At 29.8% G+C, this 57,318-nt stretch carries 64 protein-coding genes and 1 pseudogene (1 of these 65 only partly in view); 25 read left to right on the top strand and 40 right to left on the bottom strand.

Annotated elements, in window-relative coordinates; genetic code table 11:
• The 8 genes in view from fliY to aroQ are tightly spaced (at most 14 nt apart) and all read right to left on the bottom strand, a layout consistent with a single transcriptional unit that may run on beyond the window.
• Window positions 1-136: the start of a flagellar motor switch protein FliY gene (gene fliY, locus H2280_RS03275; RefSeq protein ID WP_137623165.1), read on the bottom strand. Its footprint begins 701 nt before the window's first position; the window shows 136 of its 837 coding nt (coding positions 1-136); it begins with the start codon at window positions 134-136; its stop codon lies beyond the left edge, outside the window.
• Entirely contained in the window at window positions 133-1,212 is a 1,080-nt protein-coding gene (gene fliM, locus H2280_RS03270; RefSeq protein ID WP_337195525.1) for a flagellar motor switch protein FliM, read from the bottom strand. The genes fliY and fliM overlap by 4 nt, the downstream gene beginning before the upstream one ends.
• Window positions 1,212-1,904 carry an RNA polymerase sigma factor FliA gene (locus tag H2280_RS03265; RefSeq protein ID WP_171000059.1) on the bottom strand — a complete coding sequence of 231 codons (693 nt, stop codon included), beginning with the start codon at window positions 1,902-1,904 and terminating at the stop codon, window positions 1,212-1,214. The genes fliM and H2280_RS03265 overlap by 1 nt, the downstream gene beginning before the upstream one ends.
• Window positions 1,885-2,241 (bottom strand): hypothetical protein, encoded by a 357-nt coding sequence (locus H2280_RS03260; RefSeq protein WP_337195526.1) that lies wholly within the window; start codon window positions 2,239-2,241, stop codon window positions 1,885-1,887. The genes H2280_RS03265 and H2280_RS03260 overlap by 20 nt, the downstream gene beginning before the upstream one ends.
• Window positions 2,242-2,255: 14 nt before the next feature.
• Window positions 2,256-3,122 (bottom strand): flagella biosynthesis ATPase FlhG, encoded by an 867-nt coding sequence (flhG, locus tag H2280_RS03255; protein ID WP_337215657.1) that lies wholly within the window; start codon window positions 3,120-3,122, stop codon window positions 2,256-2,258.
• Window positions 3,115-4,548, bottom strand: a complete 1,434-nt coding sequence (gene flhF / locus H2280_RS03250) for a flagellar biosynthesis protein FlhF (RefSeq protein WP_337215656.1) — start codon at window positions 4,546-4,548, stop codon at window positions 3,115-3,117. Before flhF ends, flhG begins: the two co-directional genes overlap by 8 nt.
• Window positions 4,549-5,031 (bottom strand): 2-amino-4-hydroxy-6-hydroxymethyldihydropteridine diphosphokinase, encoded by a 483-nt coding sequence (gene folK, locus H2280_RS03245; RefSeq protein ID WP_137623159.1) that lies wholly within the window; start codon window positions 5,029-5,031, stop codon window positions 4,549-4,551.
• A gap of 6 nt (window positions 5,032-5,037) precedes the next feature.
• Window positions 5,038-5,517: a type II 3-dehydroquinate dehydratase gene (gene aroQ / locus H2280_RS03240; RefSeq protein WP_137623158.1), complete on the bottom strand. Its 480-nt coding sequence runs from the start codon at window positions 5,515-5,517 to the stop codon at window positions 5,038-5,040.
• Between the two features lie 68 nt (window positions 5,518-5,585).
• On the opposite strand from aroQ, the gene mqnF reads away from it, so the two are divergent.
• Both mqnF and sppA read left to right on the top strand, forming a co-directional pair.
• Entirely contained in the window at window positions 5,586-6,839 is a 1,254-nt protein-coding gene (mqnF, locus tag H2280_RS03235; RefSeq protein WP_442862338.1) for an aminofutalosine deaminase family hydrolase, read from the top strand.
• A complete protein-coding gene (gene sppA / locus H2280_RS03230) occupies window positions 6,827-7,717 on the top strand; it encodes a signal peptide peptidase SppA (RefSeq protein WP_337215654.1) in 891 nt (296 codons plus the stop codon). The genes mqnF and sppA overlap by 13 nt, the downstream gene beginning before the upstream one ends.
• A gap of 196 nt (window positions 7,718-7,913) precedes the next feature.
• Here the strand turns inward: sppA and H2280_RS03225 are convergent, their stop codons facing one another.
• From H2280_RS03225 to ung, 7 genes are all read right to left on the bottom strand, one after another.
• Window positions 7,914-9,656, bottom strand: a complete 1,743-nt coding sequence (locus H2280_RS03225; protein ID WP_337215653.1) for a hypothetical protein — start codon at window positions 9,654-9,656, stop codon at window positions 7,914-7,916.
• 155 nt (window positions 9,657-9,811) lie between these two features.
• Window positions 9,812-10,168 (bottom strand): hypothetical protein, encoded by a 357-nt coding sequence (locus tag H2280_RS03220; protein ID WP_337215652.1) that lies wholly within the window; start codon window positions 10,166-10,168, stop codon window positions 9,812-9,814.
• A 192-nt stretch (window positions 10,169-10,360) separates the two neighbouring features.
• On the bottom strand, window positions 10,361-11,017 hold the full coding sequence (locus H2280_RS03215; RefSeq protein WP_137623153.1) for a LutC/YkgG family protein: 657 nt from the start codon (window positions 11,015-11,017) through the stop codon (window positions 10,361-10,363).
• Window positions 11,010-12,446 (bottom strand): LutB/LldF family L-lactate oxidation iron-sulfur protein, encoded by a 1,437-nt coding sequence (locus H2280_RS03210; RefSeq protein WP_337215651.1) that lies wholly within the window; start codon window positions 12,444-12,446, stop codon window positions 11,010-11,012. The genes H2280_RS03215 and H2280_RS03210 overlap by 8 nt, the downstream gene beginning before the upstream one ends.
• A complete protein-coding gene (locus H2280_RS03205; protein WP_337215650.1) occupies window positions 12,443-13,180 on the bottom strand; it encodes a (Fe-S)-binding protein in 738 nt (245 codons plus the stop codon). Before H2280_RS03205 ends, H2280_RS03210 begins: the two co-directional genes overlap by 4 nt.
• Window positions 13,181-13,202: 22 nt before the next feature.
• Window positions 13,203-14,870 (bottom strand): L-lactate permease, encoded by a 1,668-nt coding sequence (locus H2280_RS03200; RefSeq protein WP_337215649.1) that lies wholly within the window; start codon window positions 14,868-14,870, stop codon window positions 13,203-13,205.
• 381 nt (window positions 14,871-15,251) lie between these two features.
• Window positions 15,252-15,947 carry a uracil-DNA glycosylase gene (gene ung, locus H2280_RS03195; RefSeq protein ID WP_137623149.1) on the bottom strand — a complete coding sequence of 232 codons (696 nt, stop codon included), beginning with the start codon at window positions 15,945-15,947 and terminating at the stop codon, window positions 15,252-15,254.
• 196 nt (window positions 15,948-16,143) lie between these two features.
• On the opposite strand from ung, the gene H2280_RS03190 reads away from it, so the two are divergent.
• The 10 genes from H2280_RS03190 to H2280_RS03145 all read left to right on the top strand — a co-directional run bounded on the left by H2280_RS03190 (window position 16,144) and on the right by H2280_RS03145 (window position 24,807).
• On the top strand, window positions 16,144-17,544 hold the full coding sequence (locus tag H2280_RS03190; RefSeq protein WP_337195533.1) for an aspartate ammonia-lyase: 1,401 nt from the start codon (window positions 16,144-16,146) through the stop codon (window positions 17,542-17,544).
• A gap of 11 nt (window positions 17,545-17,555) precedes the next feature.
• A complete protein-coding gene (locus H2280_RS03185) occupies window positions 17,556-18,893 on the top strand; it encodes an anaerobic C4-dicarboxylate transporter (protein WP_337215648.1) in 1,338 nt (445 codons plus the stop codon).
• Between the two features lie 75 nt (window positions 18,894-18,968).
• A complete protein-coding gene (locus H2280_RS03180; protein WP_337215647.1) occupies window positions 18,969-20,318 on the top strand; it encodes a hypothetical protein in 1,350 nt (449 codons plus the stop codon).
• Between the two features lie 33 nt (window positions 20,319-20,351).
• The gene (gene lpoB / locus H2280_RS03175; RefSeq protein WP_337215646.1) at window positions 20,352-20,975 is read left to right on the top strand and encodes a penicillin-binding protein activator LpoB; all 624 of its coding nucleotides are present in this window, start codon (window positions 20,352-20,354) and stop codon (window positions 20,973-20,975) included.
• 1 nt (window position 20,976) lies between these two features.
• On the top strand, window positions 20,977-21,987 hold the full coding sequence (locus H2280_RS03170) for a hypothetical protein (RefSeq protein ID WP_337215645.1): 1,011 nt from the start codon (window positions 20,977-20,979) through the stop codon (window positions 21,985-21,987).
• A gap of 146 nt (window positions 21,988-22,133) precedes the next feature.
• Entirely contained in the window at window positions 22,134-22,442 is a 309-nt protein-coding gene (gene rplU / locus H2280_RS03165) for a 50S ribosomal protein L21 (RefSeq protein ID WP_137623143.1), read from the top strand.
• Between the two features lie 10 nt (window positions 22,443-22,452).
• A complete protein-coding gene (rpmA, locus tag H2280_RS03160; RefSeq protein WP_002800974.1) occupies window positions 22,453-22,707 on the top strand; it encodes a 50S ribosomal protein L27 in 255 nt (84 codons plus the stop codon).
• Window positions 22,708-23,015: 308 nt separating this feature from the next.
• Window positions 23,016-24,062: a GTPase ObgE gene (obgE, locus tag H2280_RS03155; RefSeq protein WP_337215644.1), complete on the top strand. Its 1,047-nt coding sequence runs from the start codon at window positions 23,016-23,018 to the stop codon at window positions 24,060-24,062.
• Window positions 24,049-24,267, top strand: a complete 219-nt coding sequence (locus H2280_RS03150) for a hypothetical protein (RefSeq protein WP_337195538.1) — start codon at window positions 24,049-24,051, stop codon at window positions 24,265-24,267. Before obgE ends, H2280_RS03150 begins: the two co-directional genes overlap by 14 nt.
• Window positions 24,268-24,363: 96 nt before the next feature.
• Window positions 24,364-24,807, top strand: a complete 444-nt coding sequence (locus tag H2280_RS03145; RefSeq protein WP_337215643.1) for a DUF411 domain-containing protein — start codon at window positions 24,364-24,366, stop codon at window positions 24,805-24,807.
• 18 nt (window positions 24,808-24,825) lie between these two features.
• On the opposite strand, the gene H2280_RS03140 is transcribed toward H2280_RS03145, so the two are convergent.
• From H2280_RS03140 to H2280_RS03105, 8 genes are all read right to left on the bottom strand, one after another.
• Window positions 24,826-25,326: a TlpA family protein disulfide reductase gene (locus H2280_RS03140; RefSeq protein ID WP_337215642.1), complete on the bottom strand. Its 501-nt coding sequence runs from the start codon at window positions 25,324-25,326 to the stop codon at window positions 24,826-24,828.
• Entirely contained in the window at window positions 25,287-25,772 is a 486-nt protein-coding gene (locus H2280_RS03135; RefSeq protein ID WP_337215641.1) for a TlpA family protein disulfide reductase, read from the bottom strand. The genes H2280_RS03140 and H2280_RS03135 overlap by 40 nt, the downstream gene beginning before the upstream one ends.
• Entirely contained in the window at window positions 25,769-26,422 is a 654-nt protein-coding gene (locus H2280_RS03130; RefSeq protein ID WP_137623191.1) for an ABC transporter ATP-binding protein, read from the bottom strand. Before H2280_RS03130 ends, H2280_RS03135 begins: the two co-directional genes overlap by 4 nt.
• A complete protein-coding gene (locus tag H2280_RS03125; RefSeq protein WP_337215640.1) occupies window positions 26,418-27,539 on the bottom strand; it encodes an ABC transporter permease in 1,122 nt (373 codons plus the stop codon). Before H2280_RS03125 ends, H2280_RS03130 begins: the two co-directional genes overlap by 5 nt.
• Complete coding sequence (locus H2280_RS03120; RefSeq protein ID WP_137623136.1) at window positions 27,529-28,824, bottom strand: ABC transporter permease; 1,296 nt, start codon at window positions 28,822-28,824, stop codon at window positions 27,529-27,531. The genes H2280_RS03125 and H2280_RS03120 overlap by 11 nt, the downstream gene beginning before the upstream one ends.
• On the bottom strand, window positions 28,814-30,217 hold the full coding sequence (locus H2280_RS03115) for a Fe-S-containing protein (RefSeq protein WP_337215639.1): 1,404 nt from the start codon (window positions 30,215-30,217) through the stop codon (window positions 28,814-28,816). Before H2280_RS03115 ends, H2280_RS03120 begins: the two co-directional genes overlap by 11 nt.
• A gap of 184 nt (window positions 30,218-30,401) precedes the next feature.
• The gene (locus H2280_RS03110) at window positions 30,402-30,938 is read right to left on the bottom strand and encodes an iron transporter (protein WP_137620299.1); all 537 of its coding nucleotides are present in this window, start codon (window positions 30,936-30,938) and stop codon (window positions 30,402-30,404) included.
• Window positions 30,935-32,998 (bottom strand): FTR1 family iron permease, encoded by a 2,064-nt coding sequence (locus H2280_RS03105; RefSeq protein ID WP_337215638.1) that lies wholly within the window; start codon window positions 32,996-32,998, stop codon window positions 30,935-30,937. The genes H2280_RS03110 and H2280_RS03105 overlap by 4 nt, the downstream gene beginning before the upstream one ends.
• A 220-nt stretch (window positions 32,999-33,218) precedes the next feature.
• Between H2280_RS03105 and H2280_RS03100 the strand changes: the two genes are divergently transcribed.
• The 6 genes from H2280_RS03100 to map all read left to right on the top strand — a co-directional run bounded on the left by H2280_RS03100 (window position 33,219) and on the right by map (window position 37,832).
• Window positions 33,219-33,401: a YjfB family protein gene (locus H2280_RS03100; protein WP_137620297.1), complete on the top strand. Its 183-nt coding sequence runs from the start codon at window positions 33,219-33,221 to the stop codon at window positions 33,399-33,401.
• A gap of 119 nt (window positions 33,402-33,520) precedes the next feature.
• The gene (nhaA, locus tag H2280_RS03095; RefSeq protein ID WP_337195546.1) at window positions 33,521-34,669 is read left to right on the top strand and encodes a Na+/H+ antiporter NhaA; all 1,149 of its coding nucleotides are present in this window, start codon (window positions 33,521-33,523) and stop codon (window positions 34,667-34,669) included.
• Entirely contained in the window at window positions 34,666-35,835 is a 1,170-nt protein-coding gene (gene nhaA / locus H2280_RS03090) for a Na+/H+ antiporter NhaA (protein WP_337215637.1), read from the top strand. The genes nhaA (H2280_RS03095) and nhaA (H2280_RS03090) overlap by 4 nt, the downstream gene beginning before the upstream one ends.
• A gap of 15 nt (window positions 35,836-35,850) precedes the next feature.
• Window positions 35,851-36,324: a C40 family peptidase gene (locus H2280_RS03085; protein WP_337215636.1), complete on the top strand. Its 474-nt coding sequence runs from the start codon at window positions 35,851-35,853 to the stop codon at window positions 36,322-36,324.
• The gene (gene murI / locus H2280_RS03080) at window positions 36,321-37,064 is read left to right on the top strand and encodes a glutamate racemase (RefSeq protein WP_337195548.1); all 744 of its coding nucleotides are present in this window, start codon (window positions 36,321-36,323) and stop codon (window positions 37,062-37,064) included. The genes H2280_RS03085 and murI overlap by 4 nt, the downstream gene beginning before the upstream one ends.
• Before the next feature lie 9 nt (window positions 37,065-37,073).
• Window positions 37,074-37,832, top strand: coding sequence for a type I methionyl aminopeptidase (gene map, locus H2280_RS03075; RefSeq protein WP_137623129.1), 759 nt, complete (start codon window positions 37,074-37,076; stop codon window positions 37,830-37,832).
• Window position 37,833: 1 nt separating this feature from the next.
• Here the strand turns inward: map and H2280_RS03070 are convergent, their stop codons facing one another.
• The 13 genes from H2280_RS03070 to dnaG form a co-directional block, all read right to left on the bottom strand.
• Window positions 37,834-38,334, bottom strand: a complete 501-nt coding sequence (locus H2280_RS03070) for a flagellar FLiS export co-chaperone (protein WP_137623128.1) — start codon at window positions 38,332-38,334, stop codon at window positions 37,834-37,836.
• A 57-nt stretch (window positions 38,335-38,391) separates the two neighbouring features.
• Complete coding sequence (locus tag H2280_RS03065; protein ID WP_137623127.1) at window positions 38,392-38,985, bottom strand: ABC-type transport auxiliary lipoprotein family protein; 594 nt, start codon at window positions 38,983-38,985, stop codon at window positions 38,392-38,394.
• Window positions 38,985-39,878, bottom strand: coding sequence for an MlaD family protein (locus H2280_RS03060; RefSeq protein WP_137623126.1), 894 nt, complete (start codon window positions 39,876-39,878; stop codon window positions 38,985-38,987). Before H2280_RS03060 ends, H2280_RS03065 begins: the two co-directional genes overlap by 1 nt.
• Window positions 39,879-39,880: 2 nt before the next feature.
• Entirely contained in the window at window positions 39,881-40,603 is a 723-nt protein-coding gene (locus H2280_RS03055; protein ID WP_137623125.1) for an ABC transporter ATP-binding protein, read from the bottom strand.
• Window positions 40,603-41,715, bottom strand: a complete 1,113-nt coding sequence (locus H2280_RS03050) for an ABC transporter permease (protein WP_337215635.1) — start codon at window positions 41,713-41,715, stop codon at window positions 40,603-40,605. Before H2280_RS03050 ends, H2280_RS03055 begins: the two co-directional genes overlap by 1 nt.
• Before the next feature lies 1 nt (window position 41,716).
• Window positions 41,717-43,615, bottom strand: a complete 1,899-nt coding sequence (gene tkt / locus H2280_RS03045; protein ID WP_337215634.1) for a transketolase — start codon at window positions 43,613-43,615, stop codon at window positions 41,717-41,719.
• Window positions 43,616-43,624: 9 nt separating this feature from the next.
• Window positions 43,625-44,464 (bottom strand): polyprenyl synthetase family protein, encoded by an 840-nt coding sequence (locus H2280_RS03040; protein ID WP_337215633.1) that lies wholly within the window; start codon window positions 44,462-44,464, stop codon window positions 43,625-43,627.
• Window positions 44,461-45,555, bottom strand: coding sequence for a PDZ domain-containing protein (locus H2280_RS03035; protein ID WP_337195553.1), 1,095 nt, complete (start codon window positions 45,553-45,555; stop codon window positions 44,461-44,463). Before H2280_RS03035 ends, H2280_RS03040 begins: the two co-directional genes overlap by 4 nt.
• Window positions 45,552-45,857 carry a YbaB/EbfC family nucleoid-associated protein gene (locus H2280_RS03030; protein ID WP_137623120.1) on the bottom strand — a complete coding sequence of 102 codons (306 nt, stop codon included), beginning with the start codon at window positions 45,855-45,857 and terminating at the stop codon, window positions 45,552-45,554. Before H2280_RS03030 ends, H2280_RS03035 begins: the two co-directional genes overlap by 4 nt.
• Complete coding sequence (locus H2280_RS03025; RefSeq protein WP_337215632.1) at window positions 45,857-47,137, bottom strand: UDP-N-acetylmuramoyl-L-alanyl-D-glutamate--2,6-diaminopimelate ligase; 1,281 nt, start codon at window positions 47,135-47,137, stop codon at window positions 45,857-45,859. The genes H2280_RS03030 and H2280_RS03025 overlap by 1 nt, the downstream gene beginning before the upstream one ends.
• Entirely contained in the window at window positions 47,121-47,675 is a 555-nt protein-coding gene (locus tag H2280_RS03020) for a histidine kinase (protein WP_137623118.1), read from the bottom strand. The genes H2280_RS03025 and H2280_RS03020 overlap by 17 nt, the downstream gene beginning before the upstream one ends.
• Window positions 47,662-47,934, bottom strand: coding sequence for a NifU family protein (locus H2280_RS03015; RefSeq protein WP_137621673.1), 273 nt, complete (start codon window positions 47,932-47,934; stop codon window positions 47,662-47,664). Before H2280_RS03015 ends, H2280_RS03020 begins: the two co-directional genes overlap by 14 nt.
• Window positions 47,935-48,018: 84 nt before the next feature.
• Window positions 48,019-49,833, bottom strand: coding sequence for a DNA primase (dnaG, locus tag H2280_RS03010; RefSeq protein WP_337215631.1), 1,815 nt, complete (start codon window positions 49,831-49,833; stop codon window positions 48,019-48,021).
• A gap of 69 nt (window positions 49,834-49,902) precedes the next feature.
• Between dnaG and H2280_RS03005 the strand changes: the two genes are divergently transcribed.
• Genes H2280_RS03005 through aroC form a run of 4 tightly spaced genes read left to right on the top strand, consistent with a single transcriptional unit; the run spans window position 49,903 to window position 53,066 of the window.
• A complete protein-coding gene (locus H2280_RS03005) occupies window positions 49,903-50,889 on the top strand; it encodes a CDC27 family protein (RefSeq protein WP_137623116.1) in 987 nt (328 codons plus the stop codon).
• Window positions 50,876-51,307, top strand: coding sequence for a ribonuclease HI (gene rnhA, locus H2280_RS03000; RefSeq protein WP_337195558.1), 432 nt, complete (start codon window positions 50,876-50,878; stop codon window positions 51,305-51,307). Before H2280_RS03005 ends, rnhA begins: the two co-directional genes overlap by 14 nt.
• A complete protein-coding gene (gene rnc, locus H2280_RS02995; RefSeq protein ID WP_137621670.1) occupies window positions 51,304-51,981 on the top strand; it encodes a ribonuclease III in 678 nt (225 codons plus the stop codon). Before rnhA ends, rnc begins: the two co-directional genes overlap by 4 nt.
• On the top strand, window positions 51,978-53,066 hold the full coding sequence (gene aroC, locus H2280_RS02990; protein WP_337215630.1) for a chorismate synthase: 1,089 nt from the start codon (window positions 51,978-51,980) through the stop codon (window positions 53,064-53,066). The genes rnc and aroC overlap by 4 nt, the downstream gene beginning before the upstream one ends.
• Window positions 53,067-53,152: 86 nt before the next feature.
• Here aroC and H2280_RS02985 read toward each other — a convergent pair whose 3' ends face one another.
• Complete coding sequence (locus H2280_RS02985; RefSeq protein ID WP_337215629.1) at window positions 53,153-54,136, bottom strand: MnmA/TRMU family protein; 984 nt, start codon at window positions 54,134-54,136, stop codon at window positions 53,153-53,155.
• Between the two features lie 106 nt (window positions 54,137-54,242).
• Here H2280_RS02985 and H2280_RS02980 point away from each other — a divergent pair, with 106 nt between their 5' ends.
• Window positions 54,243-54,398 carry a hypothetical protein gene (locus tag H2280_RS02980; RefSeq protein WP_170999697.1) on the top strand — a complete coding sequence of 52 codons (156 nt, stop codon included), beginning with the start codon at window positions 54,243-54,245 and terminating at the stop codon, window positions 54,396-54,398.
• Between the two features lie 29 nt (window positions 54,399-54,427).
• On the top strand, window positions 54,428-55,300 hold the full coding sequence (locus H2280_RS02975) for a hypothetical protein (protein WP_337215628.1): 873 nt from the start codon (window positions 54,428-54,430) through the stop codon (window positions 55,298-55,300).
• Window positions 55,301-55,321: 21 nt separating this feature from the next.
• Here the strand turns inward: H2280_RS02975 and H2280_RS02970 are convergent, their stop codons facing one another.
• From H2280_RS02970 to exbB, 3 genes are read right to left on the bottom strand one after another with little or no spacing between them, the layout of a single operon-like run.
• Window positions 55,322-55,963, bottom strand: coding sequence for an energy transducer TonB (locus tag H2280_RS02970; protein ID WP_337215627.1), 642 nt, complete (start codon window positions 55,961-55,963; stop codon window positions 55,322-55,324).
• Entirely contained in the window at window positions 55,960-56,349 is a 390-nt protein-coding gene (gene exbD, locus H2280_RS02965) for a TonB system transport protein ExbD (protein ID WP_337215626.1), read from the bottom strand. The genes H2280_RS02970 and exbD overlap by 4 nt, the downstream gene beginning before the upstream one ends.
• Window positions 56,342-56,767 carry a TonB-system energizer ExbB gene (exbB, locus tag H2280_RS02960; protein ID WP_137623110.1) on the bottom strand — a complete coding sequence of 142 codons (426 nt, stop codon included), beginning with the start codon at window positions 56,765-56,767 and terminating at the stop codon, window positions 56,342-56,344. Before exbB ends, exbD begins: the two co-directional genes overlap by 8 nt.
• A 164-nt stretch (window positions 56,768-56,931) precedes the next feature.
• On the opposite strand from exbB, the pseudogene H2280_RS02955 reads away from it, so the two are divergent.
• A pseudogene (locus tag H2280_RS02955) lies at window positions 56,932-57,318 on the top strand (DUF4261 domain-containing protein); the annotation flags it as partial.

Below are 57,318 nucleotides of genomic sequence, written 5' to 3'. Positions count from 1 at the left end.
CCAAAGGGGGTTTGAGTGTGTCTTGAGATGAAACGTCAAATTCTTTATATTCGCTAAATTCTGCACTTTTTCCTGTTAATCCTTCTATAGTGCTTATACATTCATTGGTAAATAATTTCAAAAAATCATTAATCATATTTCTTCATCCTCCATATCTTCAGACTCATCATAAGCGTTAGCTTTTGCTTTACGTTCTTCTTCGTATTTTTCTAGAATTTCTTTAATTTCATCTTTATCAGTGCGAACAAGTTCAACAATTTTAATCGATTTCCTAAAACGGTGCAAACCAATTTGTGCTAAAAATACATCTTTTTTATCAATACTAACTATAGCTTTATCATCAGCTTCTCTATCGAGTTTTAAGATATCCCCTTGTTTTAATTCTAGGAATTCATTAACACTGATTAAAGTTTTACCTAAAATAGCTTCATAAACAACTTCAGCACGTCCAATTAAGGTTTTAAGCTCTTTATTTCTTGATTTTTTTGCTGAAGTTTCACCCATCATGATATCACGATTTGCTAAACGACTTAAAATACTTTCTAAATGCACAACGGGATAGCAGATATTAACCATGCCGCTTGAATTTCCTATGATAATTTCCATAACAACCATGATTACAATTTCATTTTGCGATACGATTTGAACAACATTTGGGCTTGATTCTTTTGCTTCAACACTTGGGTAAATTTCAGTAACTCCCGCCCAACTTTCTTTAAGTCTTTGCATGATAATACGCAAAATAGAATCAAGCAAATTAAGCTCTATATCTGTAAGCTCACGTGAAGCTTCATAACTATCACCTTGACCTCCTAAAAGTCTATCAATCATTGGAAAAGCAATACTTGGATTGATTTCTAATACACAGTTTCCATCTAAGGGTTTAATGGAGAATACGTTAAAACTTGTAGGACTTGGCAAGGACATTAAAAATTCCCCATAAGTCATTTGATCTACAGAGTGAAGTTTTGTTTCAACAATACTTCTCATCATGGATGAAATTTGAGAAGCTAAATTTCTTGCAAGTTTATCATGTATACCTTTGATTGTTCTTAGTTGTTCTTTTGAAACCCTATTGGGACGTTTAAAATCATATACAACGATATTTCTTTCTTCTTTGTCTTCTTTAGAATTTGAAGCTGAGGGTGCTTCCGTATCATCAACGACTTCAAGTAAAGCATCAATTTCTTCTTGAGAGAGTATTTCTGCCATTAAATAAGCCTTTCTCTAAGTTTTTTAAGAAGTTTTTTATGAATTTGAGAAATTCGACTTTCACTAATATCTAAAATTTCACTGATTTCTTTAAGACTTAATTCTTCATAATAATAAAGCTGAATGATGAGTTGATCACGTTCTTTTAAATCTTCTAAAATTTCATGAATTTTTTCTAAAAATTCTTCTTTTTCTAGTTTTTCTAAAGTATCATCTTCATTATAAAGTTCCATTTGTTCATCTATGGGTAAAGTATAGCTGATAGCATGTGCTGTACGCACTTCTTTAATTTTTTCTATATCTAAATCAAGTTTTTTTGCCAAATATTCATCATCGGGTTCTTCTTCATTTTCTCTAAAATACTCATCAATTAAATTATCGATATCTTTGATAATTTTTCGGTTATTGCGACTCATAACATCTAAAGAGCGTAAAAAATCAAGCATGGAACCATTAACTCTTTTTCTAGCAAAACCCCAAAAGCTATCATTTTGCTCTTTATCGTAGCGACGAGAAAGTTTAATCATTTCTTCCACTCCGACGCTAATAAGATCATTAACATCAATGCTAGAAGGTAAGCGTTCTTTCAAACGAAATGCCATTGCACGAAGTGCTGGCATGTAGGATAAAACTAATTGATCTTGTTCATTTTTTATCGTTTGAATATAAGCTTTAGGCGGCTTTTTTTGCATACTTACGTCTTTCTTTTGATTCGTTTTTCTTGAGTTCTTCTCGCTCTTGTTCTAATTTTTCTAAAATTATATCCATTTTCTTTTCGCGAATTACAAGATCATTGATGATATTATTGCTTGTTTTTTCATATTCGTTTTTATTAAAAATTCTTCCACTAATTTTTTTAATATCAATAAAACAAATAATAGCAATATGAATGCAAACATAAAACATAAAAGTAATCAAACAAGTAAAAATTAAAATATCAAAAGCATCGCTTATGCTTACAACGCTAAAAGCTAATCCTATAAAAAATCCACAAACCGTAAAAAATGCTACATAATTTTCTGGTCTCATTATCTCTTCTTTATTTAAAATCTTTCGATAATTTTTCTAAAGAAATTTGAAAAACTTCGACTTGAAATATTATCAAGCATTTTTCGTTCCAATCTATATAAAAGCTTAGAAGCTAGGGATTTTAACTCATCACTCGCGTTAGTATTTTCATCTGTAAATAGGGTGCGTTTTTTTATGCTTGAGCTAATATCTTTTGAAGAGCTTAGGTGTCCTAAAAATTCTAGATTAAGAGGATTTTTAATATTGGCATCTGCGACTTTTTTAATATTTTCAAAAACTTTTAAGGCTTCTTTTTCATTTTTTACCACGTTAAATAACATGAGTAAATTTTCTTTGGTTTTTGAAGTGGTTTTAATGGTGGCATAAGCATCTGTGATTGCAGCAGGATCAGGAACGGTTACGACAATAACTTCATCGGCCATTTCTAGAAAATTTAAGGTATTGCCGCCAATTCCTGCTCCTGTATCTATAATGAGAAAATCAAGTTCATCTAAGATGCTTGCTTGATTTAAAAATCTTTCATAAATATTTTTATCATTATATTTTAAAATTTCATCCCCGCTTTCACCCGGTATAAGCCATAAATTAGGCTTTACTTCGATAAGTATATCTTCTAAAGAACATTCTCCACGTAAAACATGTAAAAGATTTTTATGAATGCGAACATTTAAAATCACATCCAAATTTGCTAAGCCAATATCAGCATCAAATAATCCTACCTTATAGCCATTTTTTGCTAAAACATTGGCTAAATTTGCACTGATGGTACTTTTACCTACGCCACCTTTGCCACTTGTAATAGCAATAAAATGAGTGTTTTGTGATTTTTTGCTGCCATTTTGATTCATTAAAGTACGAAGTTTATTGGCTTGATTATCCATTGTTTTTTCCTTTGTTAAAACCTTCTAGGATGCAACGAACTAAAAAGTCACTGTTTGCTACTTCTATATCATCTGGAACTTCTTGTCCGGTTGAAAAAAAGCTAAGAGGTATATTAGTTTCATAAATAAGAGAAAATATATTTCCAAACACTTTGGTTTCATCAAATTTGGTGATAATAAGAGTGTCTATATTTAAAAATGAGAAGTTTTTGTAAATTTCCATCAAATCTTCATGTTTTGTATTTGCCGAAATCACTAAATTAACATCAATTTCAGCATTAGAATGCATTAAAAATTCTTTTGTTTTGGCAAGTTTGGTTTGATCGTATTGTGAATTTCCTATGGTATCAACTAGGATAATTTCACAATTATTTAAGCTTTTAATCGCTTCATCAAGATCCTTTGGCTCTATACTATCGATGATAGGAAGTTTCATCATTTTAGCGTATTGAAAAAGCTGTTCTACTGCACCAATTCTGTAAGTATCAAGCGTGATAATACCCGTTTTATAACGTTTATCGCCATAAGCGTATCTAAAAGCTAGTTTTGCTAAAGTAGTGGTTTTTCCTACTCCTGTTGGACCAACTAGCATCATAATTTTTTGCTTTTTAATATCGCTTTCAACGCGACAAGGTAAAATATTTCTCAAAAGAGAATAAAAATATCTTTGCACCGCTTCTTTATTAGTTTTCATGGAAGCTGGCATATTTTCAATGGTTGCTTTCATGATGGCTTCTAAATGTTTTTCAAGCATTCCGCTTTCTTTGGCTTGTTTATAAATGGTTGCAAATTCTGGAGGAATGATGAGATTGTTGCGTGCTTCAGCTTTTTCATCCCACATCATATCAGCTAAAAGATCAATTTTATCATTGAGTTTATTGATTTGTTTTTCAACATGTTCTATTTTTTTATTATAATTTGGTTGAGGTGTGCAATCTTCTAAAGGTGTATTAGTTACTTTAGAAATTTCACTGCTAACCTCACTCAAGCGTTCCTTAAAATCACTAAAATCCATTGATGTGCTAGGATTTATCTTGCTAGGTGGAAAGTTTTGATAATTTTTATTTTCAACCCTAGAAGCACCTAAATTCAAACTGGCTTTTGCGTTTGAAAAATCAAGAATAACATCTTCATCTTCACTTACATTTGTGGTTTTAGCCTTTGGTTTTTCTACAATATTAGGATTTGGAATATTTTTTTGAATAGGTTTTTTAGGTGGTAAGCTTTTTCCCATTTTTTTAAGATGTTCATGATAATCAGCCTCTTCGATAGCAACCATCACTTCATAGAGCGCACCACGATTAAGGGTTTTTGGGCGAATTTGTTTATTGGTGATGATGAGTGCCTTATCGCCATAGTCTTCTTTGACTTTAGGTATGATTTGCTCTGTATCTTCAACGGTAAAGGTATGGATAAGTTGTCCCATTTATAATCCTTTTATCAAGCCCAAAGGTAAAATTACGCTTATTCTTTCTTTAGCCCCTGGATGAGGCACCTTACACCACGCATCACACTTGACTTTTCTAGAAAAATACAAAAGATCCAAATCAAGCGTTCTAGGAGCGTTTTTGAAAGTTCTTTTGCGTTTGAATTTCAACTCGTAAAAAAGTAAAACTTTCAAAAAAGCTCTTGCGTGTAAATTTGTTTGCACTAGCATAATAGCATTGGTAAAATCTTTTTGTGCTTTAAATCCAAAAGCTTCATTGATGAGATAAGGTGAAGTTTCTAAAACTTTTATTCTTTTATCATCCATGAATTTTCTAAATAAGGCATCAAAACGTTTTTTTTCAGGCTCTATATTACTCCCTAAGCCCAAAATAGCAAAATACTTAAACTCCTTTTTATCTCGGCTAAAATAAGGAAAAAAACGACTTTTTTCTAGTCGTCTCGCTCCTTTTATTTTTAGCATTATGGTTTAATTTTGAACCTGTGCTTGTGCTTGCATACTGCGTAAATTGTTAATTTGATCGCAAATTTGGATCACACCCATAAGGGCTAAATGATATCCAAAAGGACCAAAACCTATAATCGATCCAGAGCAAACTGGAGCGATTAAACTTTTTTGACGAAATTCTTCTCTGCGATAAGTGTTAGAAATATGAACTTCTACAGTTGGTAAAGCTACTGCTGCTATGGCATCTCGAATCGCTACAGAAGTGTGAGTGTAAGCTCCAGCATTGATAATAATCCCATCTTTGGTGCCCAAACACTCTTGAATTTTATCTACAATTTCTCCTTCAAAATTACTTTGAAAAAAGTCAAGTTCAACATTATTTTGAGATGCTGCAATTTTCATTTGTTCGTGGATATCATCCATTTTCATTGCGCCATAAATATTGATCTCTCTTATTCCTAGCATGTTGATATTTGGACCTTGAATGACCATTATTTTCATAAAATTCACCTTAAAAATTATTTTTAACTTTCTATTATAACATTTTAAAATAAATTTTTGCTACAATCATGATTTTATTTAAGGAAAAATTCGTGTATATTATTGGTGCAAAATATCTTTTTTTATGTGATGAAAATTTTACTATTTTAGAAAATCAAGCCTTTGTTTTTGAGGATAAAATCTTAGAATTTGGAGAACTTGAGCATTTGTTAAAAAAATATCCTAAGGCCCAATGGATAAAAACGGATCAAAATTCCATTATTCTTCCAGCTTTTATTAATCCTCATACGCACTTAGAATTTAGTGCTAATTCTACAACTTTGCATTTTGGAGAGTTTTTGACTTGGCTTAAAAGTGTGATTAAATCACGCTCTTTTTTAAGCGCTAAGGCTAAAGAAGAATTGATTTTTGAAAATATAAGAAAAATGCAAAAAAGCGGAGTGGGAACTATAGGTGAAATTTCAAGCTTCGGGAGTGATTTTAATGCTTGTTTAAAAGCAAGCGAAAAGGGCATACGCGTTGTTTATTTTAATGAAATTTTAGGCACAAATGAAGATCAAATTGAAGAAAAAAAAGTTGAATTTTTAAAAAGATTTGAAAATTCTTTAAAACATAAAAGCGAATTTTTTATTCCTGCAATTTCTGTGCATTCTGCTTATTCCACTCATCCAAAACTTGCTCATTTTGCGCTTGATTTAGCAAGAAAATATGATTTGTTAGTAAGCACTCATTTTTTAGAAAGTAGGGCTGAAAATAATTGGCTAAGAAAAGCACAAGGTGGATTTAAAAAATGGTTGGAAAATTTTATAGCTAATCCTAAGCCATTTTATGCGCCAAAAGATTATGTAAAGCTTTTTGAAAATGTAAAAACTCTTTTTGCACACTGTGTTTATTTAAAAGAATATGAATGGCTGGATAAAACTTATCATTCTATAACTCATTGTGCTTTTTCAAATCGTCTTTTAAGCCAAAAAAGATTTGATTTAAAAAAAGCTTTAAAGAGTGGTTTAAATGTTCATCTTGGAACCGATGGACTTAGTTCTAACATCTCTTTATCCTTACTTGATGAAATGCGTGCGAATTTATTAATTCATCAAGGGGAAGATTTACTAAAATTAGCTTCTAAACTTTTGCAAATGGCAACGTTATATCCTTCAAAAGCTTTAAATTTAAACGCAGGAGAGTTAAAAATTGGAAAAAATGCGGATTTTAGTGTTTTTAATCTTGGAGAATGTGAAAAAAAACAAGCGCCTTTGCAATTTATTTTAAATGCTAAAGAAGTGGAAAAATTTTTTATAAAAGGAAGAGAATGCAATTTATAAAATCGTTTTTTAAAACTCTAGGAAATGGTATTAAATTTATCAATACTTATTTTAAAACTTTTGTTTTATTATTAATTGTGATTTGGATTTTTGCTTCGAGTCAAGGTTCAAATTCGCATTTTGCTAATTTAGAACGTATTGATTTAAAGGGTGAAATTTTTGATAGTTCTTCTGTGTTAGAAAAAATCATCAACGCTAAAAATGATGATCAAATTAAAGGGGTTCTTTTTGTGATCGATTCTCCAGGAGGTGCTTTTGCTCCAAGTATGGAACTTGCTTTATCTATAAAAGATTTAAGAGCTAAAAAACCTGTGGTGGTGTATGCAAGTGGCACTATGGCAAGCGGGAGTTATTTAGCAGGGGTAGGAGCTAATAAAATTTTGGCTAATCCTGCAAGTTTTATTGGATCGATTGGAGTGATTATGCAAGGGGCTGATATTAGTGAGTTGGCTAATAAATTAGGCATTAAAGAACAAACCATACAAGCTGGGGAATTTAAAAGTGCAGGGACTTTTACAAGGGCTTGGAGTGGTGAGGAAAAGCAATATTTACAAGATTTAATCAATCAAAGTTATGATTTATTTGTTAATTTTGTTTCGAAGGAAAGAAATTTAGATAAAGCTCAAAAAGATACTTGGGCTAATGCGAGGGTATTTTTAGCACAAAAAGCTAAGGAACTCGGTTTAATTGATGATGTCAGTAATTATGAAAATGCTAAAAAAGAGCTTGAAAAACTTAGCAAGGTTCAAATGCCTATTTGGAAAGAAGAGGATAAAATCGATAAATTATTTAATCGTTTAGAGAATAAAACTTCAAGTTTAATAAGTCAAAGTTTTACTCAACTGATCTATAAAAGCAGTTTTTTTGACGCAAGATAATTATTGTTTATTTAAATGAATTTTCATTTTATTTTTGAAAAAAGGACATTCTTTTTGCATTTGCTCTAAATTTGAAGCGTATTCTACGCAAAAGGACTGATTGCAATAAGGACAAATAATTTCTTGACTTAATATAGGATAAGAGTAATACTCTTTATCTAAAATAAAATATTTAACTTTTTCGATGATATACTCCTTAAATGGTTTTTATGAGTTTATTAAGCTCTGCTTTGGCATTTTTCTCATCTTTAACGACTAAAATTTTTGCTTTTGGCCAAAAAAAGCTTTTTGGTTGTTCAAATTTTCCCCAACGCCAATCAAATCTTGGTTTTAAAAGAACTATTGTTGGAATTTCAAGGGCTAAACTAAGATGTGCTATAGCACTATCTATAGTGATCATGCAATCAATATTGCTTAAATTATTTAAAGTATCATTCCAATTTTTTATTTTTGTGGCTCTATTTTCTATTTTATCTGGCAATTTATAATCACCTTGCATTTGGAAAGAAATAAGCTCATATGGTGTATCTTTTAAGGCATCAAGTAAAAATTCTAACTTAAAATTCCTTGTTGTTTCAGAATCTATAGCATTTGGGGTAAACCAAAAAATTCCTATTTTTTTGATTTTATCTTGTGCCCTATGATACGCTTTTATTGGGGTTTTTAGTTGGGAAAGTTCTGTTAATTTGATATCCATAAAAAAAGGTAAAGAACAAATTGGCATAGCATAATCAAAATTTTTTGGCAAACTTTTTAATACTTTTAAATTTTTAAAACTCTTTTCGGATTGATTTAAAATTTTGATTTGACTTTTAAACATTTCATACATAGCACTTTGAGGCGCAAAAAGTACATTAGAAGTGATTTGGCAAATTTTTTCTAAACATCTAGAATACATGATGGTATCCCCATATCCTTGCTCACAGAACACAAGAATTTCTTTATTTTTAAATGCTTCTATGCCGTCTTTATTGAAAGCTTGCATTGTTTTATTGTAGTGGTAGGCTGAAAAAGTTTCATTATGGGCATAAAAAAGTCGGCTTTCATAAAATTTTTTTCCTTCTTCGAAATTATCCTCTACGCCCATACGCATTAAAAGATAGGCCAAATCAAATTTATAAGTTGCATGCGAGTGCAAACTCAAAGCTTTTTGATACGCATGATAAGCATTTTGATAATTGGAGCTAAATTCTAAAACCTTGGCATAGTTTTGCCAAAATTGAGCGCTATGTTGATTAAATTCTTGTAAGGATTGAAACAGGGCTAAAGATTGTTCTATTTTAAAAAGTTTAAAAAGTAAATATGCTTTTTGGGGTAAAATTTGGGTATTTAAAAATTCTTCAATTTTTGCGATTGTTATATTTTCTTTTGTTTTATTTTGCAAACGATCTTGAAAATTTGACGCATTAGAATGTGTTTTTTCTACTAATAATCCTTGCTTGATTTTTTCATTAGTTTGTATGCAAAAGGCGTAGAGTTCCTCATGGGCTTTAAGGGCTTTATTGAAATCTTTTTTAAAGTAGATTTCAGCATAACTTTTCCATAAATTTAAATTATAAGGATCTTTTTTGAGTAAATTTTGAAAGATTTTTTCTGTTTCTTCTAATTTGCCTATCATTTGAAAGAGTAAGGCTAATTCTAAATTGATTTCATCATGTAAGGTATCATTTTTTGCTTCAAGCTTTTGAAGTAGATCAAGCGCTTCTTGAAATTTGGAATTTAATATATAAGCCTTTGCAAGTAAAAGACCATTAAAACTGGTTGGATTTTTTATAAAAAGTTGTTTAGTATAATATAAGGCTTTATCATTTATAGATAGCTTAAAAGAACATAGTGTAGCATATGTTAAAGCATCAGTGTTATCAAGATATTTTTCACTTATTTCTAGACATTTTTCATAATGAGAATTAAAGTAATAATAATAAATTTGATTAAGCATAAATTTTCCTTATAAAATATTTATTATTAAAAATAATTGATATTATAATAAAAAATAATTGATATTATTAAATTATTTTATGATTTCAATAAATAAAAATATTATAGATAAATTAAATTATCTATAAATACTTAAATAGGTAAGATTGAAGAGATTTAAATTTTTCGAAACAATATTTTAATATTTTGCGTAGTTTTGTTTTCTTCACTTGCAATGAGTTCAAAAATTTTTTTCATGATATGAATGATATCTGAGTTAAATTGGTTTTGTGTTGTGTTGAAATGAAAGTGATCTGAAAAAAAGTATTTAAAATATATACCGCGATCATCTGAACTATTTTCAATAAATTGATTTAAAGTTAAATGGCTATCAATGAAAAATTTAAAATCCGTATAAACAAGTCTTGAGTGAAAAAAATTATTGATATTTTTTATAGAAACAATGAAGCAATTTTCATCATTTATATCTTGATGATAAATTAATTTATCGTATTTATTTATGTAAACTAACATTAATAATTTTCCTTAAAACAATAATTTATAAATATAGCCTTAATTATTTTTTTGTAATTTATCAAAAAATTATTTAATTTAGGATTAAAATACTATTAATTAGATCAATATGCGAAATTTATAACAGTGAGAATAAATTTTTAATTTTGTAGTTTAATTTTTTATTCTAGATAAAATTATCTAGAATAAAAATCAGTATAAAATAATATGCGCTTGTTGTGGCCCATGAACACCAAAAACAGTGATAAGTTCAATATCAGCTGTTCTTGAAGGTCCTGCGATAAATAAGATATTACTTGGTAAATTCTCATGCTCTTTTTTAGTTAAATTCAAAGCTTCGCTAAGACTTTTAACTATATTTTCTTTTTTAAGCAAAACAATACAAAGTTTTGGAGCCAAAGAAAGCATTCTAGGTTGCTCTTTTGATGAAAGCACTAAAGCAACACCATGAGAGCTAACTCCAACTCTTGCATGGATAATAGAAAAGTCGCTATGAAAAACTTCGGATCTTAAATCTTCTATGTTTTTATCAAAGCAAACTTTTTCTTCGGCATTGATCTTTTCCAAATTCAAATTCAAATTTTGTGGATAGATCAGTTTTGTATAGCCATAACTTGAAGCAATTTCATTGATTTTTTCTTCAAGTTTATCTTGAGTGCTTTCTTCAACGATATATCTATTATCGCTCATTTTTTGCTTTAATTCGCTAAGCATGTCATCTGTGGTACGAATATGTTCTACAGGATCAATGCTTGGAGTACGAGAAAATTCTGTTTCATGATAGTAATTTTCTAGCTTTTTTAAAATATTTGCTTTGCTTTTTGAGGAAATTTCTGCAATTTTATTCATAAATAACTCCTTGAAGTTTTTCTACTTCTTTGTATAGATCTTTTTTAATTTCTGGTAATTCTTTAAAAGCGCTCCAATTTTTAATTACTGGCAAAGAATCTTTAAATTTATGCAGTAAAGAATTAAAATAATGAGCCTTTGAAAAAGAAAATCTCCACAAATTTCCACTAGTAGCTAAGCTTTTAAATTTTGCAAAAGCAAAAGCTTCCATGGCATTGTGATGAACTAAATTCGCACCTATAGGTGGATTATCTCCTTGTCCTACTTTATCGCGTCTTAATTTTCTAATAAGATCAGCTAAAGGAATTTTAACAGGACAAACCTCTGAACAACGTCCGCAAAGTGAGCAAAAAGTTAAAATATCTCCCGTATGATCTATACCAAAAATATTTGGACTAATAACTTCTCCTATAGGCCCTGGATAGGTTGTTTGATAAGTGTGTCCGCCTATTTGATCATAAACAGGACAGAAATTCATACAAGCGCCACATCTTATACACCTTAAAGCCTCGTAATAATCTTCATTAGCAAGCATATTAGTGCGGTTGTTATTAAATAATACCACATGCACTTCTTTAGGACCGTCTAATTCTCCATTTTTTCTTGGCCCTGTGATAATGTTATTGTAAGTTGGTATAAATTGTCCCGTAGCAGAAGGAGTAAGCAAAGATACCATTGTAGCCGCATCTTCAAAAGTTTCCATAACTTTTTCTATACCGCAAAGTGCTATATGGATATCAGGAGCTGTGGTACACATCCTGCCATTACCTTCATTTTCTATAAGCCAAAAAGCTCCTTCTTTGGACATGGCAAAATTAACTCCGCTTAAACCCAATTTTAAACCTTCAAATTCATCCCTTAAATGTTTTCTTGCTATGGCATTAAGTTTTTCTGGTTCGCTTTCTAATTCAGAGTTTAATTTTTCTTTAAAGATTTTTCCTATTTCATAACGATTTCTATGGATGGCTGGAACTACGATATGCACAGGTGCTTCATCGTTTAATTGTAAAATAAGTTCACCTAAATCAGTTTCAATGGCTTTCATTCCTTTGCTTTCTAAATAGTGATTTAAGCCTATCTCTTCACTGGCCATTGATTTGCCTTTTAGAACTTTAGAGATATTTTTTTCTATCATGAGTTGATAAATAATTTCACAAGCATCCTCTTTTGTATCTGCCCAATGCACGATCATTCCATTAGCTGTGGCATTTTTTTCAAATTCTAATAAGCGATCTTTTAAACTCATTAAAGCATTATTTTTAGCTTGTTTGGCTTTAGATCTTAAGCCCTGCCAATCATTAAATTTAGCATCAATCACTTTAAAACGATTGGTTTGCAAAGTATGCATAGCATTAACAAGGTTTTCTTGCATTTGTTTATCGTTTAGTTTTATATGAACGATTTGCTCATGAGGCATTTTAGCATTCATAGTCTTTCTCCTTGTAAGCGTTTGATTAAAAAGTCATACAAATGGATAGGTTTGATATCAAGCCCCATTTTTTTTATGGTGCCTCCCAAATTAAGCAAACAGCCTCCATCGGCACTGACTAAATATTTTACTCCTGTATTTTGGATATCTTTAATTTTGCTTTGTGCCATAGCGTTTGAAATTTCAGGCTCTTTTACACAAAAAGTCCCACCAAATCCACAGCATTCTTCTTCATAAGTTAAAGGTACAAGTTCAACATTTTTAAGTCTTTTGATTAAGTTTTTATTTGCATCTATACTTTTTTGAACTCTTAAGGCATGACAATTTGAATGCCAAGTTATTTTTACAGGCTCGCCTTTGTCTTCATAATTTACATTTAAAACTTCATCAAGATATTGAGAAAGTTCTATTACTCTTTGACTAAAATTTTTTACTTTTTCAAATTGGGGATCATTTTTAAAAAGCTCTAAATAATCATGAGCCATTACTCCAGCACAAGATCCACTCGGTACAACGATAGGATAAGGTTCATCAAAGAGATTTACATTATACATTGCAATCTCTTTACTCTCTTTAAAATAACCCGAATTAAAAGAAGGTTGAGAGCAGCAAGTTTGTTTTTTCTTGAATATAACTTCAACTCCTTCTAAACGTAAAAGTTTTAAAGCATTTAAAATTGTATCTTGCATAGCTGCTGTGCCTAAGCAAGTTGCATAAAAATATACTTTTTTCATTAAATTTACCTTTCAATAATTACTATTTTAAAACAACACTAGGAATAATACCTTGTAAGAAGAAAGCGATAAAACAAGTCCAAATTCCCACTAAAATAATAAAAGCTATAGAATATTTAAGAGTAAATTTGAAAAGTTCAGATTCTCTTCCTACTAGTCCAACGGCTGCACAAGCAACTGCTATACTTTGAGGACTGATCATTTTTCCAACAACTCCACCTACAGAATTTGCTGCTAAAAATAAAACTTCATTAACTCCAAGCTTTTGAGCGGTTGCTTGTTGTAAAGTTCCAAAAAGTAAATTAGCACTTGTATCAGATCCAGTTAAAAATACTCCTATCCAACCTATAGCAGGAGAGAAGAAAGAGAATATATCGCCTGTGTGTGCAAATGCAAGACCCAAAGTCGCACTCATACCGCTATTTTTAGAAATAAAAGCAAAAGCCACTACAAGACCTATAGTAAGACAAGGAATAGCCATTTCTTTTAAAGTTGCTCCAAAACACTCAGCGGCATCGCTTGCTTTGATTTTTAAAATAAAAATAGTCAAAAACGCTGCAAACAAAATAGCAGTTCCTGCTTGAGCTACAGTTTTTCCATTGATAAAATCTATGCCCAAATTTAAGCTAACTGGCTTAAGAACACTTGCATCCACAATAGAAGGACTAAGTATTCCTTGAGTGATATTGTTAAATGCAATAGTGATGCTAGTAAAGGCAAAAATTCCATCTTTTCCAAAAAGATTTTTAAACCAAGGTTGAGTCCAAAAAATTATACAAACTATAAGCAAGATAAATGGAGCCCAAGCTTTCAATACTGAAGAAAGACTAAGATTATCATTGGTTTGAAAATTAGTTTCTCCATCAACGCGGTAAATATTTTTTATTTTCCAAAATTTTAAAAATAAAGTTGTAATAGCCAAAGAAGCAACAGCAGAAATAATGCTCGGAAGTTCTGCGCCTAAATAGTTAGAACTAAGATATTGAGTAAGGGTAAAGCTTGCTGCTGCAACAAAAACTGCAGGAAAAGTTTCTTTAACGCCTTTGAAACCATTCATTAAAAATACAACAAAAAAAGGCACAATAAAACTAAGAGGAATAAGCATTCTACCTATCATAGCTGAAACAGATTGACTTTCAATTTTAACCAAATCACACATTGCAATAACAGGAATTCCAACTGCTCCAAAAGCTACAGGTGCGGTATTTGCAATCAAACAAAGCCCTGCTGCTTGCAATGGCTTAAAACCAAGTCCAACCAAAAGAGCTGCGGTAATAGCAATTGGTCCACCAAATCCTATCGCACCTTCCAAAAATGATCCAAAACAAAAACCGATCAAAATCACTTGCATTCTATGATCTGGAGTGATACTCATAACGCTTTTTTTGATAACTTCAAAAGAACCTGATTTAATCGAAAGTTTGTAAAGAAAAATCGCTGCAATGATAATCCAAGCGATAGGCCACATACCATTAATAAAGCCTTGAATAAAACTTGCTCCAACTAAATTCCAAGGCATTTTATATGCAAATAAAGCCACCAAAGATGCTGTAATAACGGTTAAAAATCCAGCTTGAAAACCCTTAAGTTTAAAAAAAACCAGACAAGCTAAAAAACAAAGAATCGGTAAAAATGCTATTAAAGCACTTAGCCAAATATTATTCATTGGGTCATAAATTTGTTGCCACATTAGATATTTTCTCCTTAAATTTTTTGACATCTTTGGCCATTGTATCAAATTTTTAAAAAATAGATTTTAAGAAATGAAATAGGGTGTTAAAGTTTATGAGTTCTTTAAAATTTTGTGTATTTTTGTAACATATTGATTTTTTTATTTTTAATAAAATATAAACATAATGAAATAATTTTTATATTTAAAAATATTTTTTAATCTTTTATATTATTGTAGTTATCAGTATTGCTTTTTATTAAATATAAAATTTAAATTTAAATTAATTTTTTATTTTTTATCAAAAAACTAAATTAATTTAAAAATAAACCGATATAGCTAATGAATCTTTTAAAAATATTGCAATCTAAAAAGCTGATTAAATTCAGCTTTTTAGAAAAATTATTTCAAATCCCAATTTATAATATCTTTTCCTAAGCTTTTTAAAATTTCATTGACTTTTGAAAAATGTTTACATCCTAAAAAGCCTGTTCTAGCTAATGGACTAGGGTGAGCAGCTTCTAATATAAAATGTTTTTTTGTATCAATAAGATTTTTTTTAGATTTTGCAAAATTCCCCCAAAGTATAAAAATAAGTCCTGTTTTTTCTATACTGAGTTTAGATATGATAGCATCGCTAAATTCTTGCCAACCCCAAGTGCTATGACTCGCAGGTTTTCCAGCTTCAACACTAAGAATAGAATTTAAAAGCAAAACCCCTTGTTTTGCCCAAAAACTCAAATCCCCATCTTTTACAGGTTGAATTTTTAAATCATTATAAAGCTCTTTATAGATATTAGCTAGGCTTGGGGGAATTTTAATCCCTTTGGGAACTGAAAAACTAAGTCCCATTGCTTGACCTTCTTGATGGTAAGGATCTTGCCCCAAAATGATCACTTTTAAATCTTTTAAAGGAGTAAGATTGAAGGCATTAAAAGTTAAATTTGCTGGCGGATAGATCGTTTTTTTATTTTCTAAGGCGTGAATGTATTTTTTTTTAATTTCTAAAAAATAAGGTTTTAAAAATTCTTCTTTTAAAAAATTTTTCCAATCCTCGTTTATTTTAATATTTTCTAGATTAATAGCTATTTTTTCCATTTTATGATAATCCAAAGTTTTATATTGAAGAAATTATAACAAATTTATTTATAGATATATTTTTAATCTTTTTATTTAGTTTTACTTGAATAAATGTTAATAATATTAACTAAATATTAACTAAAACAAGAATATACTTATCTATGTAGATTTTTAGTGTTTACATTAAAAATACAAACTATACGAAAGGTTTATAATGGGAACAAGAAAAGAACACGATTTTATAGGGGAATTAGAAATTCCTGATGACGTGTATTATGGAGTGCAAACTTATAGAGCTTTAGAAAATTTTAAAATGAGTGGTAGGGTTTTAAAAGAATATCCATTTTTTGTAAAAGCTTTTGCGCAAGTTAAAAAAGCAGCAGCATTAGCTAATAAAGATTTAGGAATGGTTCCAGCCGATAGAGCTGATTATATAGTTAAAGCTTGTGATAGAATTATAAATGGTGAATTTTTGGATCAATTTGTAGTGGATATGGTTCAAGGTGGTGCTGGAACAAGCACAAATATGAATGCTAATGAAGTGATTACTAATGTCGCCCTTGAAATGATGGGACATAAAAAAGGGGAATATCAATACCTTCATCCAAATGACAATACAAATTTTGGCCAATCAACTAATGATGCTTATCCAAGTTCTATTAAAGTTGCAGTTCATGCTAAAATGGGTGATTTGCTTAAGGCTATGGAAGTATTAAAAAATGAATTAGAAATTAAAGCAAAAGAATGGAAAGATATATTAAAAATCGGTAGAACAGAGCTTGAAGATGCTGTTCCTACAACCTTAGGAAATACTTTTAATGCTTTTGCAAGCTATTTAAAAAGCGATATAGAAAAAATTACCAAAGCAAGAGAATCAATGACTTATTTAAATTTAGGAGCAACAGCGATCGGCACAGGAATTTGTTGTCATCCTGATTATAAAGATTTAGTTGAAAAATATTTAAGTGATATAACAGGTTCCACTTTTAGACCAGCAGAAGATTTTATAGCGGCGACTCAAGATACAGCTGATTTTGTCCATGTAAGCGGAGCTTTAAAAACTGCTGCGGTTAGACTTTCTAAAATTGCTAATGATATAAGATTAATGAATTCAGGCCCAAGATGTGGTTTAGGCGAAGTTAATTTACCTCAAATGCAACCAGGTAGTTCTATCATGCCAGGTAAAGTCAATCCAGTTATTCCAGAAGTAGTTGGAGAAGCTTGTTATGAGGTTATAGGAAATGATGTAACTATAGCACTTTGTTCAGAAAGAGGAGAATTTGAGCTTAATGCATTTGAGCCAGGAATTGCTTATGCTTTATTTAATTCTTTAGTTCTTTTAGAAAATGCAATGCTAACTTTAGCTAACAAAGCAATTAAGCATTTAACAGCTAATCCAGAAAAATGTAAAGAAACTATGTTAAATTCTGTTTGTTTGGTTACTGCTTTAAATCCTTATATAGGATATGAAAATTCAGCATCAGTTGCAAAAGAAGCTTTACAAACTGGAAAAAGCGTTGCTGACATAGTTTTAGAAAGAGGCTTATTAACCAAAGAAAAACTAGATGAATATTTAACTCCTGAAAATATGCTAAATCCACGTATTGAAAAATAAAAGGTTTTACTATGAGTGTGGAGTTGATTTTACAAATAGTTGTCTTTTTGGGTTCTATTTTTATAGGAATTCGTCTAGGAGGTATAGCTATAGGCTATGCAGGAGGTATAGGGGTTGTTATTTTAGGACTTGCTTTAGGCATGAAATCAGGTAGTATTCCTTGGGATGTTATTTTAATTATTGCTGCAGCTATTGCAGCAATTTCTGCGATGCAACAAGCCGGTGGTCTTGATTATATGGTAAGATTAACCGAGAGATTTTTAAGAAAGCATCCAAAATTCATTAATTATTTAGCTCCAATTTGCGGATGGTTCTTAACTCTTTTAGCAGGAACAGGTAATGCTGTATTTTCTTTAATGCCTGTAGTTGTTGATGTTGCAAAATCTCAAAATATCAAACCTTCGGTTCCGCTTTCTTTAATGGTGGTTGCTTCTCAAATAGGTATCACCGCATCTCCTGTGAGTGCTGCTGTTGTTTATATGAGTGGAGTTTTGGAGCAATTTGGGTGGAATTATCCAACACTATTAGGAATTTGGATCAGCACAACTTTTATCGCTTGTATTTTAACAGCGTTTATAGTTAGTATCATTACTCCTTTAGATCTTAGTAAAAGTAAAATTTATCAAGAGCGTTTAAAAGCAGGACTTGTAAAAGATGCTAATGAAGTTTTACAAGCACAAGATAAACCAGGTGCTAAACTTTCAGTTGCGATTTTTTTAACAACGGTTTTATGCGTGGTTTTATACGCAACAGCAATTTCTAGCAATATTAGATGGATAGATCCTGTTGTTATTCCAAGAGATTCGGCTATTATGAGCTTTTTATTAACAGCAGCTGCTTTGATTACTTGGTTTTGCAAAGTAGATCCAGCAAAAATTTTGGATACAAGTGTTTTTAAAAGTGGTATGACAGCTTGTGTTTGTGTTTTTGGTGTTGCTTGGCTTGGAAATACTTTTGTTTCGGGTCACGAGAAAGAAATTGAAACTTTAGCCAGCGATTGGGTAGAACAAATTCCAGCAACACTTGCGGTTGCATTTTTCTTTGCTAGTATGCTTTTATATTCTCAAGCATCTACTGCTAAAGCTATTGTTCCAGTGGTAATTACTTCTTTGGGTATTACTGCTGCAAATCCGAATGATTCTTATATGTTAGTGGCTTGTTTTGCTGCAGTTTCTGCACTTTTTGTTTTGCCAACTTATCCTACCTTATTGGGTGCTGTACAAATGGATGATACAGGAACAACAAGAATAGGTAAATTTATCTTTAATCACTCTTTCTTTATACCAGGTGTTTTAGCCATTGCTATTTCAGTAGCCTTAGGCTTTGTTGCAGCTGGCTTTTTAAAGTAATCAATAATAGCCTTAGGCTATTATTGATTTTTTGATATAGTTTAGAATAATTTTTATTTTTTTGGATTATTTTAAATGTATCGAATAATATTATTTTTTATTATATTTATTTTGAGTGCTTGCTCAACTTATCAAGATCAAAATTTATTTTATCAAAAAGAATTATTTTCTAAAAAATGCGATCAGGATTTTTTTAAAAAACAATTACAAGCGATCAATCAAGATGATGATACTATTTTTAAAGGCTTAAATACAGCGTATATTGCTAGAGATTGCAAGGATTTTAATTTAAGCAATGCTATTTTTGATCAAGTAGAAAATTCTTATAAATATGATGTTGATTTGCAAAATATTGCTCACAAGAGTGTAAATTTTATTAGTTCTACATTGATAAACGATGGTGTTAATGATTATCAAGGTGCTTGGTATGAACGAACTATGGTCAATGTTTATAAGGGTTTAAATTTCATGAGTTTGAAAGATTTTTCAAATGCTAGAGTGGAATTTAATCGCGCTTTAGCAAGGCAAAACATAGCTAAAGAATATTTTGCCACTCAAATTCAGCAGATGCGAAAAAAAGCTGAAAAAGAAGAGAATTTCAAGCAAAATATAGATCAAAATCTCAAAATCATTGCAAATCAATACAATAATCTTTTTAAAGAATTTCATGCACAAAAAAACTATACAAATGCTTATGTAACTTATATTTCTTCAGTATTTTTTTTCATGGATCATGATTATCAAAAAGCTTCTGATTTGCTTAAAGAGGTTTATGCAGCATACAATAACGATAAAGAAATACAAAAAGAATTTGAGCTTTTTGATCAATACTCTAAGGCTTTAAACCCGCAAAAATTAAAAAAACATATTTTCATCATTTATGAAAATGGTTTAAGCCCTGCATTGGATGAATTTTCACTTACTTTGCCTTTTATTTTTGATCAGCATATTGTAACAGCAAGTGTAGCTTTGCCTACCTTAAAAAAGAGAGAAGAATCCTTTGCTTATTTAAATGTTTTTGATGGTAAAAATTTAAACCAAACTGCGAGAATTTTCGATTTTGATGAGGTGGTTGCTAGCGAATTTAAAGAAGAATTGAATGCTAAAATTATGAAATCTTTAATGTCAAGTCTTTTTAAAACAGGTTTAAACATGGCTGTAGCAAAAAATGATCAAAGTGGAATTTTGACTTTTGCAACGGATATTTTTACTGCGGCAACAACAAGAAGTGATTTGAGAATTTGGAATTTTTTACCTAAAAATATTCAAATTTTAATGATCGTTAATGATGGCTTTATTAAAATTCAAGATGAAAACAATAATGCGATATATTCTAATTCTTTAGATCAAAATAAAGACATATTGATTTTAATTCGATCTTTTAACCCAATAATTCCAAGTGAAATTTACAAAATTGAAAATTAAACAAAGTATAATAGATTAAAAAAGGAAATTAAGATGAGAAATTTATTTTTAGTGGCTTGTTATGCTTTTTTAGCTTTTTTTCTTGCAGCTTGTGGAGCACCTGTTTATACTGATGGTTATGCGAGTCAAAAAAAACAAGGGGATGCTTTAACTTTAGGGCTTGATAGAGAAGATTTTGAAAAAACAGCACAAGAAATGATTGAAAGCATGTTGAAAGATCCCGCTTTTGCTAATATTTCACAAGGCCAAAGAAAAGTGATAGCTATTGGAAAAATCATTAATGATACCCCTCAAAGAATCGATACAGACAAACTTATAAGCAAAATAACTATTGCACTTAGAAAATCAGGCAAATTTGTCCTTACTACAGCCGTTGCAGCAGGGGGTGCTAGAGATGGGATGAGTGAAGCCGTAAGAGAACTACGGGATAATGAAGAATTTAACCAAAATACTATTTCTAAAAAAGGAACTTTAGTAGCCCCTGATTTTTCATTAAGCGGAAAAATTCGTCAAGATACTGTTAAGCTTAGAAATGGCGATATACAAGCGGAGTATTTTTTTCATTTAACACTTACAGATTTAAATTCAGGACTTGCTTATTGGGAAGATGAAAAAACAATCGATAAAACAGGAACAAGTAAATCGGTGACTTGGTAAAATGAAATATTTTTTTATTTTAATAGCTTTTTTGTCTTTGCTTTGGGCTGAAAATCAAAATATTATAAAAGCTCAAAATGAAAAAAATGTGATTATTTATGATTATTCTCCTGCTCAAGATATCAATTTTAGCAATATTCAAAGCCTAAAAACACTTCCGCATCAAAGATCTAAATTTCAAAAAATTATGCAAGGTGTTGGGACAGGTCAAACAAGAGAAGATGCTTTAAATAACGCCTTAATTGATGCCTTATCTAAGCTTAAAGGTATTTCAAAGTTTAATTTAAGACAAGAAATTAAAAGTATTGATGTTAAATTTTCAGCCTTAGGGCAAATTGTTCAAAATTCAAAAGATACGCTTCAAAATGTAAGTAATGGGCGTATTGATAGTTATGAGATCACTTCTGCTGAAAATAATGGCACAAATTGGAAGGTTAAAATCTTAGCTTATAAATATCTTTACCAAAATGATCAAAAACCAAAATTAATACTTTTTGATAAAAATTATGGAAAATCGGGAGAAAATTTAACTCAAGCTTTAAATGATATTTTTTCTAACGATGCTTATTTTACTCTTTTGGAAAGAAAAAATGATTTTAAAAGCGAAGATAAACTTATCGAAAGTGCTCAAGGTTCTAGTGATGAAAGCTCTAAGCTAGGGAATGTTTTAGGTACGGATTATATTTTAGAGTATAAAATTTTAGATACATCTAAACAAAATAGCTATATTACTTATCAAAATGATAAAAAATTAAAGATAAATATCTCTTTCAAACTTATATTTTATCCCACAAGAGAGATAGTATTGTCAAAAACTCTAAGTACGAATTTAATACTTACTTATGATGCTCAAAAAGAACAAAAATTTTGGGAAAATACTGCTTTAATGATGCAAAAATATATACAAAATTCTCTTTTTAACGCTAATGCATCAGAGGAAAATAAGCAAGACAAAGGCAAAGATTCTACCTATAAGCTTCATGAAGGTGGTGGGGTTGATCTTGGATTTTAGTTTCGCTTTGATTTTTTAATTTGCAAACTTTTAAATTCATTAAATATTAAAGAAAAATTTTATAAAATTAAAGTTTTTCTAAACCATTAAAGCTTTTAAATCCTAATTGGTGCTTTATGGTACTTACCAAATTATAAGGAAAAGCAATGTATGCTATTATGAAACACAGCGGAAAGCAGTATAAAGTTAGCGTTAATGATGAGTTAAAGCTAGATCACTTTGAAGCTGAAAGCAAAGCTATTATCGAAGTGAATGAAGTACTTGCAATTTGCGATAAAGATATTAAGGTAGGTGCGCCTTTCGTAGCAGGTGCAAAAGTTGTTTTAGAAGTGATCAATCACGGAAAAGATAGGAAAGTTGTAATTTATAAAAAAAGACGCAGAAAAGATTCTAAACTTAAACGAGGTTTTAGAAGACAATTTACTCGCGTTATAGTTAAAGATATTAAAGCTTAAGGAGTAAAGAATGGCACACAAGAAAGGTCAAGGTTCAACTCAAAATAATCGCGATTCTATTGGTCGTCGTTTAGGTGTTAAAAAATTTGGTGGCGAATTTGTTAGAGCTGGAAATATCATCATTCGCCAAAGAGGAACTGCAACACATGCAGGTAATAATGTAGGTATGGGAAAAGATCATACTATCTTTGCTTTAATTGATGGTTTTGTTAAATTTGAAAGAAAAGATAAAGATAGAAAAAAAGTTTCTGTTTATCCTGCTTAATTTCTAGGCTTCTGCCTAGAAAAATCTTAAATTTTTATCCAAAATTTAAAAACTTAGATATTTTTTTAACAAGTTAATTTTAAAGATTATAAATTTTAAAAAGTACTTAAAATCAAATTTTTACTATAAAATCTTTAGTTTAATATCAATATTTAATCTAAAATATCAATTTTTGACGATGTTAAAATTTTTAATTATAGTAGTTTTTATATAAAATAAGCTAATGAGAGTTTTGAGCTATTGTAAAAATTATTTTGAATTTTATTTTCTTTTGATATACTTCTTTTTAAATTTTTTTAAGGTTTTTTATGTTTATAGATAGCGTTAAGATTACTTTAGCTTCAGGCGATGGAGGCAAAGGTGCTGTAAGTTTTCGTCGTGAAAAGCACGTTCCATTGGGTGGTCCTGATGGTGGCGATGGCGGAAATGGCGGAGATATTATTTTTATATGTGATAACAATACTCATACCCTTGTTAATTTTAAAGGAAAAAAGGAACTTCGTGCGCAAAATGGTGCAGCGGGTATGGGGCGTAATAAAAATGGAAAAAAAGGTGAAAATTTAGAACTCATTGTTCCAGAGGGCACTCAAGTTATTGATGCACAAAGCAATGAAATTTTACTTGATTTAACCAAAGAAGGGCAAAGAGAAGTATTTTTAAAAGGTGGCAAAGGAGGGCTTGGAAATACTCATTTTAAACACGCAACCAATCAACGTCCCGACTATGCACAACCTGGTATAAAAGGAGAGAGTCGTTTAGTAAGACTTGAGCTTAAATTGATCGCTGATGTGGGACTTGTGGGCTTTCCAAACGTGGGAAAATCGACTCTTATTAGTGTGGTTTCAAACGCAAAACCTGAAATTGCGAATTATGAATTTACCACATTGACGCCAAAACTTGGTCTTGTTGATGTGGATGAGTATAATTCTTTTGTGATGGCAGATATTCCTGGTATTATCGAGGGTGCAAGTGGAGGTAAAGGTTTAGGACTTGCTTTTTTAAAGCATATAGAAAGAACATCTTTTTTACTTTTTGTATTGGATCCTTTAAGAGAAATGTCTTTAAAAGAGCAATTTATAGTGCTAAGAAATGAGCTCGAAAAATTTTCCAAAGAGCTCTTTAAGCATGAATTTGGTATTATGATTTCAAAAAGTGATAGTGTGAATTTAGGTGTTGATTTTGCAGAAGCGATTGCAGAGAATATAGTAAATTTAAAAGATTATTTAAAAAGTATAGAAGATCCGCAAAGTTTTTTAATCGAGGTTTCAAGTCTTGAAAAAACAGGGCTTAAGGAGCTTAAATTTATGCTTTTAGAAGAGATTAAAAAGTTAAGGGAAAAACATGGAAAAAGATGAAAAACTGAAAAAACTTAAAAAGCAACGTTTAGCAGGCATATTGTTTTTAGTTGTAGCTTTGGTGCATTTTATCGGGGCATTTTTTATATTATTACTCGGAAAAGAGTCAAGACTTATTTGGAGTGGGATTTGTTGGTTGGTTATTGGAGTTATTTTTACTGCTTATAGCCAATATCGATTAAGTCAATTAAATAAAAAAAATTAATTTTGCACAAAAAGATTTACTTTGTTTAAAAGTGAAATTTGATATATTGTTAATTCAGGTTGCATAGTTAAAATAATGAAATTTAGGGAGTAGAAAATGAAAAAAGTAATTTCAGCTTTTGTTGTAGTTGCAAGTGCTTGTATTTTACAAGCTAAAAATTTAGAAATTTATGAAAGTCCTACTTGCATGTGTTGTGATTATTGGACGGCTTATATGAAGAAAAAAGGCTATAGTGTAAATGTGCATAAAACAGATGATTTTCTAAAAATTAAAGATCAATATGGCATCAAAAATGAATATCAAAGCTGCCATACAGGGATTATTGAAGGCTATGTCGTTGAAGGACATGTTCCTGAAAGCGCTGTAGCTTGGCTCCTTAAAAATAAACCAAAAGACGTTATAGGAATTTCAGCCCCTGGAATGCCACAAGGAAGCCCTGGAATGGAACAAGGCTACAATGAAAAATATCCCGTCATTTTAATGAAAAAAGATGGAAGTTATGAAATTTACGGCTATTTTTTAGGAGATCAAAAGCTTTAATTATTTAAAAGGATAAGATTAATTTTTTATCCTTTTAATTTCATTTTCAAGTATATGATAAGGTGTCAATCCTATAAATTTTTTATTCATTTTTCCTGACTCAAAAAAACTAATTACAGGGACTCCATAAATACCGCCTATGGAATCTGAAAGATATTTGGCTGCATTTTTTTCATAGAATAAAGTTAATTGAGTTAAGCCTTTTTCTTTTGCCCAATTTTTTGCATCATCTAAATTTTTTGCATCTCCTAAAATCACAAAAACATTAAAATTATAATTTTGGATTAATTGTTGTAAGATTTTGATTTGTTCTTTGCATACTCCGCAATCTTTGGTAAAAAACACCAAAGCAAAATTTTCATCCTTTTGATTAAGCTTTAATATTTTCTCAAAACCATTGTAGGAAAAATTATAATTTTTATGATCTAAGCTTTTAAAATTTTCTCCATCGCTGCAAGCTATAAAAAATAAAGCTGTGATTAAAGCAATGAAATGAGCTTGGACTTTAAATTTTCCCAAGGTGTTTCTCCTAAAATTCTATCTTTTATAATTCCATTTTTAATGATTATAGTTGTTGGCGTTGCAAATATGGCATATCTATCTTGCGTTATTTTAAGATCATCTTTTAAAATTTTAACCTTTTTAAAATCAAATTTTTTTGCTAAAGATTGTATAGTTTGTATATCATTGGCTGAATTGATCGCATAAACGCTAATTTTATCTGGATAATTTTGCGCAAATTCATCTAGATAAGGCAGTTCCTTTAAGCAAGAAGAACAACCATTTTGAAAAAAAACTAATACTTTTAAAGAATTTTTATCATCATTTAGTTTAATTTTATCTCCTAAAAGATTTTTAGCTGAAATTTCTGTAGCCACTTCTCCTATTTTTGTGCTTTTTTTATGATTTTCAAAAGAACATGCATTGAGTAAAAATAGTGCAATAAAAATACATAAAAATTTCATTTTAAAACCCCATGATGTAAGCATATGGTTCTATCAGCGAATTTAGCTAAATCTGGATTGTGCGTGATTAAAACAATAGTTTTTCCTTCATTTTTGAGTTTTTTTAGGGTTTGAAGAACGATTTCTTCATTAGCTTCATCTAAATTTCCTGTGGGTTCATCCGCAAGTAAAATTTCAGGATTATTGATTAAAGATCTTGCGATACAAACTCTTTGTTGCTCCCCTCCGCTTAGTTGATTAGGAAGGTGATTTAAACGATGTGAAAGACCAACTTTTTCAAGCATCATTTTTGCATCTTCTTCATCAATGCAAGAGTGATAATATTGAGAAAGCATCACATTTTCTAAAGCATTTAGATAAGGGATAAGATGAAATTGCTGAAATATAAGTCCTATTTTCTCTCTGCGTAATTGTATTTTTTGCTCTTCTTGAATTTGTTCTAAATTTTGTCCATCTAAGATATATTGACCACTGCTTGGGGTGTCCATTAGAGATAAAATATTTAAAAGTGTGGATTTACCACTTCCTGATGGCCCCATAATGGCAAGCCATTCTCCTTGATAAACATTTAAATTAATATTATTTAAAGCCTTAACTTTGCCAAAATTTTTGCTAAGATTTGTTATTTTTATTAATTCTTTCATTTTAATCACCTTTCAAATTATCACAAATATTAATTTTTAAAGCCTTTTTTATAGGTAAAAAAGTGGCAAAAAAAGCAAAAGCCAAAGAAATAATGATAGATATTAATACTGCTTTAAATCTAAAGTCAATGCTGGAATTAAAAATTAAATAACCAAAAATATTGGCTAAAAATATTCCACAAAATGCCCCTATAATGCTTGCTATTAAGCACACAATAAAACACTCACTTGCAAAAAGTTTAAAAATTTCTCTCTTTTTAGCTCCTAAAGCTAAACGCAAAGCAATTTCTTTTTTTCTAGAAAATATGATAGAGCTTAGCGTGGTATTAACACTGGTTGTGACTATGATTAAAACAATAATGACGATTAAAAACATTAAGGTTTTTATTTTTTTAAGAACCAAATTTTCACTTAAAGATACCGATGATATAGGTTTAGCGTTAATAGTATGATCGCTGATAGCTCGAGTTTTATTCCAAACGCTTTGAAAATCACCATCAACTATAGCATTAGCATAATTAATACCTTGTGTATCGCTTAAATTTTGAATCACATTTAAAGACGCTAAGGCTATACCATCGAATTCATCATTGCTTGAAAATATAGCTTTTATGGTTAATTTAACACTTTTTCCATTATTTGGATTATAAATTTGCAGCTCATTTCCTACTTTAAGGTCTAATTGTTTGGCTAGATTAATACCTAAAAAAACAGAATTATCGTTAAAATCTCTTAAAGAAAAACTCCCATCTTTTATCTCTAAAAAAGGTTTAGTCAGTCTTAAGGCTTTAAAATCTGTTCCCAAAACAACCGCACTTGTACTACCTAAATTTAAAAATTCATATAAAAATGGAGTTAAAGCCCTAGCTTTTAATTTCTGTTTGATTTCCTCATATTTAGCGTTAGAGATAAAATTTTCATCCATATTTTTAGAGCTTATAATCACATTTGCCCCGTAAGCTTTGAGTTCTTTAGAAAGTTTTGTATCTATGTCAAAATAGATATTTAAAAATGCTGAACAAGTTAAGGCACCTATGAAAATGGATAAAATGATGATAAAAAGTCTTTGATAAGAAAAACTAAGACTTTTAAAAAGTTCATTTAGAAAAAATCTATTTTCCATAAAGCACCTCTACTGGAGAAAGATTAGAAATATTTCTTATAGGGATTAAGCAGCCAATTATAGCTATTAAGCCAGCAAAAATAAGACTCAAAGGTAAAGCGATAAAAGCAATATTGATAAAATAACCAAAAATATTAAGACTGATGATTTCTGAAACTCCTATGCCAAATACAAATCCAAAAATTGCAGCAATAAAAGCTACAATTAAATTTTCGCTTGAAAAGATCAAATAAATTTGAAAAGTATTAGCTCCAAGGACTTTTAAAAGGCCTATTTCTTTTTTTCTGCGATGAATTTCTGAATTCATAAGGCTTGAAATAGCTATGCTTGAAATAATAATGCAAATAATGCAGGTGATTGACATTAAAGATTGAATTTTTTTAACGATTAAATTTTGAGCATCGCTTATAGCATTTAGCACTTTTACATCAGATCCTGGAAGTCCATCTTTGATTTGACTAGCAATAGAACCTACATAAGCAGAACAATACCATTTATCGTATTCAACTTGATCGAGTTTTTCTTCTCCTAAGCGGCGTACTTTTTCAGAAAGTGAGGATTCAGGTATAGTAAAAGCTCTAACTTCAGCGCTTGAATAAAGCCCTTGTTTATTAAGTAATTCTTGAGCAAGATGTAAAGGAGCGATGATTTTATTTGACATTTTAGGATTTGTATGCAATAAAATTCCTACAATCTTAACTTCTTTTGAAATATTATTTTCTCCAAGGAGTGTTATATTTTGTCCTATTTTTAGTTTGGAATTTTTAGCCAAATCTTCACCGAGCATGATTTCATTGCTATCATCTTTTGCCCAACTTCCTTCTACTTTAAGATAAGGATAAAGGGTTTGAATTCCTGTTACAAAATCATCATCGTCTTTTATTTTAATTGCTTTACTAAAATAAGTCCCATACAATAGAGTTTTTATAGCCTTATCATCATTTTTAACAGTGATTTTACCATCTAAAAATGGGGCTAGGGCAGTGATGTTATTACGCCAATAAATATCTTTAATCATATATAAATTTTTCTCTTCAAGATAGTTTTTATTTTTTAAGGGTTCATAAATTTCATTGCCTATTTCAATGTTTAAGTTAGAACCTTTAGGTAAAACCAGTATATTTGATCCATAACTTTTTAATTGTTCTGTGACTTCATTGCCTATACTTAAAGTAATATTTAGCATGATGCAAAGCAAAAGAGTGGCTAAAAAACAAGTAAGAAAGGCTAAGAATTTTTGAATTTTATTTTTAAAAATAGAACTAAGGATTATTTTAGCTAACATCGCTTCTCCTTTGGATTAAAAACTTAGCTTCTGTATCCCCAATAAATTTTAAAGGATCTTTTTTAAATTCTTCATAGTTTTTTTCATTGATAAAATAATAAGTAATTCCTTTATAACTATAAGAAAAAGGTGCTTTTATGTTAATCAGTTTATCTTTTGAAACAGGATCGCTAACTTGAATTTCTTTGATTTGATTAAAATAATTAGATCCGGCAATGACATCTTTTACATCAATAATAATATTTTTACCATCATAGGTATATTTTAAAGGAATAGGATTGCAACCACCTGATTTACCTACGCTTGGTAGAAAAATACGGACATTACAAGAAATGCAGATTAATTCCCCATCTTTTTTAATATACCCCATATCTCCGCAAATCATACAAGCATCAAAAACAGCAACAGGAGAGTCCCTATCTTCTCTTTTATTGATTAGAAAAAATCTCACAACCTTACCTTCAGCTGTTACATAGGCAAACCTATGAAGTTTATTATCCCTTAAAAGAGCCACATCAAAGATAAATTTGCCCTCAGCGTTAGGTAAAATTTCTTTAGGTTCATCTATAACCAAAGGTTTAGAACTGATCATAAAAAAATACAAAACAATACAAAAACTAACTATACAGCTTATAAAAACGCTTGAAAAATAAGAATTGATTAGATGATTTTTTGCCTTATCTTTGCGATACTTAATATCTAAAATCATATGCTTATTGATATTGTTTTGGCGAATTTTTAAACTTAAAAAAGCAAGAATAAGGATTAAAATGATATAAAGATAAATTTTAAAAGTACCAAAATAATTGCTTTTTCCAACAAAGCTAACCAAAAAAGTTTCAGTATCAATAATTGAATTTCTCATCAAAGTGAGTAAAATATTAGCTAAAGCACGATCCATTTCTACAAAGATAACGATACAAAAGACAACAAAACTTGCTTTTTTATTGATTGTTTTTTGCCATCTTAAAAAGAAAAAGATTAAAATACAAATAATGAAAGCTAAGAATATAAAACCTAAAGATGTAATTGTTTGACTATCCAATAAAGAATTGCTAAATATAGGCAAATCTTGATTGATGTAATAATAATTTAAAGCTATGCAAAAACTTAAAACGGTCGATAAAACTGAGTTTAAAACTTTAACTTTTTCCCAAAAATAAAATATAAAACTTGCAAGTAAAGAAGCTATAAAAATAAAATTGAGATTAAATATCAAATTATCAGTTTTTAAAAATTGTGCGGATATAAAAAGTGCAAAATACCCAAATAAAAACCCTAAAAAAACCGCTATAAAGCTTTTTGTAATGTATTTTTTGTCAGGATTTATAAAAGCTATTAAAATGCTTAAGGGCAAAATATTGGAAATAAAATTGACAAAATATATGCTCATAATCTTTCACTTTTTTATATTGATAAGAGTTATTATTACATAAAAAACTTTAACAAGTGTAAAAAATAAATAAATTTTTGTATAAAGATTTTTAAGATATTAAAATTAATCAAGATTTTATTTTTTAAAGAATAAGAAGTATTTTTAGAAATTCTATTATTAAGAATTTCTAAAAATTTGGGAATTATTTAGGTGTGCCTGTGTATTTAAATTTGTAATCAACTTTAAAAGGTTCAAACCATTTACCTACGCCAGTTTCTTCATCAACATGGCGTCCAAATCCTTGTTTTTCAGGATTTGAAATATAAAAAGTAAGTTCATAATTACCCACTCCAAAACCACCTTTTTTGTCTTTTTCCATAGCGATATTAGCACCATAATGAGGACCATCATCCGCAACCATAGGCATTAAAGTTCCGCGTTTAATGGCTCCAGTATCTGTATTTTTAAGTTCATAAGCTATGGTTAGATAAGGCATCCAAAATCCTTCAGGAAAGCCATTAGGATTATTTTTAGTTGCGTGAATATCTGCTTCTAAGTGAATATCTGCTAAAGATGCTGCAAGATCAATTCCTCTTGGTTCCATTTCGATTGGTTGAAGATAAACAGCGGCTATTTCCATCCCATTTAATTCTTTTGGATCGCCAATTGGCACTTCACCTGCAAAAAGATTGATACTTGCAATCGCTGCTATAGCAACGCTTGATAAAATTTTTTTCATTTTACTCCTTTTTTTGAAATTTGTTTTGTGATTAAAATACCAATAATCAATAAAATTAATACTATAAATTGAGGAATTAAAGTTTCATAGTAAGGATAAATTCCAAGCCATAATATAGGTTCAAAATTCATAGGAACTAAACTAGGAAGGATGATTTTTCCTTCTATAAGCTCTGCTATGCCCTTGCCTGTAAAAACAAATACCATATAAAAGATTATATAAGAGGTGATATAAAAAAATTGCTTAACAGGGATGCGAATAGCTCCTGCTTTTAAAAGAAAATATAAAACAATTAAAATTAAAATTCCAAGTCCAAGTCCCCCAAATATAGCACTTAAATCCGTACTGGTTTTTGCATCAAAAAGCAAAGCTTGATAAAAAAGAACCGTTTCCGCACCTTCTCTATAAACAGCTAGAAAAACGGTAATCCAAAGTGTTTTTGCGCTATTGTTTGAAATAGCATCAATTGCACCTTGCTTGATAAAACTAGCCCATTTTTTATTTTGTGTGTTTGAAAGCAACCAAAATCCAACATAAAATAATAAAAGAACAGCTATAAGCATAGTAATGCCTTCTATAAGTTCTCTACTTTGCCCCGCATTTTCTTTAAAAAGCCAAGAGACAGCAAAAGCTGTAATAAAGCTGAGTATGATTCCGGTAAAAAGTGCGCTATAGGCTATATTGAGGCGATTTTTATTGCCACTTTGAACAAGATAAGATATGATAGCAACAACGATAATTAAAGCTTCTAAACCTTCGCGTATGATAATTCCTAAAGCCCATATAAAAAGAGAATAAGGCGTAGAATCTTGAATTTTATCTATACCTTGTTGGATGAATTTTTCTAATTCATCAAAAGTAGCTTTAAGTTCTTTTTTATCGGCACTATTTTTGATTAATGCAATACTTTGAGAAAATAAACTTTCGATTTTTAATTTCAAATTGCTATCAACGGCACCTATTTTATTTTCCATTCCACTGGCTTCAAAAATATCCAAATAGGTATTTTGTAAATCATTGATAGCTGAAATATTAAAACCATCGTAATTATTTAAAATTTCATTTAAGGCAAGTTTGATATCATCTCCGACTTTAGCGTAATCTTTTCCTTGATTTTCATCGTTAAAACCTTTTAGTCTTAATTTTGAAAGTTCTGAATTTGGAATTTGTAAAAATGTATCAAAAAGCTGTTGTTCTATATCATCTAAACCATCTCTTAATTTTTTTTCATCAAGTTTTCTATCATCAATTTCACGTATCAAGGTTCTTAAAGCTTGTTGGAATTTTTGATCATTTCCGGCTTTGGTAAATTTATTGATTAGAATTTCAACTTTTGTATTACGATAATCATTAAATAAAGCATCATTTAATAAATTTTTACTCTCATCATAATTTCCATTTTTAAAAGCATTTGCAGCAAGGGTAAATTTGGTCGAAATATTATCAAGAATAAATTGCAATCTTGCGTCCATAGAGGCTGCCGCTTGAAGATCGGAATTGATATCATTGGTTTTCAAATTTGATGAATTGGTTTGGATGTTAGAATTATTGTTTGAGCTCGGTTTAACGCCTGTAATTTGGGCAATTAAAGCTTCAGCATCAGCTTCTCTTTTAGCATTGGCTTCTAAACTTGATTTTTCAGCCGCTGCTTTATCATAATTGGTTTGACTGGCCTCTGCTTTTAGCCTATATCCATTTTGTAAAATTGGAGCCACTTCATCTAAGTCATAATAAAGACTTTCAATGAGCGCATTGATTTGATCCAAAGGGGCTTTTTCCTTATACATACGACGTAAATTGATGAATTTACGCTCCATAGTGATAGCTTTTCGACCTATATTTCTACCTATAGGACCTTCCATATTTTCAAAATGTTGAAAATAAGCATCTTCGCTTAATTTTTTTGCTTGTCCATTATCGCCTTTTTTATATACATCCAAACTTTGACTAAGGATATTTTTAATAATATTTGTTTCAGCTATATAATCATCAACCTTAGCAAAAACAGCTGTTGTAGAAAAAAATAAAAAATAAAAAAGCATTATTTTAAAAATTTTCATTGTGATTTGCTCCAAAATCATGTATTTATAAAAATAATATTTATTATCAATATAGAAGTATAATACCAACAATCTTAAATAAGACTAAAAAATAATTTAAATACAAGGTTTTATTGTAAATTTTAAAATATTTAAAAAATTTAGGTATTAATTTTTAAAAAATATTTCCGATATTATTTAAACGTCTTTTATAAGACTACATCAAAATAAGGAGGATGTTATGATTTCAGATGCAACCATGAGTAATGCAAACTTATTAACAGCGGTTAATACTTCAGTATTAAAAAAATCTATGGATACAAATGAAACATTAATGAGTAAGCTTATTGAAGGTATGGAGAATGTCTCTGAAGCCTCCGCTCCACAAGCTTCTAGCTCTAGTGGTTTAGATATTTATGCTTAATATCTAATCAATTAGGATGCAATTTGTATCCTAATAAATTATTTGAAAATAATTATTTCTTTAGTATTTTTTAGTTATAATCATACAAAAATAATTTTTAGTTCTAGGATGGGTTATAAATGCATATAATTAAAAAAATAATTTTAAGTGAAACTTTTCCTGGAATTTTGCTTATATTTTTTACTCTTTTAGCTTTATTGTTTAAAAATTCTTCTCTTGGTTTTTATTATGCAGAAATTTTTCACGCAAATTTAACGATAGGTTTTGAGAATTTTAAAATTGCAAAGTCTTTAGAACTTTGGATCAATGATGGATTAATCGCTATATTTTTTCTTTGTATTGGTCTTGAGTTAAAATATGAAATTTTACGCGGACAGCTTAAAAATATAAAATCAGTTTCTTTACCTTTATTTGGAGCTTTAGGGGGGATGATTTTTCCCGCTTTGATTTTTACTTTAATCAATCATTCCCATGATTTTGCTATGCAAGGTTGGGCTATTCCAACAGCTACAGATATAGCATTTGCAGTGGGAATTTTAATGCTTTTAGGAAATAAAATTCCATCGAGCTTAAAGTTATTTTTACTTTCTTTGGCTATCTTTGATGATTTGGGTGCAATTATTATTATCGCATTATTTTATACGGATCAACTCTCATTTTTGGCTATTGTAATTTGTTTTTTATGTATCTTGGTTTTATTTGTATTAAATTATCTTCATTTTACACACCTATCCTTATATGTTTTAATCGGAGTGATTTTGTGGGTAGCAATGCTTAAAAGTGGAGTGCATGCTACTTTAGCAGGGGTGATTATAGCTTTATTTATACCTTTAGATACACCCGATAAAAAACCTTATTTGCATGCAGTTTTAAAGGATTTAAATCCTTGGGTGATTTATTTTATTTTGCCTTTATTTGCTTTTGCAAACGCAGGGGTTGATATTAAAGATATGGATGCGAGTGTTTTAGTTTCACCTGTAAGTCTTGGAATTATGCTAGGTTTATTTTTGGGAAAACAATTAGGGGTTTTTTCTTTTTGTTATCTTGCTATCAAATTAAAACTTGCAAAACTTCCTGAAAATATAAAATATTCCAAATTCTATGGAGTTTGTATTTTAACAGGCATAGGCTTTACTATGAGTTTATTTATCGATGGTTTAGCGTATAAAAATAGTGATATTTTTGAACATGCTGATAAATTAGCTATTTTATTAGCGAGTTTCATCAGTGCCTTAATCGGCTTTATATATCTTAAGATAATCAAATGAATGGTGTTTTCCAAAAATTAAAAACTCTCATTTTAAGTGAAGCTTTTGGCGGAATTTTACTTATTGTTTCTACTTTACTTGCTTTATTGATCCAAAATGGATTTTTTAGCGAACATTATCGTAGTCTTCTTAATTTAAAAGTGGGATTTAGTGTTGGCGAATTTGAACTTAATAAGCCTTTTTTGCTTTGGGTAAATGATGGACTCATTTCGATTTTTTTCTTTGCAATAGGTCTTGAGCTTAAAAAAGAATTTTTACATGGAGATTTTAAAAATCCTAAAAATATAGTATTGCCTTTTATAGCGGCTTTAGGAGGTATATTAATCCCTGCTTTATTTTTTACTTTGGTTAATTTAGGCGATATATATACCCTTAAAGGTTGGGCTATCCCAACAGCTACAGATACCGCTTTTGCTTTAGCGATATTGATGATGTGCGGAAAATATATTCCATCGAGTTTGAAAATTTTTTTACTTTCTTTAGCGATTTTCGATGATGTTGGGGCTATTTTAATTATCGCAATTTTTTATACCACCAAACTTTCTATTTTTGCTTTTATCATTGCTACAATTGTTATTTTTATAATGCTTATGCTTAATGTTTTTGGTATTACGCGGAAATCTTTTTATTTTATTTGTTCGTTAATTCTTTGGATCAGTGTTTTAAAAAGTGGAGTGCATGCTACTTTAGCAGGAATCATTACAGCTTTTTTTATCCCTATGGCTACTAAAGAAGGCAAACCTTTTTTAGAAGATATTTATGAAAGTTTAAAATTTTGGCTCAATTTTGTTATTTTGCCTTTATTTGCTTTTGCAAATGCGGGGGTGAATTTGTCAAACATAGATTTAAAAGCTATGTTTTCTGGAGTGAGTATAGGGATATTTTTTGGACTTTTTATAGGAAAGCAATTAGGAGTTTTTGTCTTTTCTTATTTTGCTATAAAATTTAAATTAGCTCATTTGCCTCAAGGATCAAATTTAAAACAACTTTATGGAGTTTGTATTTTAACAGGCATAGGTTTTACCATGAGTTTATTTATTGATGGTTTGGCTTATGAGGTAAGCGATATATTTCATTATGCAGATAATCTTGCTATTTTAATTGCTTCATTTTGTTCTGGAATTTGGGGCTTTATTTATCTTAGATTTTTTGCAAATCGTGCTTAAAAAAAGGAGAAATGAATGAAACAACTTTTTTTTATTTTTTTAGCTTTATTTTTTATCACAGGTTGTAGTTTTTATCCTAATTTTGCTTTTATGGGAAAACCAAATTATCATTATTCTAATGTAGAATCCAAATTAAAATCCATTGCCTATGAATGGAGAAAAACTCCTTATGTTTTAGGAGGCAATACTAAAAGAGGTGCTGATTGTTCAGCATTTACGCAAAAAGCTTTATTGGAGTTTAACGCAAAAATCCCAAGAACAACTGTCACTCAATTAAATTCAGGCATAAGGGTTTCTAAGTCTCGTTTAAAAGCTGGAGATTTAGTTTTTTTTAGAACGGGTAGAGGGCCAAATGGTATGCATGTAGGAATTTATACAAGCAAAGGCAATTTCATCCATCTTTCTTCTAGGGGTGGAGCTAGAGAAGCTAACTTGAGTAATTCTTATTGGAAATCACGTTATATAGGTGCTAGAAGATATATAAGATGAAAATTGGAGTTTTTGATAGTGGTGTAGGAGGACTTAGCGTCTTAAAATCTCTTTATGAAGCGAATTTTTTTGATGAAATAATTTATTATGGAGATACCGCAAGAGTTCCTTATGGAGTAAAAGATAAAGATACGATTATCAAATTTTGTTTAGAGGCTTTAGATTTTTTTAAAAAATTTCAAATTGATATGCTTATTATTGCTTGTAATACTGCAAGTGCTTATGCCTTAGATATATTGCGACAAAATGCTAATATCCCAATATATGGAGTAATAGACGCTGGAGTGGAAGCTACAAAAAAAGCATTAAAGCGTAAAGATGAAAAAATTTTAGTGATCGCTACTAAGGCAACTATTCAATCACAAGAATATCAAAAACGTTTAAGCGAGCAAGGTTTCACTCAAATAAAAGCCTTAGCAACTGGGCTTTTTGTCCCTATGGTTGAAGAGGGTATTTTTGAAGGGGAATTTTTACAAAGTGCTATGAAATATTATTTTGAAAAAGTTCAAACTCCAGATGCTTTAATTTTAGCTTGTACCCATTTTCCTTTTTTAATGAAATCTTTGAGTGATTATTTTGGTCAAAATACAAAATTAATCCATTCAGGTGATGCTATAGTTGATTTTTTGAAAGAAAAAGAAAAATTAATTTATAAAAAAGATAAAGCACTTTTGCATTTTTATGCTTCAAGTGATGTACAATCTTTAAAAAATACTGCTAAAATTTGGTTAAATTTATAAGGATAAATCATGATAGAATTAAAAAAACCGGCAGAAATAGAAAAACTTAGAAATGCAAATCAAATCGTCGCAAAAACTTTGGATTTTCTAGAAAAAGAAATAAAAATTGGAATGAGTTTAAAACAAATTGATCAAATGGCAGAAGAGTATATATTAAGCTTAGGTGCCAAACCTTCTTTTAAGGGACTTTATGGCTTTCCAGGTGCAATTTGCACTTCTTTAAATCAAGTTTGCATCCATGGAATTCCCGATGATAAAATTCTCAAAGAAGGCGATATTTTGGGTATAGATGTCGGCACAATGCTTGATGGGTATTATGGCGATGCTGCTAGGACTATTGCTATTGGTAAAATTTCTTCTAAGGATGAAGCTTTGATCGCTTGTGCTAAAGATGCTTTGTATTATGCAATTGATATTATTAAAGATGGAATGCGTTTTAAGGAGCTTTCGGCTGCATTGGGTGAATTTATTACTTCAAGAGGTTTTGTTCCGTTGCGTGGATATTGCGGACATGGAATAGGGCGCAAACCTCATGGGGAGCCTGAAATTTTAAATTATTTAGAAAAAGGGGCTAATGCTAAAAGTGGGCCTAAGATAAAAAATGGAATGGTTTTTTGTATAGAGCCTATGATATGCCAAAAAGATGGAACTCCAAAGCATTTTAATGGAAAATGGGATGCGGGCAGTGCCGATGAGTTAAACACTGCCCATTATGAGCATTGCGTTGCAATTGTTAATGGAAGAGCAGATATCCTTTCTGCTTTATAAATTATCTAAAAAGATTTTTAAAATCCATGCTTGAGTCATACATTCCAGCATTATCTATGCTTTGACCCATGATGATTGCATTAGCAAGATCAGCTAAAATATTTTTTATTTCATCTCTTTTATCTTGAATATAAGCTAAAACACCTTCATATCCAGCTTTTTCTAAGATTAAAAGAGGATTTGAAATTTCAAATTCAAAAAGTTTTTTGCCAACATATACATTAAAAATATTTCCAAAAAGTGCAGTTCCCATGAAAGAACAATTTTGGATAAGTTGTGAAGTGGTTGCATCTAAAGTGCGTTTTTGTAAATCATCAATTTGATCGTCGAGTCTTTGAGTGATACTTTGTTCAATTTTTTTAAGGGCAAGTTCTAATACTTGCAAGGCACCAATAAAATCATTTGCATCGTTTATTTGTGAACAAATTTGATTTGCTTTAAATTCTCCTACAGCCTCAACTTCCCCTAAATGTTTTTTTAGTATATCTAATTCATTTTTCATCTTTTGCCTTTCAAAAAAATATTGCTAAATTTTTAAAAGCAAAAAGTGTTCCTACTTTTAATCAATATTAGAATTAATCCATAGAACAATATCCGTGGTTAAAGAATTTAAATTTTTTTCAAAAGATTGATAAATACTTGAAATATTATTTTGCTCAATATTTTCTTTATGATTAAAAAATCGATGAACAATAATTTTATTTTCTTTAACATCGATAAGATTAACACTTACGGCAATTTGTGTATAATTTTGCTTTGAGTTAAGAATTTGTTCAAAAGAATCAATTCTGCTTTCAAGAATATAATCAGCATTTAATGAGCTTTGCGAGGAAATAACAGCTTTAAATATTTTAGTTTTTTCTAGTTTTGATAAAAGAAAAGATCGATAAAAATTACTAGGCAAATCCGCCCAAAAATGATAAGCATAGGTATTGCTTATATTGTTTTGTGTGTAAATGATTGATTTTGAATTAAGATATAAAGGCAAAGTGGCACTTTTGATTTTTAAAATCTTAGTTGTTTTTTTAAAAGGGATATTAGAAGAAATTTCATCGTTTTTTAAAATAAACATTTGAGTTTTATCAACTTGATTATTTATAGAGCATCCATAAAAAATAAAACTTAAAATAAATATATATAAATATTTTTTCATTATCTTTCTCCAGGTCCTAGTTGAGGTTTTTCTTGTTTAAATAAAATATCAGAAGGGCTTCTTTGTAAATTTTTTATCAAAAGATCGCTTTCTAATAATACTTTGTTTAAAAGTTCTAAATTTTGTTCAATATTTTGCTTTAAATCATCATAAGAATCTATTTTTGAATTGGCTTTTTTGGCGAAGGAATTTAAAGCAATCACTCCTTCTTTGACGCTTTTTAAAATTTCATTAAAATTTTTAGCAGCAAGACTTATATTATCTGCCATTTGCCCTAGCTTGAAACTCGCATTTGTAATATTTTGGCTCATTTTTTGCGAATTTTCATTTAAATGAGAACTTATTTGAGCTAAATTATTTAAAATAAGTTCTAAATTTTTTAAATTTTGCTCACTCAAAAGCTCTTTAGTTTTTAAATCAGCAGTTTTAACCAAAGAAAAAATGTGTTCACTTTGTTTGTCTATAGCAGCTAAAAAGCTTTCTTTAAATTGAATAATTGGAGGTTTATTTTTATTGTGGCTAGTAAGTTCGGGACTTTCTTTACTTCCTCCTTGAAGTTGTATGAATTTAAGTCCTGTAATTCCTTGAAGTTGCAAGGTTGCATATGTATCTTGTTTTATAGGAGTATTTTTCTTTACTTTAATTAGAATTTTAACCCCTAAACTATCTCTTTCTTCTATGCTGATTTTTTCTACACTTCCCACCTCTACCCCTAAAAGTCTTACAGGTGCTTTGATACCAAGTCCTGCTACAGATTCTTGAGTATAAATTTCATAGTATTTAAAACTTTCTTTTTTGGAGTATCCGCCAAGCCAAAGTATAAATGCTAAACTAGCAAAAAACAATCCAAATATAAAAATTCCTACAAAAAAATAATTGACTCTATTTTCCACTTTTACTCCATAAATTTTTTAAAAAGTTTTTCATTTTGTATTTTAAGATCTTCATAGGTCCCATAAAAACCCACTTGAGTGTTTTCTAAAATGATAAAACGATCAAGCAAGGTTTTCATACTGTCTTTATCATGAGTTACTAGCACAATGCTAAGATTAAAAATTTGTTGTAATTCTAAAATGAGTTCATCAAATTCTCGGCTACTATGTGGATCTAAACCCGAAGTAGGTTCATCAAGAAAAAGCAATTTGCTATCTAAGGCTAAAGCTCTTGCAATGGCCACTCTTTTTTGCATTCCTCCGCTTAATTGGCTTGGAAATTGCCTTAAAACACTTTCATTTAATCCAACCATTTTAAGTTTCATAAGAACTAATTCTTTGATAGAATTTTCATCCAATTGAGTGTATTCTTTTAAAGGAATAGCTATATTTTCATAAACATTTAAAAAACTAAAAAGAGCAGCAAATTGAAAAACTACTCCCCATTGTTTTTGTAAATTTAAAGCATTTTTTTCACTGATATTTTTAAGCTTAAAGCCTAAAATTTCATACTCTCCTTCATCAAAGTGTTCTAAAAGTAACATTTGTTTGAGTAAAACGGATTTGCCACTCCCACTTCCACCTAAAATACCAAAAATTTCATTTTCTTTAACTTCAAAATTGATTTTATTGTGGATTATTTTTTGATCAAATTTGGTCGTGATATTGCGTGCTTTAATAACCATCAAATTCCAGCCATAGTTAAAATAATCGAAAATAAAGCATCAAATGCTATCACCCAAAAAATAGTACTCACAACACTTTTTGTGGTATAAATTCCTATGCTTTGTGTGGTATTTTTTACCTTAAAGCCATTAAAACAAGCAATCGCACCAATTAAAAAACCAAACATTGGAGCTTTTGCAAGACCTATGATGATATGCTTTAATTCAACCGCTTCTTTAAAACGCCTTATAAATTCTGAAAAAGAAATATCAAGGTTTATTTTTGCTACTAACATTCCACCTAAAATACTTATAGCATCGCTTAGAGCGACTATTAAGGGCATAGAAATGATCAAGGCCATAACACGAGGAATAATGATAAAATCAAAAGATCTAAAGCCCATTGTATTCATTGCAGCAATTTCATCTGTTATTTTCATCACTCCAATTTGAGCAGTATAAGAACTCGCACTTCTTCCGGCTATTATAATAGCTGTGATTAAAGGAGCAAGTTCTCTAGTGGCTGAAATTCCTATTAGATCAACAATAAAAATATTAGCCCCAAATTGTACTAATTGATAAGCCGCTTGATAAGCAAGGACAATTCCAATTAGCATTGCAGTTAAAATAACAATAGGCAAGGCATTAAATGCTGAGTTTTCTATATGATATAAAAAAGATACAAAGCGGAAATTTTTAGGATTTTTAAAAGACAATACAAGGGAGATAAAAAAAGCACCTATAAAATGGATAAAATCTTTTAAAATTATAAGAAAATTAATGCTAAGCATCCCTAAAGATATAAATATTTTTTTAAAATCAAATGAGTTTTGTTTAAAATCGCTTTCTATTCTTTGATAATTTTTTTCACAAAGTTCAAATAATTTTTCAAAACGAGAATTTAACCCCTGTTTTAATATAGAAATATTATTTTTTTTAAGATCAAATTCTAAAGCAAGAAAAAATCTTACTCCAGCCATATCAATTTCTTCTAAGTTGCTAAAATCAAAAATGTATTGTGTGATTGAAATTTGAGATAAAAAATCGTGAGTTTTTAATCTTGCAATGCTTGTTTTATTCCAAATTCCAAAAATCAATATTTTGTCTTTTTGAAATTTGAAATTCGCAGTCATTTTATTTATTAAGAATAAAATTTAAAAGCTTAGAAACGCTAAAACCAAAATGCTCAAATACATCTTTATCTTTTCCGCTTTCTCCAAAACTTTCTATTCCATAAACTCTGTGACAAAATTTATAAAGCTCATGAGAACTTGCTGCTTCAACCCCTATAACTTCACCTTGTAAAATTCTTTTTTTATAGTCATTTTCTTGCTGATTAAAGAGTTCAAAACAAGGCATCGAAACAACGTTACAAGTAATGTTTTGTTTCGCAAGTTCATTAGCAACATCTAAGCAAAGCGAAACTTCACTACCGCTAGAGAGTAAAGTGAATTTAGGATTTTCATCTTCTTTAAGCAAATAAGCTCCATTTTCAACATCTCCAAAAACAGGCTCACTTAGAGCTTTAAGTTTTTGGCGTGAAAGTACAAAAGCACTTGGCATTTGTTTATTTAAGGCTATTTTCCAAGCTTTGACATTTTCAACCCCATCCGCAGGTCTAAAAGTTAAGCAATCAGGCATAGCTCTAAAAGTGCTTAATTGTTCAATAGGTTGATGAGTAGGGCCATCTTCTCCAACTCCGATACTATCGTGAGTGAAAATAAAAAAGTGTTTTATCTTCATCAAAGCAGCAATTCTAGCAGCCGGTTTTAAATATTCGCTAAAAATGAAAAAGGTTGCTGAAAAAGGTAAAAATAGACCATATCTAGCAAAGCCATTATTAATAGCTGCCATTGCGTGTTCTCTTATGCCAAAATGGATATTTTTTCCTTCTACAAAATCTCCCATTTCATGAAGTTCTGTTTTATTTGAAGGACCCAAATCCGCACTTCCACCCAAAAAGCCTTCTAAATTTTTGGCTAAAATATTTAAAATTTCTCCATTACTATCCCTTGTAGCAAGATCTTTACCTTTAAAATCAGGATATTGTATATTGCTAAAATCAGGCTTTAAAAGTTTTTCTAAAAGTTCTTGTTTGTTAGAATTTTTAAGCTTTTCTTTCCATTTTGCTTCTTCTAAGTCTCCAAGTTCTATGGCACTTTCAAAACGAATTTTTGCTTCTAGTGGAATTTGAAAGGTTAAATTTTTATCAAAACCTATTTTTTCTTTAGCTTCCTTAATGATATCCTCGCCCAAAGGAGCACCATGACTTTTATGGCTTCCTTCAAGTTTTCCAGCACCTTTAGCAATGGTTGTTCTTGCGATAATAAGGCTTGGTTGCTTAGAATTTTTTGCTTTTTCTAAAGCTTTGTTAATTTCTTCAAAATTGTGTCCATCGATATCTTGAACTTCAAAACCTTGAGATTTAAAACGCAAAGCAACATCTTCATTAAATGCAAGACCCACATCTCCTTCTATAGAGATATTATTGCTATCATAAATAAGTATTAAATTATCAAGTTTATGAAGTCCTGCCAAAGAACAAGCTTCATAAGAAATTCCTTCTTGTAAGTCTCCATCACCACAAAGACAATAGATTTTATGATCGATTAGATCTTCTCCAAGCATTTTTTGAGCTTTTTTAGCAGCCATAGCAAATCCAACAGCATTAGCCACACCTTGTCCTAAGGGACCTGTTGCGATTTCAATGCCCGTCGTTGTGATCTCTGGATGACCAGGGGTTTTAGAATGAAGTTGTCTAAAATTTTTTAAATCATCCAAACTTAAATCATAGCCACTTAAATGTAAAAAACTATAGATTAAAGCACTTGCATGACCACCTGAAAAAACTAATCTATCGCGATTTAGCCAGTTTGGATTTTTAGGATTATGTTTTAAATGATAACTTAAAACACTTAAGATATCAGCTAAACCTAAAGGCGCACCTGGGTGACCAGAATTTGCCCTTTGGATCATATCTGCGCTTAAAAATCTTAAAGTATCTGCTTGAATTTTTAAAAATTTTGTATCCATTCTTAACCTTTATAAATATTGTATCATAAGATTTTCGATCATTTTTGATATTTTTTCATCTAAATTGATCAAATCATTTTTGCAATTTTGTATCAAATCATTTTTGCAATTTATGGCTTCTTGAAGTCCTAATAAATTCACAAAAGAATTTTTATGTGTATCATGATTAGCAGGTTTTCCACTTTGCTCTTCACTCATGGTTGCATCGATAATATCATCGTTGATTTGAAAGATTAAACCTAATTTTAAACCAATATCATAAATTTTTTCACTTTCTTTTTTTTCTAATTCGCAAATTTCGCAACCCATTTTTAAAGATGCAGCTATGAGTTTTGCGGTTTTATGAATATGTAAAAATTTAAGTTCATCTAAATTGAGTTTTTTATCTTCAAAATAACAATCAATCGCCTGACCTATAATCATTCCATTGATACCCGCATTATAGGCTAAAGTGCGGATTAAATTGATTTTAATCTTTTCTTTTAAATTTAAATTACTTAGTAATAAAAAAGCTTCGGTATTTAAAGCATCTCCAGCTAAAATAGCTGTAGTTTCATCATAGCTTTTATGTAGGGTAGGAGCACCTCGTCTAAAATCAGCATTATCCATAGCAGGTAAATCATCATGAATGAGAGAATAAGTATGGATAAATTCTAAAGCTAAAGCTGCATCTAAAGCATTTGAAATGAGTTGAGGGGCTTTGCATTCAACAATGCCTAAAAGCAATTGTGCGCGAAAGTGTTTTCCACCGGCTTTTAACATCGCTTGTAAAGCTTCATTAAAAAAAGGATGAAAACTTTTTATATAGGGTAAATTTTCATTTAAATGCTTGATGAAGAGTTCTTTCACTTTCTAAGCCTAATAAAAAATTGAAAATTTCCATCTCCACCTGCATTGATATTTCCGATTAAGCCATCATCAAAATTATGCAAAGGAAGTTTAGAGCTTTTTCTTTGAATTAAAATGTTAAAATCATTTCCATTAGCAAGTATAGTTTGCAAATTTTTAAAATCTTTTAAGATGATATTATTAACGCGTAAAATTTTATCACCCACCATAAATCCGGCTAAATCAGCCTTAGATTTTGGATCGACTTTTGTCACGATTAAGGATGCATTAACACTTAAGCCTAAATTACTTCTAAAATTGGTTGTTTTTGGCTTTGGTTTGGCATTTGGAAGATTAAATTTACTGATATCTTTAGCAAAAACTTGAGTTGAAATATTTAAATCAACATTGTCTCTTAAGACTTGAAAATAAAGCGTACTGCTAGGATCAGCAAACAGAATTTTTTCGTTTAATTTTCTTAAATCTTTTACAGGTTTTCCATCTACGCTTATCACTTCATCATTGATTAAAAATTGACCATTTTTACGTACTTTATTAACATAAATTTTGTTTTCTCGCTCTACAAAATCAACCCCAATATCACCCCAATAAACATCATTGTATTTCATAAAGTGTTTTAAATATCTATTACCAATAAAAGCACCATTATTTAGTGCAATGCCAAGCATTTCACAACATGGAGTTCCCAAAAGTCCGATTTTTGTGTTAAAATCAAGTTGATCTCTTTCATTGATATCTTGAGCTAAGTATTTAATATGACCTATATAAGGTTTATTTGGATCCCAAATCCCAACCCAGTCATTACGAGTTAATTTTTCTTCATCTCCCATAGGAGTTGGAATGAGTGAAAAATCTGTTCTTACAAGATAAAGATTTAAAAAAGGATCGTATTTTACGTATTTATTTAATTTTGCATTAGGTTGTTTTAAAACAGCAAGTAAATTTTCACTTAAAACAAAGGCTGGCATTCCTTCGTAATTAAACATACTTGCCTTATTTCTTTCATAACCTGCGACAAAATCTTCAAAAGTAGGGCGTTCTATAGCTTGCCCGATCATTAAAAATGCAATTATACAAAATAAAAATCTCATAATTTTCCAAAGCCTCCTAAAATATCACTACTCATGCTGTTGCGATTTTGTGCTACCATAGCTAAAACATCATTGATAGCAGATATTAACAAAATTTGCATCGATTCTTTATCTTCAAGTAAAGAATCATCAATACTCACATCGATAATTTCACCTTTGCCATTTGCACTGACTTTGACAAGCCCTGCTCCACTTTTTGCACTGAATTCTTTACTAGCAAGTTCTAATTCTATGTTTTTTGCTTTTTCTTGAACTTGATTTAAAAGTTCGCCCATTTTAGAAAAGTCTATATTATCAAACATCAATTTATCCTTAAAATTTCATTTACAACTAATTTATCACTAAAAGGATATTTTACCCCTTTAATTTCTTGAGTTTCTTCATCACCTTTTCCTAAGATCACTACTAAATCATCTTTTTCTTTAAGTTCTAAAGCTTTTTTTATAGCTTCTTTTCTATCTTCAATCATCAAAGCTTTTTTTGGTTCTTTAAAACCGCTTGCGATTTCTTCGATTATAATTTTTGGATCCTCATCGCGTGGATTATCGCTTGTAATGATAGCAATTTTTGCAAAATGTTCTACAACTTTACCCATTAAAGGTCGTTTAGTGCGATCTCTATTGCCTCCTGCGCCAAAAACTACAATTAATTTTTTATTTTTAAGAGCATCAAGAACTTTTTCTATGCCATCAGGCGTATGAGCAAAATCAACGATAATTCCATCAGCAACTTGTTCCACTCGTCCGCAAACTCCTCCAAAGTGATTGATCGCTTTTTCTAAATCATCTAAATTTGGCTTAACAAGTTCATTCACACAAGCACTTGCAGCAAGAAGATTATAAAGATTGAAAAGTCCTAACATAGGGGATTCTATATGAAAGGTTGTATTTTTGATCATAGCAACCGCATTGATGCCATTTTCTAAAGAATAGGCTTTAATTTGATACAAAGAAGGATTTTCTATGCCGTAAGTAAAAGCATTTTTTACATTAAATTTAATTGCTAAGGCGTCCTTGTTGATAAATTTTAAGCTTTCATCTGTAAAAAAAAGTTCTTTGGCTTGTTTATAATTTTCAAAATTTTGGTGAAAATCTAAATGATCTTGAGTGATATTGGTAAAAATTTTTGCTGCAAATTTTAAACCCTCGATTCTATTTTGCACTAAAGCATGCGAGCTTACTTCCATAACGAAAAATTCACATCCTTTTTGCGTAGCGATTTTTAGATACTCTAATGTTTTTAAAATCGCTGATGTTGTAAGGGATTTTTCATCGATTTGTTCATCATTTATGAAAGCACCGCGGGTTCCACAAAGACCGCATTTATATCCTAAATCAAGCAATATAGAATAAATTGCCGCTGCGGTGGTTGTTTTTCCATTTGTTCCTGTGATACCGATAATTTTAATATTTTCATTAATATTGAGTATTTTTTTGCATTCTTTAACATCAATAATCTTGCATTCTTTTTTTAAAGCTTCATTTTCAAATTGTTTGTTTTGCTCGGTTTTTAGAAAAAAACAACCTTTTTCACACTCTAAAGTATTATCGGTAATAAATGTATTTTCAAGCTTTATTTTCACTTTTAAATCCTATAAGTTTTTCTTGGATTTTTATAAATCTTTCATTGGCCCAAAAATGAGATATAACGCTTTCGATGTAATTTAAAGTCATATCTTTATAGCCGTGTTCAAGAAGTTTTTCTAAAAAATCTAAAAAATCATCACGATTATCAATCACTAATTTTGCACTCTGTATAATATTTTCAAAACTTTTTTCAAAGCCAATTTGTTCTTCACTTTTTAAAAAATCTTGATAATTTAGAGCATAGCCATCTTCTAATTCGTCTTTATTTTGAGATCTTTCTTCGTGTTGAGTTTCTATTGTTTTTAAAATTTCTTCAAAATCTTTATCAATTTTTTCTATGGTATAGTGTTCTAAATAAAATTCAAAAAGCAAAATCGACTCTTTTGGAAATTTTAAAGCTAAATCACAAAGCAAAATAAAATTAAACAAACGCTTATTTTTACGTTTTTCATAAGCTAGAGAAAAATATATTTTTGCGGTTTTAAAATCTTTTTTTAGAAAATGTTCAATACCGAGTTTTTTATAATTTTGCAAATTCTTCTGCTCCGCCATTTAAATTTACAATGGTAATTTCTGGATGAATATCGATTTTAAGTTGTCTTTCAAGTCCATATTTTAGAGTTGTTCCACTTGATGCGCAACCTTTGCAAGCACCGATTAAATGCACATAAACCACTCCATTTTTAATCCCTAAAAATTCAAGCCCACCCCCATCGCGTTCTAACATAGGAATGCTTTTTTCTAAGCTTGATTTTACAGGATTTATAAGTTCTTCATCACTAAAAGGCATCATCAAATCAATCCTTAAAAAAATTTCTATACTTTAGCGTGATTGTGTTTAAAAAAAGGTAAATTAAACACTTTTTTGCCATTTAACTTAAAAAGGTTCTTCATTGTATTCTTGCGTGGAATTGATATTTAATTCTTTTGCATCAAATTTTTTAAGAGAAAAAATTTTATTTAAGCTTTTAAATAATTGCTCTAGTTTTATTTCATCCTTTTCATTTTTTAAAAGCAATAAATATTCTTTTAAAAAACATAAACACTCTTCTTGTGTTAAATTTTTATTTAAAATTTGAGAATTTTTATCGATTAAGGCAAAAAGTTGTTTTTTTAAAGCTAAAACAGAATTGATTGTATCGATGTGATTTAAAAAAGCTAAATTGATTTTGCAAATGCCAAATAAAAATTCATTTTGATTTAAATTTTTAAGGATATTTTTTTGTTCAAATTCTCTTATATCGCTATCTTCATAGCCTTTTTTTTCTAGAATTTTTTCTAATAAAATTTTATGTTTAAAACAAACACTATCGCTAATTTGTTTAAAAAGTTCGTGCATGTTGGAATTATTTTTTAAAAAGTTGAGAATTTCAAGTTCCGTAATGTGTGTTTTTGTGTTTGGAATTTCTAAAGGAGTGGAATTTAAATTTTTATAAGATCTGAAATTTTTAGTTAAAACAATCAGTTTTTCTTCCACGCCTAAAAGTTTAGAAACGAGTTGCGCATAAGAATTAGCAATCAAAGGCTCAAGAGTGAAAGTGTATTTTTGCACACTCTCTAAAGCTTTTTGTTTATCAAGCGCTGAATTAAGTGTAAAATCTGCTATGATACGTCTGATATAAAATTCCCCAAGCTCCATACCTTTTTCAAGTATGTCGTAAAGTTTCGCATTTTGATTATTAGCGACTAATTCCGCAGGATCTTTTCCGCCTTCTAAAAGAGCGACTTTGCCATCGATTTTATGAGTGCTAAGTAAAAAAGCTGATCTAGTAGCCGCTCTTAATCCTGCTTCATCGTTATCAAAACAAAGTATCACTTTAGCTTCATATCGACGGATTAAAGGTAAATGATGTTCGGTTAGTGCGGTGCCAAGAACGGCTACTGCATTGTTAAAACCTGCTTTATGAAAAGCAATCGCATCCATATAACCTTCACAGATAATCATCTCTTTCTTTGCACTGATGGCATCTTTAGCTAAATGAAAAGCGTAAAAAATTCTACTTTTATCAAAAAACATATTTTGGGGAGAATTGACATATTTAGCCATTACGTTCGGATTAATAGTTCTTCCGCCAAAGCCTACAAGTGTATTTTTTTGATCATAAATTGGAAAAGTGATACGCCATATAAAACTCGCATAAATTTCACCTTTTTCATCTTTCTTTAGGGCTCCAACCGCTAAAGCATCTTCGATGGATATATTTTCATTTTGCAATAATCTCACGCTTTCTTCGCTTGAATTTGCAAAACCTAATTCAAATTTAGCAATGTCTTTATCGTCTAATTTTCTTGAGTAAAGATAGTCTAAAATTTCTTTATGATGAGAAAGATTATTTTTAAAATAAGCGTTTAATTTAGGTAAGATATTTTTTAGATCTTTCTTGCTTTCATTTTTTTCTTTAGTATAACTTAGAGTAAAATTGCAAAGGCTGGCGACTTTTTCTACTGCATCAGAAAAATTTAATTTTTCATAGTCCATTACAAATTTAAAAGCATCTCCTCCTGCTTTACACGCAAAACAATGATAAAAACCTTTTTGAGCATTAATATGCATAGAAGGATTTTTATCTGCATGAAATGGGCACACGCAAACAAAGCCAGAGCCTTGTTTTTTTACTTCAATGTAATTTTCAATAATATCAACAATATTAAGTCTTTGGGATAAATTTTCTATACTTTCTTTAGATATCATTTTAAAAACCTTAAATAAAATTATACAAAGATTTAGCTATAATTTGGCATAAAATTTTAAAGAGAGTTTATGGATTTTTTCTTTGTTGAATATAGGGATCCTTTGGTAGGGCTTATTATTTTAACTGTTTTGATTTTTGTGGTTTCTGTGGCTAATCATGCTTGGAAATTGTTTGCAAATAAAGATAAAGAACAAAAGCTTGAAAAATTCATTAAAAAATTTGAAATAGATAATATTCACAAAGATTTATTAAGAAATGAAAGATTGAGTTTTGGAAATTTAAGCTTTTTAGCAGATATTTTTACAAAAAGTGGGGAATTTGAAAAGGCCACTCAAATTTATTTGATCGCACTTGAAAAAAGCAAGGATAAAAATGAACAAGAATTTATTTTTATCGCTTTGGCAAATATTTATTTTAAAGCAGGATTTTTAGAGCGCGCTAAAGAAGTTTTACTTCAAGCTTTAAAACTTCGTCCAAGAAATATAGAGGCTTTAAAACTTCTTAAAATTGTGTATTTGAAATTAAAAGCTTATAAAGAAAATTTAGAAATTTTAGAGTGTTTATTTGAACTTGGAGAAGAAGTAGAAAAAGAACAAGAATTTATAAAAGCTTTAAATTTACATGCTTCAAATTTAAACAATGAAGAAAAAAAACAAAAATTATTAGAATTAAAAATGTCAAACAATACTATGCTAGGGCGTTTTATTTTTGAAAAATATTCTTTATTTTTGGGGCAAAATTTTAACGATATTTGCGATCTACTTTATAAGCAAGATCAAGTTTTTAATTTGGAAAATCAAGAGTTTTTAGAATTTTTTTATGCTTTAGGCTATATTAGCAAAGATCAAATTCCAAGTCATTTTGTTTTTAAAAATTCAAATTTAAAAATGTTAAAAATTTTACGTGAAAATTCTTTTAAAGCAAGGCTTGAATTTTCTTATCGTTGTTCAGAATGCAAAAATATAATGCCTTTGTTTTTTTATCATTGTCCTATGTGTTATGAATTTAATACTTGTAAGATTATTTGTGAAGTAAAAAATGATGAAATGTGTTGAAATTTATACCGATGGCTCTTGTCTTAATAATCCAGGTTTTGGAGGGTGGGCGTATATAGTGCGTTATAAAGGGCATCAAAAAGAAGGTTTTGGATCGGAAAAAAATACTACTAATAATCGTATGGAATTAATGGCTATTATTGAAGCTTTAAAAATTTTAAAAGAGCCTTGTGAAGTCAAACTTTTTACTGATTCAAATTTGATGGTTCAAAGTATTAATGAATGGCTTGATGATTGGATTAAAAAGGATTTTAAAGGTAAAAAAAATGTAGATTTGTGGAAAGAATATTTAAAAGTATCAAAATCGCATCAAATTCAAGCTTTTTGGATCAAAGCACACAACGGGCATGAGGAAAATGAAAGATGTGATATTTTAGCAAGAGAGGCGGCTTTAAAATTGCAAAAGGAAAATCAATGAAAAATATCGAGCTTTTAGAACAAAACTTAGGTTATCAATTTAAAGATAAAAATCTTCTCACACAAGCACTGACTCACAAAAGTTGTAAAAAATCTTATAATAATGAGCGTTTGGAATTTTTAGGGGATGCGGTGCTTGATTTGATCGTAGGGGAGTATTTATTTCATAAATTTGGAAAAGACGCTGAAGGCGATTTGTCAAAATTAAGAGCCGCTTTAGTGAATGAAAAATCCTTTGCAAAAATCGCCGATAGTTTAAATTTGGGTGATTTTATTTTTATGAGTGCATCTGAAGAAAATAATGGAGGAAGACAAAAGCCTTCCATTCTTTCTGATGCCCTAGAAGCGATCATAGGATCTATTCATTTAGAATCAGGCTTTGAATGTGCAAGAAATATCGCTTTAAAACTCATAGAAAATAATTTTCCAAAAATTGATGCAAAAAATTTAATCAAAGATTATAAAACAAGACTGCAAGAGATCACTCAAGGCACCATAGGAAAAACTCCAGAATACGAAACACTGCGTGCTTTTGGGCCCGATCATTTAAAACAATTTGAAATTGCTTTAAAGCTAGAGGGTAAGGAAATTGCAAGAGCTATTGCAAAAAGCAAAAAAGAGGCACAACAAATGGCGGCAAAAATTGCACTTGAAAAATTGGAAAATTTATCATGAATACCTTTGGTACAAGATTAAAATTTACAAGTTTTGGAGAATCTCACGGAGTAGCTGTGGGTTGCGTGATAGATGGAATGCCTGCTGGGGTAAAATTTGATGAGGAATTTTTACAAAATGAACTCGATAAACGCAAAGGTGGAAATCAATTTTCAACCCCAAGAAAAGAAAGCGATAAAGCACAAGTTTTAAGCGGAGTTTTTGAGAGATATACCACAGGCCATCCTATTGCCATAGTTGTTTTTAATGAAAATGCACGTTCTAAGGATTATGATGATTTTAAAGATGTATTTCGCCCTGCACACGCTGATTTTACTTATTTTCATAAATATGGCTTAAGAGATTATAGAGGCGGTGGAAGATCAAGTGCTAGAGAAAGTGTTGCTAGGGTAGCTGGGGGTGCTGTATGTGCAATGCTTTTGAATGAATTTGATATTTGTGTTCAAAGTGGAGTTTTTGGAGTAGGGAGGTTAAAATCAAATTTAAATGAGGATCAATTTGATTTTAAATGGGCACAAGAAAGTGAGATTTTTTGTCTTGATCCTAGTTTAGAAAATGATTTTAAAGCTGAAATTTTAAATGCAAAAAAATCTAAAGATAGTGTAGGCGCAGCGGTTTTTACAAGAGTAATTGGGATGATGAAAGGATTTGGAGAAGTTCTTTATGATAAATTAGATTCTAAACTCGCCCATGCTTTAATGGGGATTAATGCTGTTAAGGCAGTAGAAATTGGTGAGGGGATTGATGCAAGCAAAATGTATGGATCTCAAAATAATGATATCTTAAAGGATAATAAATTCTTAAGCAATCATAGTGGGGGCATTTTAGGTGGAATTTCAAATGGAGAAGATCTTATTTTAAAAACTTATTTTAAACCCACTCCTTCTATTTTTAGAGAACAAGAAAGTATGGATAAATTTGGAAATAATGTGAAATTAGAATTAAAAGGCAGACACGATCCTTGCGTTGGCATACGTGGAAGTGTTGTGGTTAATGCTATGGTGCGTTTAGTTTTAGCTGATTGTTTGCTTTTAAATGCGAGTTCTAATTTAAATAATTTGAAAAAAATTTATAGTCTAAAATAAAAAAAGCCCGTTTTGAAACGGGCTTTTATAGCAATATTTTGAAAAGATTCAATCACTATATCGTTCTTTTTTGAAATTAGTTTATACTAACCGATAAAAAATTTGCTAATTTGTGTTTTATCTTCAAAAGCTGAGGTGATAAATTTTTGGTTTTTAAATTCTAATTCATAGCTAGTATTTATATCGCATTTAGTGTAAGTTAAAGCAATTTTTAAAGCAAGTTCTATATCCTCATTACTTGCATTTGTGCTAAGCAAAGAATAAGCTCCTATTAAATTTCCTATGTTTATAACTTCATATTTTGGAGTTTTTAAATTTCTTAAAAGTTCATTTTCTAATTCATTACGTCCTATGATCATTTTAGCACCCATAGGCAATCTTAAATGACGCCCGTATTTTAAAAGTTGTGCGTCATTAACTTGCATATCTTTATCAAATTGTATAAAATCGCGAATTTTTTTAGCAAAACTATCAAGGGTTAATAAACATCCTCCACCTGGGCTTTCAAAATCTTCAAGTCCAAATTGTGCAGCCAGTTCCAGTTGTCTTTTGCGACTTCTTCCACTAATGCCTTCTAGTTTTTCTCTATCCACCCAACCTTCTCTTTCAGGCTTTGTTAGAGGTAAATTTTTTGCACACATAGGACGCAAGATAAGATCCTCTTCATCAAGGGCTAATTTTTTAACCTTAGCCATAGCGTCATTTCTTTGACTCATCGGTCTTTGTCCTAAAACTTCTCCAGTGATCACAAAACTAGCCTTTTCGCTTTCTAGCATAGAAAGAGCAGTTTTAAACATAAAAGCATGGCAATCTATGCAAGGGTTAAAATGCTTACCATAGCCATATTGTGGATTAAAAAGAACTTCTCGCAAATAAGAATTTCTTACATCGATCATTTCAAAATCTGCACCCACCATAGCCGCTCTTTTTTTCATGATCTCACTTTTATCGCTTGTGCTTCCAAAACCTATATTAATATTTAGAGCTTTTACTTCTATACCTTGAGAAGTGATGAGTTTCATTGCTAACATACTATCAAGGCCACCACTAAAAAGGGCTAATGCTTTCATTGTATTCCTTATTACATTCTTTATTATATAAAATCTTTTTCTTTTTTGTCGATATCAAAATTTATAATTATATCAAAACTAGCTTATAATATTAAGGGTTTTAATCATGAGAAAAATATTTTTTATTTTTATACTTTTGGGTGTGGTGTATGCTAAAAATTCCTGTCCTGATTATAAAGAAAGATTGAAAAAATGCAATGCTTTACCAACGCAGCATCAAAGAAAAATGTGCCGTTTGGGTTTATTTGCATCTTGTAAATAATGTTAATTTGTAAATTTTAAGGATAATTTATGGATAAATTAACAATGAATGGTTTTAATACTTTGTCAAACAATCAAAATGTTACAAATCGTAAAGAAATTTTAGAATTAAAGACTGAAGAAAAGGATAAACTCAAAGTTAATGATCTTTCAGATCATAATAATTTTGGCAAGAAAATTATTTTTGAAGATAAAGAAGGTGAGTTGATATCTTTAAATTTAAGCGAAGAAAATTATAAAAATTTGCAAAATCATTTTAGTTCTTATACAAATTATATTGCTAGAGATGATGGAGCTATAAGATTAAATGGAGAAGCAAATGAATTTGTTTCTAATTGGTTTGAAAATGCGAAGAATGAATTTTTCAGTGTTAAATCTACACAAAGTGATAAAAAAATCAGCATAAGTTTTCACCAAAATACTTTGCATGAAAGTATGCAGAATTTAGGTTTAAAACATAACGATTCATTATCTGATGATGCGAGCATAGAAGAAAAATTGAATTTTTTCATAGATAAAGATGTCAATAAAGATGGAAATATTGATGATAATGATGTTAAAGAACCGAGTTTAAGAGAAATTTTGAGTGATTTAAAAGAAGTTTCAGGAGGTGGAGCAAATGCTATGCAAAGTATTGATCCACAAAAAACGCAAAAAAAAGATGATGATAAAGCTAAAATCAAAGAAAAAGAAAATGATGATGAAGATTTACTTCAAAAAGCACAAGAGAAAGGTTTAAGCTCTTTAAGTGCTGATGAACAGGCCAAACTTAAAGCAAGTAATCCAAAAGAATTTGAAGAACTTCAAGACAAATCTTTAGATGAGTTAGCTAAGAATTTAAGCAAAGATTTGATAGGGCAAATCAATGATAATAAAGCCATATTTGTTGATAAAAGAGTTTAAATTAAATAATTTTGATGAGTTTTATCCTTTTAAACTATACACTATAGGAAGTATAATTCTTAAATCATTTTTATAGTAAGGGAAATTTATTGAAGCTTTGCGAATGCTTTCTAAGGCATTTTTATCCAAGAGAGAGTATCCAGAACTTTGGATTATTTTTAACTCTGCTAAAGTTTTATTTTCTTTCCATAAAAATTCTACTTTAACAACCCCTTGCATACCCATTCTTTGAGCTTGTCTAGGATAATTTTGGGCTTTTTGAATTGCTTTTTGAATTTCTTCAAGGAGTGGATGTTTATCTTTGCCTTGTATGAGTTGAGTGATTTGGGGAGAAGGATTTTTAGTTATTTGATTTGTTGTTGGCTTTGATTCAGTTGTAATTGGTTTTTGTTCTATTTTTTTGATTTTTTTTGTATCTTTTTTTATGGGTTTTGGTTGAATTTTATTGATTTTAGGTGTGGTTTTTTCTACGATTTTATTCTCTTGTGTGGGTGCTGGATTGATTTGGGTAAATTGCTTCATAGATAAGGTAAAAATTTCCTCATTTTTAAATTTTACTTTAAAAAAATCAGCAGAATTAAAGATTAAAAAAAATACAGGTAAAAAGATCAAAAAAGATAGATAAAAGGCTTGATATTTGTGATTTAAAAATAAGTTTTTCACTTATTTTTCTCCGTTATGATTTGGAAATTTTCATGTCCTTTGCTTTTTAATAGATCTATAATTTGCACAAAACTTTCAAATTTAGCATTTTTATCACTTTTTAATTCTACGATAGTTTTTTGATCGAGCTGGGATATCGCCTCTTTTATTTGTTCTAAATTTACTGTTTTATCATCTAGATAGAAAATATTTTTCTCATCGATGCTAATAAGAAGTTTTTTTTCATGATCGCTAAGGCTCATAGAACTTTCGCTTTTTGGGAGATTGATTTGGATTTTACCTTGCACGATAAAGGTTGAAATACTAAGAACGATAGCGAGTAAAACAAGCATAATATCTATAAATGGGACAATGTTTAATCCTTCATTTTTTGGCAATTTAATCATTTTGATTTGCCTTATAAGTACTACTTAGAAGAGAAATTTTACGCAATAAAGCATTATAAGCGATAAGGGTTGGAATGGCAACTAAAAGACCTAAAGCTGTGGCTTTAAGGGCTAAAGAAAGTCCTATAACTATAGATTTTACGTCTATATTTCCAGCTAAGCCCATTTCATAAAAAGTAACCATGATCCCAACAACAGTCCCTAAAAGTCCAATATATGGAGCATTAGAATAAATAATATATATGGCGGTTAAATTTTCACTGATCGCATTATCAAATTCTTCTTGATTTTTATAATTTTTAAAATCAATTTTTCTAAAAAATAATAATCTTTCAATAACGCACCAAAGTGCTATAAAAGCCATTATTCCTAAAATTAAAAAAATGATTAAATCAATATAATTTCTTAAAAATTCCATATATAAATCCCATTAAATATTTGTTAAAACCGCACGATTATACTACAAGAAAAATAAAACTATAATTAATAGTAATTATCATAATTTTTAAAAATTTGCACCCTAAAAAATGAATGTTTTAAGATATAATAAATTTTAAATAATAAATTTCTAAGGAAAAAAGTATGCAGCAAAACCATAATTTTACTTCTTTTGTGCTTTTAAGCGATGATGAATTTGACTTTTTAAAATTGCAAAATTTGCTTAAAAATGAATTTGATATCTTAATTCCAGATGAGGATTTTAATCAAGATGGAGTTATTTTTTATCATAAAAATATGCTTGTAACCCTAAGTTTGATTAAAAATCCTATACCCAATGAAGAAGCTGAGTATTATGCGAATTTTAATTTTATGTGGAAAGATGCTTTAAAAGAGACAAAAAAGCACAAAGCCCATCTTTTGGTTGCTGTGCTAAGTCAAAGTGAAAGCAAGCTCGAACAAGCTAAACTTTTTACTCAAGTTTCATCCGCATGTTTGCAAGATAAAAATGCTTTAGGATTTTATACTGGC

The sequence above is a fragment of the Campylobacter sp. 2457A genome (assembly GCF_020135895.1).
GTDB lineage: Bacteria > Campylobacterota > Campylobacteria > Campylobacterales > Campylobacteraceae > Campylobacter_D > Campylobacter_D taeniopygiae.
The sequence above is the reverse complement of the archived record's forward strand: the minus strand, read 5'-3'. Positions and strand labels throughout refer to the sequence as shown.

Bases quoted from the DNA above. Each gene is read 5' to 3' on its own strand.
- fliM (WP_337195525.1), bottom strand. From the start codon at position 1,212: ATGGCAGAAATACTCTCTCAAGAAGAAATTGATGCTTTACTTGAAGTC.
- H2280_RS03265 (WP_171000059.1), bottom strand. From the start codon at position 1,904: ATGCAAAAAAAGCCGCCTAAAGCTTATATTCAAACGATAAAAAATGAA.
- H2280_RS03260 (WP_337195526.1), bottom strand. From the start codon at position 2,241: ATGAGACCAGAAAATTATGTAGCATTTTTTACGGTTTGTGGATTTTTT.
- flhG (WP_337215657.1), bottom strand. From the start codon at position 3,122: ATGGATAATCAAGCCAATAAACTTCGTACTTTAATGAATCAAAATGGC.
- flhF (WP_337215656.1), bottom strand. From the start codon at position 4,548: ATGGGACAACTTATCCATACCTTTACCGTTGAAGATACAGAGCAAATC.
- folK (WP_137623159.1), bottom strand. From the start codon at position 5,031: ATGCTAAAAATAAAAGGAGCGAGACGACTAGAAAAAAGTCGTTTTTTT.
- aroQ (WP_137623158.1), bottom strand. From the start codon at position 5,517: ATGAAAATAATGGTCATTCAAGGTCCAAATATCAACATGCTAGGAATA.
- mqnF (WP_442862338.1), top strand. From the start codon at position 5,586: ATGATTTTATTTAAGGAAAAATTCGTGTATATTATTGGTGCAAAATAT.
- sppA (WP_337215654.1), top strand. From the start codon at position 6,827: ATGCAATTTATAAAATCGTTTTTTAAAACTCTAGGAAATGGTATTAAA.
- H2280_RS03225 (WP_337215653.1), bottom strand. From the start codon at position 9,656: ATGCTTAATCAAATTTATTATTATTACTTTAATTCTCATTATGAAAAA.
- H2280_RS03220 (WP_337215652.1), bottom strand. From the start codon at position 10,168: ATGTTAGTTTACATAAATAAATACGATAAATTAATTTATCATCAAGAT.
- H2280_RS03215 (WP_137623153.1), bottom strand. From the start codon at position 11,017: ATGAATAAAATTGCAGAAATTTCCTCAAAAAGCAAAGCAAATATTTTA.
- H2280_RS03210 (WP_337215651.1), bottom strand. From the start codon at position 12,446: ATGAATGCTAAAATGCCTCATGAGCAAATCGTTCATATAAAACTAAAC.
- H2280_RS03205 (WP_337215650.1), bottom strand. From the start codon at position 13,180: ATGAAAAAAGTATATTTTTATGCAACTTGCTTAGGCACAGCAGCTATG.
- H2280_RS03200 (WP_337215649.1), bottom strand. From the start codon at position 14,870: ATGTGGCAACAAATTTATGACCCAATGAATAATATTTGGCTAAGTGCT.
- ung (WP_137623149.1), bottom strand. From the start codon at position 15,947: ATGGAAAAAATAGCTATTAATCTAGAAAATATTAAAATAAACGAGGAT.
- H2280_RS03190 (WP_337195533.1), top strand. From the start codon at position 16,144: ATGGGAACAAGAAAAGAACACGATTTTATAGGGGAATTAGAAATTCCT.
- H2280_RS03185 (WP_337215648.1), top strand. From the start codon at position 17,556: ATGAGTGTGGAGTTGATTTTACAAATAGTTGTCTTTTTGGGTTCTATT.
- H2280_RS03180 (WP_337215647.1), top strand. From the start codon at position 18,969: ATGTATCGAATAATATTATTTTTTATTATATTTATTTTGAGTGCTTGC.
- lpoB (WP_337215646.1), top strand. From the start codon at position 20,352: ATGAGAAATTTATTTTTAGTGGCTTGTTATGCTTTTTTAGCTTTTTTT.
- H2280_RS03170 (WP_337215645.1), top strand. From the start codon at position 20,977: ATGAAATATTTTTTTATTTTAATAGCTTTTTTGTCTTTGCTTTGGGCT.
- rplU (WP_137623143.1), top strand. From the start codon at position 22,134: ATGTATGCTATTATGAAACACAGCGGAAAGCAGTATAAAGTTAGCGTT.
- rpmA (WP_002800974.1), top strand. From the start codon at position 22,453: ATGGCACACAAGAAAGGTCAAGGTTCAACTCAAAATAATCGCGATTCT.
- obgE (WP_337215644.1), top strand. From the start codon at position 23,016: ATGTTTATAGATAGCGTTAAGATTACTTTAGCTTCAGGCGATGGAGGC.
- H2280_RS03150 (WP_337195538.1), top strand. From the start codon at position 24,049: ATGGAAAAAGATGAAAAACTGAAAAAACTTAAAAAGCAACGTTTAGCA.
- H2280_RS03145 (WP_337215643.1), top strand. From the start codon at position 24,364: ATGAAAAAAGTAATTTCAGCTTTTGTTGTAGTTGCAAGTGCTTGTATT.
- H2280_RS03135 (WP_337215641.1), bottom strand. From the start codon at position 25,772: ATGAAATTTTTATGTATTTTTATTGCACTATTTTTACTCAATGCATGT.
- H2280_RS03125 (WP_337215640.1), bottom strand. From the start codon at position 27,539: ATGGAAAATAGATTTTTTCTAAATGAACTTTTTAAAAGTCTTAGTTTT.
- H2280_RS03120 (WP_137623136.1), bottom strand. From the start codon at position 28,824: ATGTTAGCTAAAATAATCCTTAGTTCTATTTTTAAAAATAAAATTCAA.
- H2280_RS03115 (WP_337215639.1), bottom strand. From the start codon at position 30,217: ATGAGCATATATTTTGTCAATTTTATTTCCAATATTTTGCCCTTAAGC.
- H2280_RS03110 (WP_137620299.1), bottom strand. From the start codon at position 30,938: ATGAAAAAAATTTTATCAAGCGTTGCTATAGCAGCGATTGCAAGTATC.
- H2280_RS03105 (WP_337215638.1), bottom strand. From the start codon at position 32,998: ATGAAAATTTTTAAAATAATGCTTTTTTATTTTTTATTTTTTTCTACA.
- H2280_RS03100 (WP_137620297.1), top strand. From the start codon at position 33,219: ATGATTTCAGATGCAACCATGAGTAATGCAAACTTATTAACAGCGGTT.
- nhaA (WP_337195546.1), top strand. From the start codon at position 33,521: ATGCATATAATTAAAAAAATAATTTTAAGTGAAACTTTTCCTGGAATT.
- nhaA (WP_337215637.1), top strand. From the start codon at position 34,666: ATGAATGGTGTTTTCCAAAAATTAAAAACTCTCATTTTAAGTGAAGCT.
- H2280_RS03085 (WP_337215636.1), top strand. From the start codon at position 35,851: ATGAAACAACTTTTTTTTATTTTTTTAGCTTTATTTTTTATCACAGGT.
- murI (WP_337195548.1), top strand. From the start codon at position 36,321: ATGAAAATTGGAGTTTTTGATAGTGGTGTAGGAGGACTTAGCGTCTTA.
- map (WP_137623129.1), top strand. From the start codon at position 37,074: ATGATAGAATTAAAAAAACCGGCAGAAATAGAAAAACTTAGAAATGCA.
- H2280_RS03070 (WP_137623128.1), bottom strand. From the start codon at position 38,334: ATGAAAAATGAATTAGATATACTAAAAAAACATTTAGGGGAAGTTGAG.
- H2280_RS03065 (WP_137623127.1), bottom strand. From the start codon at position 38,985: ATGAAAAAATATTTATATATATTTATTTTAAGTTTTATTTTTTATGGA.
- H2280_RS03055 (WP_137623125.1), bottom strand. From the start codon at position 40,603: ATGGTTATTAAAGCACGCAATATCACGACCAAATTTGATCAAAAAATA.
- H2280_RS03050 (WP_337215635.1), bottom strand. From the start codon at position 41,715: ATGACTGCGAATTTCAAATTTCAAAAAGACAAAATATTGATTTTTGGA.
- tkt (WP_337215634.1), bottom strand. From the start codon at position 43,615: ATGGATACAAAATTTTTAAAAATTCAAGCAGATACTTTAAGATTTTTA.
- H2280_RS03035 (WP_337195553.1), bottom strand. From the start codon at position 45,555: ATGAGATTTTTATTTTGTATAATTGCATTTTTAATGATCGGGCAAGCT.
- H2280_RS03030 (WP_137623120.1), bottom strand. From the start codon at position 45,857: ATGTTTGATAATATAGACTTTTCTAAAATGGGCGAACTTTTAAATCAA.
- H2280_RS03015 (WP_137621673.1), bottom strand. From the start codon at position 47,934: ATGATGCCTTTTAGTGATGAAGAACTTATAAATCCTGTAAAATCAAGC.
- dnaG (WP_337215631.1), bottom strand. From the start codon at position 49,833: ATGATATCTAAAGAAAGTATAGAAAATTTATCCCAAAGACTTAATATT.
- H2280_RS03005 (WP_137623116.1), top strand. From the start codon at position 49,903: ATGGATTTTTTCTTTGTTGAATATAGGGATCCTTTGGTAGGGCTTATT.
- rnhA (WP_337195558.1), top strand. From the start codon at position 50,876: ATGAAATGTGTTGAAATTTATACCGATGGCTCTTGTCTTAATAATCCA.
- rnc (WP_137621670.1), top strand. From the start codon at position 51,304: ATGAAAAATATCGAGCTTTTAGAACAAAACTTAGGTTATCAATTTAAA.
- aroC (WP_337215630.1), top strand. From the start codon at position 51,978: ATGAATACCTTTGGTACAAGATTAAAATTTACAAGTTTTGGAGAATCT.
- H2280_RS02985 (WP_337215629.1), bottom strand. From the start codon at position 54,136: ATGAAAGCATTAGCCCTTTTTAGTGGTGGCCTTGATAGTATGTTAGCA.
- H2280_RS02980 (WP_170999697.1), top strand. From the start codon at position 54,243: ATGAGAAAAATATTTTTTATTTTTATACTTTTGGGTGTGGTGTATGCT.
- H2280_RS02975 (WP_337215628.1), top strand. From the start codon at position 54,428: ATGGATAAATTAACAATGAATGGTTTTAATACTTTGTCAAACAATCAA.
- exbD (WP_337215626.1), bottom strand. From the start codon at position 56,349: ATGATTAAATTGCCAAAAAATGAAGGATTAAACATTGTCCCATTTATA.
- exbB (WP_137623110.1), bottom strand. From the start codon at position 56,767: ATGGAATTTTTAAGAAATTATATTGATTTAATCATTTTTTTAATTTTA.